56 protein-coding genes and 2 pseudogenes (2 of these 58 running past the window's edge) are annotated in these 55,173 nt (G+C 72.5%); 34 read left to right on the forward strand and 24 right to left on the reverse strand.

The features are described 5' to 3' along the window. The 5 genes from fabG to ACFXAZ_RS09575 form a co-directional block, all read left to right on the forward strand. On the forward strand, positions 1-349 hold the 3' end of the coding sequence (gene fabG / locus ACFXAZ_RS09555; RefSeq protein WP_384587059.1) for a 3-oxoacyl-ACP reductase FabG. It extends 413 nt beyond the left edge of the window; the window shows 349 of its 762 coding nt (coding positions 414-762); its start codon lies off the left edge, out of view; it ends in the stop codon at positions 347-349. A gap of 105 nt (positions 350-454) precedes the next feature. Further along, positions 455-1,252, forward strand: a complete 798-nt coding sequence (locus ACFXAZ_RS09560; protein WP_384587061.1) for an SDR family oxidoreductase — start codon at positions 455-457, stop codon at positions 1,250-1,252. Positions 1,253-1,483: 231 nt separating this feature from the next. After that, entirely contained in the window at positions 1,484-3,064 is a 1,581-nt protein-coding gene (locus ACFXAZ_RS09565) for an ABC transporter substrate-binding protein (protein WP_384587063.1), read from the forward strand. A gap of 164 nt (positions 3,065-3,228) precedes the next feature. Continuing rightward, positions 3,229-3,912: a uracil-DNA glycosylase gene (gene ung / locus ACFXAZ_RS09570; RefSeq protein ID WP_384587065.1), complete on the forward strand. Its 684-nt coding sequence runs from the start codon at positions 3,229-3,231 to the stop codon at positions 3,910-3,912. 111 nt (positions 3,913-4,023) lie between these two features. Beyond that, the gene (locus ACFXAZ_RS09575; protein WP_384587067.1) at positions 4,024-4,515 is read left to right on the forward strand and encodes a hypothetical protein; all 492 of its coding nucleotides are present in this window, start codon (positions 4,024-4,026) and stop codon (positions 4,513-4,515) included. A gap of 192 nt (positions 4,516-4,707) precedes the next feature. Here ACFXAZ_RS09575 and ACFXAZ_RS09580 read toward each other — a convergent pair whose 3' ends face one another. From ACFXAZ_RS09580 to ACFXAZ_RS09590, 3 genes are all read right to left on the reverse strand, one after another. After that, the gene (locus tag ACFXAZ_RS09580) at positions 4,708-5,196 is read right to left on the reverse strand and encodes a hypothetical protein (protein WP_384587069.1); all 489 of its coding nucleotides are present in this window, start codon (positions 5,194-5,196) and stop codon (positions 4,708-4,710) included. A gap of 358 nt (positions 5,197-5,554) precedes the next feature. Beyond that, positions 5,555-6,067 carry a DinB family protein gene (locus ACFXAZ_RS09585; RefSeq protein WP_384587071.1) on the reverse strand — a complete coding sequence of 171 codons (513 nt, stop codon included), beginning with the start codon at positions 6,065-6,067 and terminating at the stop codon, positions 5,555-5,557. Between the two features lie 78 nt (positions 6,068-6,145). Continuing rightward, positions 6,146-6,796 carry a TetR/AcrR family transcriptional regulator gene (locus ACFXAZ_RS09590; protein ID WP_384587073.1) on the reverse strand — a complete coding sequence of 217 codons (651 nt, stop codon included), beginning with the start codon at positions 6,794-6,796 and terminating at the stop codon, positions 6,146-6,148. A 130-nt stretch (positions 6,797-6,926) separates the two neighbouring features. On the opposite strand from ACFXAZ_RS09590, the gene ACFXAZ_RS09595 reads away from it, so the two are divergent. Next, the gene (locus ACFXAZ_RS09595; RefSeq protein ID WP_384587075.1) at positions 6,927-8,159 is read left to right on the forward strand and encodes an FAD-dependent monooxygenase; all 1,233 of its coding nucleotides are present in this window, start codon (positions 6,927-6,929) and stop codon (positions 8,157-8,159) included. Positions 8,160-8,274: 115 nt separating this feature from the next. Next, complete coding sequence (locus tag ACFXAZ_RS09600) at positions 8,275-9,186, forward strand: Gfo/Idh/MocA family protein (RefSeq protein WP_384587206.1); 912 nt, start codon at positions 8,275-8,277, stop codon at positions 9,184-9,186. Here the strand turns inward: ACFXAZ_RS09600 and lnt are convergent. Further along, a complete protein-coding gene (gene lnt, locus ACFXAZ_RS09605) occupies positions 9,104-10,873 on the reverse strand; it encodes an apolipoprotein N-acyltransferase (protein WP_384587077.1) in 1,770 nt (589 codons plus the stop codon). The two genes, ACFXAZ_RS09600 and lnt, sit on opposite strands and share 83 nt — an antisense overlap. 81 nt (positions 10,874-10,954) lie before the next feature. Beyond that, complete coding sequence (locus ACFXAZ_RS09610) at positions 10,955-11,413, reverse strand: nuclear transport factor 2 family protein (protein WP_384587079.1); 459 nt, start codon at positions 11,411-11,413, stop codon at positions 10,955-10,957. 111 nt (positions 11,414-11,524) lie between these two features. On the opposite strand from ACFXAZ_RS09610, the gene ACFXAZ_RS09615 reads away from it, so the two are divergent. After that, positions 11,525-12,211 (forward strand): DUF4291 domain-containing protein, encoded by a 687-nt coding sequence (locus ACFXAZ_RS09615; RefSeq protein WP_384587081.1) that lies wholly within the window; start codon positions 11,525-11,527, stop codon positions 12,209-12,211. Positions 12,212-12,379: 168 nt separating this feature from the next. Beyond that, entirely contained in the window at positions 12,380-13,120 is a 741-nt protein-coding gene (locus tag ACFXAZ_RS09620) for an SDR family NAD(P)-dependent oxidoreductase (protein ID WP_384587083.1), read from the forward strand. 39 nt (positions 13,121-13,159) lie between these two features. Here the strand turns inward: ACFXAZ_RS09620 and ACFXAZ_RS09625 are convergent, their stop codons facing one another. Then, entirely contained in the window at positions 13,160-13,732 is a 573-nt protein-coding gene (locus ACFXAZ_RS09625; RefSeq protein WP_384587085.1) for a chloramphenicol phosphotransferase CPT family protein, read from the reverse strand. A 55-nt stretch (positions 13,733-13,787) separates the two neighbouring features. Further along, positions 13,788-13,967, reverse strand: a complete 180-nt coding sequence (locus ACFXAZ_RS09630) for a hypothetical protein (RefSeq protein WP_384587087.1) — start codon at positions 13,965-13,967, stop codon at positions 13,788-13,790. 289 nt (positions 13,968-14,256) lie between these two features. On the opposite strand from ACFXAZ_RS09630, the gene ACFXAZ_RS09635 reads away from it, so the two are divergent. Continuing rightward, complete coding sequence (locus ACFXAZ_RS09635; protein WP_384587208.1) at positions 14,257-14,787, forward strand: hypothetical protein; 531 nt, start codon at positions 14,257-14,259, stop codon at positions 14,785-14,787. A gap of 64 nt (positions 14,788-14,851) precedes the next feature. On the opposite strand, the pseudogene ACFXAZ_RS09640 reads toward ACFXAZ_RS09635, so the two are convergent. Further along, positions 14,852-14,926, reverse strand: a pseudogene (locus ACFXAZ_RS09640) (UDP pyrophosphate phosphatase); the annotation flags it as partial. Positions 14,927-15,336: 410 nt separating this feature from the next. Between ACFXAZ_RS09640 and ACFXAZ_RS09645 the strand changes: the two are divergent. Next, the gene (locus tag ACFXAZ_RS09645; RefSeq protein WP_384587089.1) at positions 15,337-16,269 is read left to right on the forward strand and encodes an N-acetylmuramoyl-L-alanine amidase; all 933 of its coding nucleotides are present in this window, start codon (positions 15,337-15,339) and stop codon (positions 16,267-16,269) included. Positions 16,270-16,624: 355 nt separating this feature from the next. On the opposite strand, the gene ACFXAZ_RS09650 is transcribed toward ACFXAZ_RS09645, so the two are convergent. Then, positions 16,625-17,500, reverse strand: a complete 876-nt coding sequence (locus ACFXAZ_RS09650) for an undecaprenyl-diphosphate phosphatase (RefSeq protein WP_384587091.1) — start codon at positions 17,498-17,500, stop codon at positions 16,625-16,627. Positions 17,501-17,696: 196 nt separating this feature from the next. Next, on the reverse strand, positions 17,697-18,167 hold the full coding sequence (locus ACFXAZ_RS09655) for a winged helix-turn-helix transcriptional regulator (protein WP_384587093.1): 471 nt from the start codon (positions 18,165-18,167) through the stop codon (positions 17,697-17,699). Between the two features lie 153 nt (positions 18,168-18,320). Between ACFXAZ_RS09655 and ACFXAZ_RS09660 the strand changes: the two genes are divergently transcribed. After that, the gene (locus ACFXAZ_RS09660; RefSeq protein WP_384587095.1) at positions 18,321-19,490 is read left to right on the forward strand and encodes a thiolase family protein; all 1,170 of its coding nucleotides are present in this window, start codon (positions 18,321-18,323) and stop codon (positions 19,488-19,490) included. An 11-nt stretch (positions 19,491-19,501) separates the two neighbouring features. Here the strand turns inward: ACFXAZ_RS09660 and ACFXAZ_RS09665 are convergent, their stop codons facing one another. Then, entirely contained in the window at positions 19,502-20,347 is an 846-nt protein-coding gene (locus ACFXAZ_RS09665) for a TVP38/TMEM64 family protein (protein WP_384587097.1), read from the reverse strand. Between the two features lie 49 nt (positions 20,348-20,396). Between ACFXAZ_RS09665 and ACFXAZ_RS09670 the strand changes: the two genes are divergently transcribed. The 3 genes from ACFXAZ_RS09670 to ACFXAZ_RS09680 all read left to right on the forward strand — a co-directional run bounded on the left by ACFXAZ_RS09670 (position 20,397) and on the right by ACFXAZ_RS09680 (position 23,683). Next, positions 20,397-21,131, forward strand: coding sequence for a DNA alkylation repair protein (locus ACFXAZ_RS09670; protein ID WP_384587099.1), 735 nt, complete (start codon positions 20,397-20,399; stop codon positions 21,129-21,131). 330 nt (positions 21,132-21,461) lie between these two features. Beyond that, positions 21,462-22,631 carry an elongation factor Tu gene (tuf, locus tag ACFXAZ_RS09675; protein WP_384587101.1) on the forward strand — a complete coding sequence of 390 codons (1,170 nt, stop codon included), beginning with the start codon at positions 21,462-21,464 and terminating at the stop codon, positions 22,629-22,631. Positions 22,632-22,837: 206 nt separating this feature from the next. After that, positions 22,838-23,683, forward strand: a complete 846-nt coding sequence (locus ACFXAZ_RS09680) for a spermidine synthase (protein WP_384587103.1) — start codon at positions 22,838-22,840, stop codon at positions 23,681-23,683. Here ACFXAZ_RS09680 and ACFXAZ_RS09685 read toward each other — a convergent pair. Beyond that, positions 23,645-25,099 (reverse strand): MFS transporter, encoded by a 1,455-nt coding sequence (locus ACFXAZ_RS09685; RefSeq protein ID WP_384587105.1) that lies wholly within the window; start codon positions 25,097-25,099, stop codon positions 23,645-23,647. The genes ACFXAZ_RS09680 and ACFXAZ_RS09685 overlap by 39 nt on opposite strands. Before the next feature lie 102 nt (positions 25,100-25,201). Then, positions 25,202-26,257: a hypothetical protein gene (locus ACFXAZ_RS09690; protein WP_384587107.1), complete on the reverse strand. Its 1,056-nt coding sequence runs from the start codon at positions 26,255-26,257 to the stop codon at positions 25,202-25,204. A gap of 135 nt (positions 26,258-26,392) precedes the next feature. On the opposite strand from ACFXAZ_RS09690, the gene ACFXAZ_RS09695 reads away from it, so the two are divergent. Beyond that, complete coding sequence (locus tag ACFXAZ_RS09695; RefSeq protein ID WP_384587210.1) at positions 26,393-26,830, forward strand: DUF4442 domain-containing protein; 438 nt, start codon at positions 26,393-26,395, stop codon at positions 26,828-26,830. Positions 26,831-27,101: 271 nt separating this feature from the next. Beyond that, complete coding sequence (locus ACFXAZ_RS09700) at positions 27,102-29,762, forward strand: beta-glucosidase (protein ID WP_384587109.1); 2,661 nt, start codon at positions 27,102-27,104, stop codon at positions 29,760-29,762. Between the two features lie 11 nt (positions 29,763-29,773). Here the strand turns inward: ACFXAZ_RS09700 and ACFXAZ_RS09705 are convergent, their stop codons facing one another. Further along, positions 29,774-30,304, reverse strand: coding sequence for a gamma carbonic anhydrase family protein (locus tag ACFXAZ_RS09705; RefSeq protein WP_384587111.1), 531 nt, complete (start codon positions 30,302-30,304; stop codon positions 29,774-29,776). 210 nt (positions 30,305-30,514) lie between these two features. On the opposite strand from ACFXAZ_RS09705, the gene ACFXAZ_RS09710 reads away from it, so the two are divergent. The 3 genes from ACFXAZ_RS09710 (at position 30,515) to ACFXAZ_RS09720 (ending at position 32,592) form a co-directional block, all read left to right on the forward strand. Continuing rightward, positions 30,515-31,252: an acyltransferase gene (locus ACFXAZ_RS09710; RefSeq protein ID WP_384587113.1), complete on the forward strand. Its 738-nt coding sequence runs from the start codon at positions 30,515-30,517 to the stop codon at positions 31,250-31,252. Positions 31,253-31,412: 160 nt separating this feature from the next. Then, complete coding sequence (locus tag ACFXAZ_RS09715) at positions 31,413-31,985, forward strand: helix-turn-helix domain-containing protein (protein WP_384587115.1); 573 nt, start codon at positions 31,413-31,415, stop codon at positions 31,983-31,985. Between the two features lie 46 nt (positions 31,986-32,031). Next, positions 32,032-32,592, forward strand: a complete 561-nt coding sequence (locus ACFXAZ_RS09720) for a YbaK/EbsC family protein (RefSeq protein ID WP_384587117.1) — start codon at positions 32,032-32,034, stop codon at positions 32,590-32,592. A gap of 202 nt (positions 32,593-32,794) precedes the next feature. On the opposite strand, the gene ACFXAZ_RS09725 is transcribed toward ACFXAZ_RS09720, so the two are convergent. Beyond that, positions 32,795-33,892, reverse strand: coding sequence for a cation diffusion facilitator family transporter (locus ACFXAZ_RS09725; RefSeq protein WP_384587119.1), 1,098 nt, complete (start codon positions 33,890-33,892; stop codon positions 32,795-32,797). Between the two features lie 68 nt (positions 33,893-33,960). Here ACFXAZ_RS09725 and ACFXAZ_RS09730 point away from each other — a divergent pair, with 68 nt between their 5' ends. Then, positions 33,961-34,320, forward strand: coding sequence for an ArsR/SmtB family transcription factor (locus tag ACFXAZ_RS09730; protein ID WP_384587121.1), 360 nt, complete (start codon positions 33,961-33,963; stop codon positions 34,318-34,320). Positions 34,321-34,370: 50 nt separating this feature from the next. Here ACFXAZ_RS09730 and ACFXAZ_RS09735 read toward each other — a convergent pair whose 3' ends face one another. After that, entirely contained in the window at positions 34,371-34,778 is a 408-nt protein-coding gene (locus ACFXAZ_RS09735; RefSeq protein WP_384587123.1) for a CoA-binding protein, read from the reverse strand. 189 nt (positions 34,779-34,967) lie between these two features. Here ACFXAZ_RS09735 and ACFXAZ_RS09740 point away from each other — a divergent pair, with 189 nt between their 5' ends. The 3 genes from ACFXAZ_RS09740 to ACFXAZ_RS09750 all read left to right on the forward strand — a co-directional run bounded on the left by ACFXAZ_RS09740 (position 34,968) and on the right by ACFXAZ_RS09750 (position 37,032). After that, positions 34,968-35,753, forward strand: coding sequence for a hypothetical protein (locus tag ACFXAZ_RS09740; RefSeq protein WP_384587125.1), 786 nt, complete (start codon positions 34,968-34,970; stop codon positions 35,751-35,753). Beyond that, entirely contained in the window at positions 35,750-36,298 is a 549-nt protein-coding gene (locus ACFXAZ_RS09745) for a SixA phosphatase family protein (RefSeq protein ID WP_384587127.1), read from the forward strand. Before ACFXAZ_RS09740 ends, ACFXAZ_RS09745 begins: the two co-directional genes overlap by 4 nt. A 107-nt stretch (positions 36,299-36,405) precedes the next feature. Next, a complete protein-coding gene (locus ACFXAZ_RS09750; protein ID WP_384587129.1) occupies positions 36,406-37,032 on the forward strand; it encodes a YigZ family protein in 627 nt (208 codons plus the stop codon). Positions 37,033-37,138: 106 nt separating this feature from the next. Here the strand turns inward: ACFXAZ_RS09750 and ACFXAZ_RS09755 are convergent, their stop codons facing one another. Further along, entirely contained in the window at positions 37,139-37,744 is a 606-nt protein-coding gene (locus ACFXAZ_RS09755) for a hypothetical protein (RefSeq protein ID WP_384587131.1), read from the reverse strand. A 281-nt stretch (positions 37,745-38,025) separates the two neighbouring features. Here ACFXAZ_RS09755 and ACFXAZ_RS09760 point away from each other — a divergent pair, with 281 nt between their 5' ends. Continuing rightward, positions 38,026-39,189 carry an exonuclease SbcCD subunit D gene (locus ACFXAZ_RS09760; RefSeq protein ID WP_384587133.1) on the forward strand — a complete coding sequence of 388 codons (1,164 nt, stop codon included), beginning with the start codon at positions 38,026-38,028 and terminating at the stop codon, positions 39,187-39,189. Further along, entirely contained in the window at positions 39,186-42,170 is a 2,985-nt protein-coding gene (locus ACFXAZ_RS09765; RefSeq protein ID WP_384587135.1) for an AAA family ATPase, read from the forward strand. Before ACFXAZ_RS09760 ends, ACFXAZ_RS09765 begins: the two co-directional genes overlap by 4 nt. Before the next feature lie 18 nt (positions 42,171-42,188). Here the strand turns inward: ACFXAZ_RS09765 and ACFXAZ_RS09770 are convergent, their stop codons facing one another. Then, positions 42,189-42,635 carry an Lrp/AsnC family transcriptional regulator gene (locus tag ACFXAZ_RS09770; protein ID WP_384587137.1) on the reverse strand — a complete coding sequence of 149 codons (447 nt, stop codon included), beginning with the start codon at positions 42,633-42,635 and terminating at the stop codon, positions 42,189-42,191. Positions 42,636-42,790: 155 nt separating this feature from the next. Between ACFXAZ_RS09770 and ACFXAZ_RS09775 the strand changes: the two genes are divergently transcribed. The 4 genes and pseudogenes from ACFXAZ_RS09775 to ACFXAZ_RS09790 all read left to right on the forward strand — a co-directional run bounded on the left by ACFXAZ_RS09775 (position 42,791) and on the right by ACFXAZ_RS09790 (position 46,135). Continuing rightward, positions 42,791-43,240, forward strand: coding sequence for a rhodanese-like domain-containing protein (locus tag ACFXAZ_RS09775; RefSeq protein ID WP_384587139.1), 450 nt, complete (start codon positions 42,791-42,793; stop codon positions 43,238-43,240). Between the two features lie 46 nt (positions 43,241-43,286). Then, positions 43,287-44,036, forward strand: a pseudogene (locus tag ACFXAZ_RS09780) (SDR family oxidoreductase); the annotation flags it as partial. Continuing rightward, positions 44,019-44,732 carry a hypothetical protein gene (locus ACFXAZ_RS09785; RefSeq protein ID WP_384587212.1) on the forward strand — a complete coding sequence of 238 codons (714 nt, stop codon included), beginning with the start codon at positions 44,019-44,021 and terminating at the stop codon, positions 44,730-44,732. The pseudogene ACFXAZ_RS09780 and the gene ACFXAZ_RS09785, both read left to right, overlap by 18 nt. 122 nt (positions 44,733-44,854) lie before the next feature. Beyond that, positions 44,855-46,135, forward strand: a complete 1,281-nt coding sequence (locus ACFXAZ_RS09790; protein WP_384587141.1) for an MFS transporter — start codon at positions 44,855-44,857, stop codon at positions 46,133-46,135. Between the two features lie 6 nt (positions 46,136-46,141). On the opposite strand, the gene ACFXAZ_RS09795 is transcribed toward ACFXAZ_RS09790, so the two are convergent. From ACFXAZ_RS09795 to ACFXAZ_RS09805, 3 genes are all read right to left on the reverse strand, one after another. Beyond that, on the reverse strand, positions 46,142-46,681 hold the full coding sequence (locus ACFXAZ_RS09795) for an AAA family ATPase (RefSeq protein WP_384587143.1): 540 nt from the start codon (positions 46,679-46,681) through the stop codon (positions 46,142-46,144). Then, positions 46,678-47,607: a GNAT family N-acetyltransferase gene (locus tag ACFXAZ_RS09800; RefSeq protein ID WP_384587145.1), complete on the reverse strand. Its 930-nt coding sequence runs from the start codon at positions 47,605-47,607 to the stop codon at positions 46,678-46,680. Before ACFXAZ_RS09800 ends, ACFXAZ_RS09795 begins: the two co-directional genes overlap by 4 nt. 96 nt (positions 47,608-47,703) lie before the next feature. Then, positions 47,704-49,263, reverse strand: a complete 1,560-nt coding sequence (locus ACFXAZ_RS09805) for an APC family permease (RefSeq protein ID WP_384587147.1) — start codon at positions 49,261-49,263, stop codon at positions 47,704-47,706. 320 nt (positions 49,264-49,583) lie between these two features. On the opposite strand from ACFXAZ_RS09805, the gene ACFXAZ_RS09810 reads away from it, so the two are divergent. The 3 genes from ACFXAZ_RS09810 (at position 49,584) to ACFXAZ_RS09820 (ending at position 52,237) form a co-directional block, all read left to right on the forward strand. After that, positions 49,584-50,216 carry a lipoprotein gene (locus tag ACFXAZ_RS09810; RefSeq protein ID WP_384587149.1) on the forward strand — a complete coding sequence of 211 codons (633 nt, stop codon included), beginning with the start codon at positions 49,584-49,586 and terminating at the stop codon, positions 50,214-50,216. A gap of 104 nt (positions 50,217-50,320) precedes the next feature. After that, the gene (locus tag ACFXAZ_RS09815; protein ID WP_384587151.1) at positions 50,321-51,619 is read left to right on the forward strand and encodes a phosphodiester glycosidase family protein; all 1,299 of its coding nucleotides are present in this window, start codon (positions 50,321-50,323) and stop codon (positions 51,617-51,619) included. 57 nt (positions 51,620-51,676) lie between these two features. After that, positions 51,677-52,237, forward strand: a complete 561-nt coding sequence (locus ACFXAZ_RS09820; protein ID WP_384587153.1) for a GNAT family N-acetyltransferase — start codon at positions 51,677-51,679, stop codon at positions 52,235-52,237. A 27-nt stretch (positions 52,238-52,264) separates the two neighbouring features. On the opposite strand, the gene ACFXAZ_RS09825 is transcribed toward ACFXAZ_RS09820, so the two are convergent. Beyond that, positions 52,265-52,903 carry a class I SAM-dependent methyltransferase gene (locus ACFXAZ_RS09825; RefSeq protein WP_384587155.1) on the reverse strand — a complete coding sequence of 213 codons (639 nt, stop codon included), beginning with the start codon at positions 52,901-52,903 and terminating at the stop codon, positions 52,265-52,267. Between the two features lie 156 nt (positions 52,904-53,059). Between ACFXAZ_RS09825 and ACFXAZ_RS09830 the strand changes: the two genes are divergently transcribed. Beyond that, complete coding sequence (locus tag ACFXAZ_RS09830) at positions 53,060-53,524, forward strand: flavodoxin family protein (protein ID WP_384587157.1); 465 nt, start codon at positions 53,060-53,062, stop codon at positions 53,522-53,524. 7 nt (positions 53,525-53,531) lie between these two features. Here the strand turns inward: ACFXAZ_RS09830 and ACFXAZ_RS09835 are convergent, their stop codons facing one another. Together ACFXAZ_RS09835 and ACFXAZ_RS09840 are read right to left on the reverse strand one after the other, a co-directional pair. Then, the gene (locus tag ACFXAZ_RS09835; RefSeq protein WP_384587159.1) at positions 53,532-54,233 is read right to left on the reverse strand and encodes a response regulator; all 702 of its coding nucleotides are present in this window, start codon (positions 54,231-54,233) and stop codon (positions 53,532-53,534) included. Beyond that, positions 54,230-55,173, reverse strand: the 3' portion of a protein-coding gene (locus ACFXAZ_RS09840; RefSeq protein ID WP_384587161.1) for an ATP-binding protein. It continues 766 nt past the right edge of the window; the window shows 944 of its 1,710 coding nt (coding positions 767-1,710); its start codon lies off the right edge, out of view; it ends in the stop codon at positions 54,230-54,232. The genes ACFXAZ_RS09835 and ACFXAZ_RS09840 overlap by 4 nt, the downstream gene beginning before the upstream one ends.

Consider the following 55,173-nt stretch of genomic DNA (forward strand, 5'->3'; position numbering starts at 1 on the left):
CAACCTCTCCTCGTCCTCCGCGCTCGGCAACCGTGGCCAGGTCAACTACTCCGCCGCCAAGGCCGGACTCCAGGGCTTCACCAAGACCCTCGCCAAGGAACTCGGCAAGTTCGGCGTCACCGCCAACGCCGTCGCCCCCGGCTTCATCGCCACCGACATGACCGCCGCGACCGCCGAACGCGTCGGCATGGGCTTCGAGGACTTCAAGACCGCCGCGGCCTCGATGATCCCGGTCCAGCGCGTGGGCGAGCCCGCCGACATCGCCAACGCCGTCGCCTTCTTCACGGGCGACGCGGCCGGTTTCGTCTCGGGCCAGGTGCTGTACGTGGCGGGCGGACCGCTCGACTAGGCGCACGGGAGCACACCGGACAGGACACCGGACAACACAGGGGACAACACAGCGGGCAGGGCAGCCGACAAGGCAGCTGCGGCGGATGTGGCGGATGTGGTGGATATGACGAACATGGCAGACGCGGCGGGCGCTACGGGCTCGGCGGAGCGCCCCCCGCTCTCCGGCAAGGTCGCCCTGGTCACGGGTGCCAGCCGCGGTATCGGGTACGGCGTCGCCGAGGCGCTGGTCGCGCGCGGTGACCGGGTCTGCATCACCGGCCGGGGCGAGGACGCCCTCCGGGAGGCGGTCGAGCGGCTCGGCGCGGACCGGGTGATCGCCGTCGCGGGCAAGGCCCACGACGAGGCCCATCAGGCGGACGCCGTGGCCCGCGCGATGGAGGTGTTCGGCCGGGTCGACTTCCTGGTCAACAACGCCGGCACCAACCCGGTCCTCGGCCCGCTCGCCGACCTGGACCTGGGCGTGGCCCGCAAGGTGTTCGAGACCAACGTCGTCTCGGCGCTCGGCTTCGCCCAGCAGACCTGGCACGCCTGGCAGAAGGACAACGGCGGCGCGATCGTCAACATCGCCTCCGTCGCGGGGCTCGCCCCCTCGCCGTTCATCGGCGCGTACGGCGTCAGCAAGGCGGCGATGCTCAATCTGACCGTGCAACTGGCCCACGAGTACGCCCCCAAGGTACGGGTCAACGCCATCGCCCCGGCCGTCGTCAAGACCAAATTCGCCCAGGCTCTCTACGAGGGCCGCGAGGCGGAGGCCGCCGCGGCCTACCCCCTCGGCCGCCTCGGCGTCCCCTCCGACATCGGCGGCGCCGCCGCGTTCCTCACCTCCGACCAGTCGGACTGGGTCACCGGGCAGACGCTGGTGGTGGACGGGGGGATTTTCCTGAATGCCGGGATGGGCTGACGGTGAGGCCGGGCGGGCGGTAGCCCCCCCAACTACCGCACCCCACTTGACGGATGGCCCGTCCATGTCGCCCCTCAGCCGCGTCTCCGGCAGCATTCAAGGGGGAATTTCGGCCATGACAACGTAATCATTCCCAGGTTGATCCATCGGGTCGTTCATCCGCGCTTCACACCGCTGTGGGCTGCGGTAGGGTCTGCCAACCCTTGGCATGGCAGATCGAGGAGCGAGCGCGTGTTCAACCGGAACCGATGCCTGCGGCCAATCGCCGCCATCGCGTCCATATCCATGGCGACCGGATGCGGACTGTTCTCCAGCGACCAATCCGGCGCCGGAGAGCCCATCGTGGTAGGGACCACCAGCGCCCCCAGCACGCTCGATCCGGCCGCCTCGTGGGACGGCTCCTGGGAGCTGTACCGGAACATCTACCAGACACTGCTCAGCTACCCCAACGGTGCGACCAGCCCGCAGCCGGACGCCGCCGAGAGCTGCGCCTTCACGGACTCCTCGAACACCGCCTACCGCTGCACCCTCCGCGACGGCCTCACCTTCTCCGACGGGCACGAGCTGGACGCGGCGGCGGTCAAGCACTCCATCGACCGGATCCTCAAGATCGATGTCCCGGGCGGTCCCGCCGGGCTCCTCGGCTCCCTGGAGCAGGTCGACACCGAGGGCGACAATCAGGTGCTGTTCCGCCTGAAGACCTCCGACGCGACCTTCCCCTTCGTGCTCGCCACCCCGGCGATGTCCATCGTCGACCCCGAGCACTACCCCGCGGACGCCCTGCGCACCGGCACCTCGGTCACCGGCTCCGGCCCGTACAGCCTGGCCTCCTACCAGGAGAACCAGCAGGCCGAACTGGTCCGCAACGACAGTTACAAGGGCTTCGCCGAGCGCAGGAACGATGCGGTCACCATCCGCTACTTCCAGGACTCCGGCGCGATGGTCCAGGCCCTCAAGGCCAAGAAGATCGACCTGACCTACCGAGGGCTGGCCGCCGACGACATCGTCGACCTCCAGACCACCGACCCCGACTCCGGGCTCCAGCTCGTCGAGGGCACCGGGACCGACATCAGCTACCTGGTGTTCAACCCCAAGGACCCGATGGCCGGCGAGCCCGCCGTCCGCAAGGCCGTCGCCCAGGTCGTCGACCGCCCGTCCATCGCGCACAACATCTACAAGGACACCGTCGAACCGCTGTACTCCATGGTCCCCAAGGGCCTGACCGGCCACACCACCGGCTTCTTCGACGACTACGGCGACCCCGACGCCGACAAGGCCCGCGAGATCCTCACCGAGGCGGGCATCACCACCCCGGTCGAGCTGACCTTCTGGTACACCACCGACCGTTACGGCTCCGAGACCGCCGTCCTCTTCAAGGAGCTGAAGCGGCAGCTGGAGGAGTCCGGCCTGTTCGAGATCACCCTCAAGAGCCGCCCCTGGAAGACCTACGTCGAGGGCTACCAGAAGGGCGAGTACCCGGTCTTCGGCCGTGGCTGGTTCCCGGACTTCCCCGACGCCGAGAACTTCATCGCCCCCTTCGTCGGCGACCAGAACGCGCTCGGCACGCCCTACCCGGCCGAGGAGATCACCGGCGTCCTGCTGCCCCGCTCCCGCCGCGAGAGCGACCGGGCCCAGGTCGTGAAGGACTTCGAGGAGGCCCAGCAGATCCTCGTGGACGATGCCCGGCTGCTGCCGCTGTGGCAGGGCAAGCAGTACATCGCCACCAGCGAGGAGATCTCCGGCGGGGAGCAGGCACTGGACCCGTCGACGATCATGATGATGTGGACGCTGTCGCGGAAGACCAGCTGGTAGCCGGTCGGGGCTGATCGGGGCCGACCTGGGCCGTCCCGGGCCGTCCCGGGCCGTCCCAGGGTCGGGCGAAGGCTGGGCCGGAAGTCGATTGTCAGTGGTCGCCTGTAGGTTCTGGGAGCAGGTTCGAAGACCTGGAAGCGACCGCACACCGTAAGGAAGTTGACGTGACCGACATCGCCATGCTGCCCGAGTCCTGGCGCGGAGTCCTGGGCGACGAGCTCCAGCAGCCCTACTTCAAGGAGCTGGCGGAGTTCGTGGAGGACGAGCGGGCGAGCGGGCCTGTCTACCCGCCCCGCGAGGAGGTCTTCGCCGCCCTCGACGCCACGCCGTACGACGAGGTGAAGGTCCTGATCCTCGGCCAGGACCCGTACCACGGCGAGGGCCAGGGCCACGGCCTGTGCTTCTCGGTGCGCCCCGGGGTGAAGATCCCGCCGTCCCTGCGCAACATCTACAAGGAGATGCACCAGGAGCTGGGCACCCCCATCCCGGACAACGGCTATCTGATGCCGTGGGCCCGTCAGGGCGTGCTGCTGCTCAACGCGGTGCTCACGGTCCGCTCCGGCGAGGCCAACTCCCACAAGGGCAAGGGCTGGGAGAAGTTCACGGACGCCGTGATCCGCGCGGTCGCCGACCGGCCCGACCCGGCCGTGTTCGTGCTGTGGGGCAACTACGCGCAGAAGAAGCTCCCGCTGATCGACGAGAGCCGGCATGTGGTCGTCAAGGGTGCCCACCCCTCCCCGCTGTCCGCGAAGAAGTTCTTCGGCTCGCGCCCGTTCACACAGATCGACGAGGCGGTCGCCGGACAGGGCCACACCCCGATCGACTGGACCGTCCCGAACCTGGCCTGAGCCCTGCGCCGGGCCGGTCCACTGCGGGCCGGTCCGGACCCGCCTCTGCGGGATCGCCCCCGGTGACGGTTAGCGTCGTCCGGGACAGTCGGCGAACGGGCGGAGGCCGTGGTGACGGAGCGACAGGAGCAGTCGGTGCCGGACGCTCTGCTGACCCGGATCGGGCAGGTCGTCATGCTGCACCACGCGGGCGACCGCGAGGAGGCCCGCGACCGCCTGCTGCGGCTGTGGGACGAGCTGGGTGAGCACGGCGACCCCTTGCACCGCTGCACACTGGCCCACTACCTGGCCGACACCCAGGACGACCCGGCGGACGAACTCGCCTGGGATCTGCGGGCGTTGGCGGCGGCCGAGGAGCTGACGGACGGCCGCCCCGCCGACCCCGGGAGCGCGGTCGCGGTACGGGCGCTGTACCCCTCGCTGCATCTGAATCTCGCCGCCGACTATCTGAGGCTCGACCGCGCCGACGCCGCCCGCACCCACGTCCGCCGCGCCCGCCGCGCTTGCGCCACCCTGGCCGACGACGGATACGGCAAGGGCGTCCGGGCGGCGATCGGCCGCCTGGAGACCCGGCTGGCCGTGGACCAAGGGGGAGGGGAGTAGGGGGAGTCCTGGTGGGGGGGCGAAGGGGAAGCCTGAAGGTGGCGGCTCCGACCGGCGGAACCGGGGGGACGGACGGCTTTGGCCCGGCATGGATCGCTGCCACGGCCCGGCATGGATCGTCGTTGCGGCCCGGCGCGGATCGAGGCTACGGCCCGGACCTGATCGTGGCTATGGCCCGGCGCTGACCGCGCCTCAACGCCCGTACGTCTGCTCGCAGATCCGCGATTCCGGGCTGTCCTCGCGCCAGCCGCCGTACTGCTTGCCGAGCGCGCAGACGTCCGTCCGGCTGCGGACGTCCTTGCCGATCGAGTCGGCGCGGGCGTGGGCGGCCCCCCGCCGGGGTGGCTGGGGTGCGGGCCGGTCCGCCCTCGGGGGCGGGTCGGAGCGCGGCGCCCGCGACTTCGGCGCCGGGGGAGTGGTGGCCGGGGGCGCCGCCGGGCGGCCCGGCGGGGTGGGCTGCGGTGCGGCGGGTTTCCGGGTCGGGCCGATCATCTCCAGCGCCTCGCGGGCCGGTGCCTGCACGACCTGTGGTCCCGAACTGCCGTCGGGCCGGGGCACCGGCGGTTGCACGGGCGTCGCCGAGGGCCCCGGCGCGGGCGGGCGCTGGACCGTCGTACAGCCGGTGAGGGCCGAGACGGCCACGGTGACCAGGAGCGTGGCGGTGGTCGTCGTTCGATGCACCCGGGCCACTCTGGTGGCTCCGCCCCGATTCCCGGCCCCGGACAGGCACAGGTTGACCCACATGGGTGATCTCCGGCCCCGACCGGCGGGTGTTCCCGCGCGTCGGCTGACGCCCCGGGGCGAGGCGAGGCGCGGTGCCTGCGGGTGCCGGTACGGCTGCCGATGCCGGGCCGGGGTCCGGGTGGCCCTGCGGAGGCGCCCCGCCCCGGCTGCGGAGATCGGTCCCGGTCGGCCCCCCGCGTGCCTGGCTCGCCCTCAGGTCTCAGCCCCGGCCGCCTCACCCTCGTACCCCGCCCTCGTACCCCGCCGCCGAGGCCGGCCCTGCCAGGTCACCGCGCCTTGGCCTCCTCCACGTCCCTCAGTCCCCCGTAACCCCATCAATGCTCTCCCGCAACAGATCCGCGTGGCCGTTGTGCCGGGCGTACTCCTCGATCATGTGTGTGTAGATCCAGCGCAGATTGAAGGGGTCGTCCGTGCTGTGGTGGTGGCCCTTGGCGAGGTCGTCGAGGGCGAAGCCGGAGGCGTGGCGGCGGGCGACGGTGATCTCGTTCTGCCAGGTGGCGTACGCGTCCTGCCAGGTGTCCGTCTCGGTGACCCGGAAGTCGCCGTCGCGGTCCTCGGCGGTGTAGTGGATCGGCGCGGCGTCCTCTCCGGCCAGGACCCTGCGGAACCAGCCGCGCTCGACGTCCGCCATGTGCCGTACCAGGCCCAGCAGGGTCAGAGCGGACGGCGCCACGGAGGCGGTCCTGAGCTGCTCGTCGGTCAGGCCCTGGCATTTCACGGCGAGGGAGGCGCGGTGGTATTCGAGCCAGCCCTCCAGCATGGTGCGTTCGTCGGCGGTCCGGGAGGGTTCACTGCGTTCGATGGTCATGGATCCATCCTGACCTGCGGGAAGGGGCATCCGCCAGGTCTCCCGGCGCCGGGCTCCGGCCGGTGCCCGCCGGGGGCGTCACTCGCCCAGCATCCCCGTCACCAACTCGCGCAGCCCCGCCCGCACCTCCGCCAGCCCCGGCACCTGCGCGCTGAACGACCCCGCGGCGCACGAGAACATCAGCCCGTCCGTCCAGGCGACCAGCGACAGCGCGTGCCGGTCGGGAGCGGTCGAGCCCATCGCCGACACCAGCTCGGCCAGCTGGGCGCGGAAGACGGCGCCGGTCGCGTCGTAGTAGGCGCGCAGCTCGGGGCGCCGGGTCGCCTCCAGGGCGAGTTCGTAGCGGGAGATCAGCAGCTCGCGATGGTCGGTGAGGGAGCGGTGGACGGCCAGGGCCAGCCCGTTCACCAGCGAGTCGGGGCCGCCGCGCGGGTCCGGCATCTCGCCGAGCGCCAGTACCTGGGTCTCCCGCTCGGCGTGCCTGCGTACCGCCAGCTCCAGCAGGGCCTGGCGGGTACGGGCCACGTTCGAGGTGGAGCCCTGCGGCAGCCCCGCGGCCTCGTCCACCGCGCGATGGGTCAGCCCGCGCATCCCGCGCTCCGCGAGCAGCGCGATGGCGGTGTCGGCGACCAGCTCGGCACGGCTGGCGACGCCGGGGGCGCCGGGCGTGCTGGACGTGCTGGGTGTGCCGGAGGTGCTGGTGGGGGCGCTGGCGGGACGTTCGGGCATGGGGGCCAATCTACCCGGCGATCTACCCCCCTCACTACGCCTGTAGTACAGTCACGACTGGAGAAGTCACTACACCCGTAGTGACTGTCGGTGTGGGTGAAGCGAGCGGGTCGGTGTCGGAGGAGGAGCCATGCGGGAGACGACGACGGCCGTGGTCATCGGCGGCGGGATCGGCGGACTGACCGCCGCCGTGGCCCTGCACCGGCGCGGCGTGCGCGTCACCGTCCTGGAGCGTGCCCCCTCGCTGGAACCGGTCGGCGCCGCGATCTCCCTCGCCCCCAACGCCCTGCGCGCCCTGGACGTCATCGGACTCGGCGACGAGATCCGCGCCCTGGCCGCCTGGCAGGGCGACGGCGGCCTGCGCACCCCCGGCGGGCGCTGGCTCGCGCGGACCGACGCCACCGCGGTGGCCGAGCGGTTCGGGGGACCGCTCGTGCTGCTGCCCCGCGCCACCCTCATCGCGGCCCTCGCCGCCCGCCTGCCCGACGGCACGATCCGCACCTGCGCCGAGGCGACCGTCACCGACCCCGGCGACCCCGGCGACCGGACCCGCCCCGCCCAGGTCCGCACCGCCGACGGCACCCTCACCGCCGACCTGGTGGTGGGCGCCGACGGCATCCACTCCGCCGTACGGCACGCCCTCTTCCCCGCCCACCCCGGAACCGTCTACTCCGGCTTCACCACCTGGCGGGTCACCATCCCGGTGCCCGGCGCGTCGTTCGCCTCGCACGAGACCTGGGGCCGGGGCCGCATCTGGGGCACCCACCCGCTCAAGGACGGCCGGGTCTACGCGTACGCCGCCGCCCTCGCCCCGGCCGGTCAGCGCGCCCCCGATGAACGCGCCGAACTGCTGCGCCGATATGGCGAATGGCACGACCCCGTCCCTGCCGTGCTGGCCGCCGCCCGGCCCGGGGACGTACTGCGCCACGACGTCCATCACCTCGCCGAGCCGCTGCCCGCCTATCACCGGGGCCGGGCCGCCCTGCTCGGCGACGCCGCGCACGCCATGCCGCCCAACCTCGGCCAGGGCGGCAACCAGGCCATCGAGGACGCGATCGTCCTCGCCCACCACCACACCGACCTCGCCGCCTACTCGGCCGCGCGGCTGCCCCGTACGACCCGGATCGCCCGCCAGGCGGTGCGCGTGGCGCGGCTCAACCTGACGGCCAACCGGGCCGCCATCGTCGTACGGAACACGGCGGTCGCGGCGCTGTCGAAGGCCGGGCCCACGCTGTTCCTGAAGGGCTTCGACGGGATCGCCGACTGGCACCCGCCGAGGGAATCGCACAGGCGGGCGGAGCCGGGCGCGGACGACACCGTATGCTCCGAGCAGACCGGGGCGGGCGAGCGCCCCGAGGACTGACGGGCGCCCCAGGGACTGATGGGGCGTCCTGAGGACTGACGTGGCGTCCAGAGGACCGAAGAAGCGTCCCAAGGACAACCAGGGCGTCCCAGGGACCGAAGAGCGGGGAGATGGCGTGAAGGTCGGCTGCATCGGACTCGGTGACATCGCGCAGAAGGCGTATCTGCCGGTGCTCGGCAGCAGGCCCGACATCGAACTGCACCTCCAGACCCGTACCCCCGCCACCCTCCACCGGGTCGCCGACGGCCTCCACCTCCCCGCCGGGCAGCGCCACACCACGCTCGACGCACTGCTCGCGCAGAACCTCGACGCGGCCTTCGTGCACGCGCCGACCGCCGTGCACCCCGAGATCGTCGCCCGGCTGCTGGAGGCTGGCGTCCCCACGTACGTCGACAAGCCGCTCGCGTACGAACTCGCCGGTTCCGAGCGGCTGGTGGCGCTCGCCGAGGAACGCGGGGTGAGCCTCGCGGTCGGCTTCAACCGGCGGTACGCCCCGGCCTACGCGCAGTGCGCCGACCATCCGCGCGAGCTGATCGTGATGCAGAAGAACCGCGTCGGGCTGCCGGAGGAACCCCGCGCGATGATCCTGGACGACTTCATCCACGTCGTGGACACCCTGCGCTTCCTGGTACCCGGCCGGGTGGACGACGTCAGCGTGCGGGCGCGGGTGGTGGACGGGCTGTTGCACCACGTGGTGCTCCAGCTCGCCGGGGACGGCTTCACCGCGCTCGGCCTGATGAACCGGCTCAGCGGCTCCACCGGGGAGATCCTGGAGGTCTCCGGGCAGGACACCAAGCGCCAGGTGCTCAACATCGCCGAGGTCATCGACCACAAGGGGCAGCCCACCGTGCGGCGGCGCGGCGACTGGGTGCCGGTGGCCCGGCAGCGCGGCATCGAACAGGCGGCCCTCACCTTCCTGGACGCCGTACGGGCCGGGAAGGTGCTCAGCGCCCGGGACGCGCTCGCCACCCACGAGCTGTGCGAGCGAGTGGTGCGCGCGGTGCAGGACGGTCCCGCCGCGGCCTGACCCTCCGCAGCCCCTCCGTCAGCCCCAGCCCGGCCAGCACCAGCAGCGCCACCCACACCGGCCAGGCGCCGTACCGCACATATGGGGTGACCCCGTCCGCCAGCGGCACCTCGTACACCCCCGTCGCGCTCGCCGCCGTGCCCAGCCGGGCGCCGACCCGCTCGCCGTCCGGGCCGTGGACCGCGGAGACGCCGGTCAGCGTGGCGTGCACCATCGGCCGCCCGGTCTCGGCGGCACGCAGTGCGGCCAGCGAGGCATGCTGCTCCGGCGCCCAGCTCCGCTGGAACGTCGATGTCGCCGACTGCGCGACCAGCACCTGGGCCCCGTCCCGCGCCAGCGACCGGCTCATGTCGGGGAACGCCGACTCGAAGCAGACCATCGGCCCGATCCGCGGCCCGCCGCCGACGTCCATCACCACCTGCCGGGTGCCCCGCTCACGATCCTCGCCCGCGGCCTCGCCGACCGAGGTCGCCCAGCCCAGCAGCGAACGCGCCGGGACATACTCACCGAACGGCACCAGCCGCATCTTGTCGTACCGGTCCCCGGTCAGCCCCTGCGGCCCCACCAGCACCGAACTCTTGTGGATACCGGCCCGGTCGAACCGCCGCGCGTCCACGTTCACCAGGATCTCCGCGCCCGTCTCCCGCGACAGCGCGGCGATCCGCGCCGCCAGATCGGGCCGCTCGTTCAGATCGAACCCGACACTGGACTCGCCCCACACGATCAGCTCCACGCCGCGCCCGGCCAGCTCACGCGTCAGCCGCTCCTCCCGCTCGAAGCGCCGGTCACCGCTGTCGGCCCCCTCCACGATCCCCGGCTGTACGACGGCCACGGCGACCCGTTCACCCACCTCGGGGCGCGGCGCCCACACCCACGCCAGGGAGGTGGCGGCGGCGGTGGCCAACAGCCCGGCGACCGCGACCAGACCGGCCACCGCGGGTGCCCGGCCGCCCGTCAGTGCCACCGGGCCAGTTGTCGCCGGCGCCTGGCTGCCGGTTGTCGCCGATTCCTGGTTTCCGGTCACCGCCATGGGACCGGTCGTCGCCGGTACTCGGCTGCCGGCTGCCGTCACCGGACCCGTCGCCGCGGGTACGTGGCCGCCGGTCACCGCGGACGCCCCGCGTGCCCGCACCACTACCACCAACGCCGCGACCGCCACATTGACCGCCACCAGCAGGAAGCTCAGCAGCCACACCCCGCCGACCGAGGCCAGCCGCAGCGCCGGAGCCACCTGCCACTGACTCGCCCCGAGCATGCCCCACGGCCCGCCCAGCGCCTGCCAGGACCGGACCAACTCCACGGCCAGCCAGCCCGATGGCAGCACCAGCAGCGCGGCGCCGACCCGCCCCGGCGAGGGCGGCCCGCCGAGGAACCGGCGCACCAGCCACCCCCAGGGCGCCCACAGGGCACCGAGCAGCGCCGCGATGACGAACGTAAAGACATGCAGATTCGGCAGCAGCCAGTGATGTACGCCCAGTACGAAGCCGAAGCCCCCGCACCAGCCGTCGTACAGCGCCCGCCGCCCGCTGACCGCCCCGCGCGCCAGCAGGACCCACGGCACCAGCGCGACCGGCGCGCACCACCACAGTGACGGCGCCGGGAACGTCACCAGCGGCAGCGCGCCCGCGCCCGCCGCGACGACCGAGCGGCGCCAGGGGGAGGTGAGCCAGTGGTCCCACGACTTCATACGACGCCTTCCCACGGATGCGTCCAGTGTGGCGGCGTCGCCGATCCGGGTACAGCGGGTGCCGACGGTGCCGGCGCAGGGTCAGGGCAGCCGCCGCCACTTCTCCCGTACGGCGACATGCCGCAGCCGCCACCCGTCGGCCGTGCGCACGAGTCCGAACGCGTACCGCCCGCCGCACACGAAGTCGGGCACGGCGGAACCGCCGTCGGCGCCCGCGGTGGCCATCGGATTGACATAGTCGGCCTGCACCCGGGCGACGTCACCGGTGTCCCGCTCCAGGACCTCGAACCGCACCCGCCGGTTGACGATCAGATGCTGCCGCGCCGGAAACCCCCGCAGACTCTCCGCGAGCCAATCGGCCACCGCGCCCGCCTCGCCCTCGATCCCGCCCGCCGAGGTGTAGTCGGCCCGCCCGTCTGCGGTGAACAGCTCTCGGTACCCCTCCCAGTCGCCGTCGTCGACCGTCACCGCGTAATCGGTGATCAGTCCGTCCACGGCCAGCCGATCCAGCACCGTCGCAAGCTCCACACGCTGCGTCACACGATCAGTGTTGAACATCAGGAGTGCACAGCCAAGGGCTGCGCAGGACATTCGCCGGACGTGTCGATATTCGGTGGCCGAAGATCGACGGTAGGCCGGAGGCTTACGGACATGAACGATCAGCCACAGACGGTCCGGATACCGACTGCCCGGATACCGACCAGCGCACCGGCCGACGACGAGCCGGTGCCCGACGAAGCGGTTCGTGCCGAGCCCCGTTTCCGGGTCCGGGCCCGGTACACCGAGTCCACGCTCACCGTGTACCAGGCGTACCACCGCAGTATCGGCGTCCCCGCCGCCCGCACCGGCCGCTTCCCGGCCCACTGGAAGCGGGACCGCATGACCTGGATCAAGCCGTCCTTCCGCTGGATGATGTACCGCTGCGGCTGGGGCACCAAGGCGGACCAGGAGACGGTCCTGGCCGTCGAGATCACCCGCGAGGGCTTCCTGTGGGCGCTGCGCCACTCCTGCCTCTCGCACTACGTCCCCGACCTGCACGGCGACCGGGCCGCCTGGAAGGAGCAGCTTCGGCGGGCGTCCACGCGGGTGCAGTGGGACCCGGAGCGCGATCTGAGATTCAGTCCGCTGCCGTACCGGTCCCTGCAACTCGGACTCGCGGGGGAGGCGGCGGGCCGGTACGCGGACGAGTGGATCGTCGGCATCGAGGACGTGACGCCGCTGGCCGCGGAGGTCCACGCGCTGGTGCGGGCCGGTGATCTCGGCCGCGCGACGGAACTGCTGCCGCCGGAGCGGCCGTATCCGCTGCCGGACGATCTACCGGCGCATGTCCGGCCGTAGGCTCGATCACGATCAGCGGGGGATCCGGAGAACGGCCGACGGGCCGGTAGGACGGCTGGCGGAATCCGGAGAACGGTCGGGGAATCCGGAGAACGGCTGGCGAGAACCGGAGAACGGCTCGGGTTCAGGAATGGTTCAGGGAGGTCAGGAATGGTCGGGGAGGCCCGGATGGTTCGGCCCGTCACCGTCGTCACCGGCGGCAGCCGGGGGATCGGCGCCGCCACCTGTCTGCGGCTCGCCGCCGACGGACATGACGTGGTGGTCGGGTACGTCCGTGACGAGCAGGCCGCGCAAGGGGTGGCCGACGGGGTACGGGCGGCCGGGCGGCGGGGTGTGACCGTACGGGTCGACACCTCGGTCGAGGGCGAGGTCGCGCGGCTGTTCGAGATCGCGGAGGCGCAGGCCGGGCCGGTCACCGGGCTGGTGAACAACGCGGCGGTGACCGGGCCGCTGGGACGTCTCGCGGACGCGGACCCGGCGGATCTGCGGCGGGTCGTGGACGTCAATCTGCTGGGCACGCTGCTGTGTTCGCGCCGCGCGGCCCAGCTGATGACCGGTCGGGGCGGCGGGGCGATCGTCAATGTGTCGTCCGCCGCCGCGACGATCGGCAGCCCCGGGGAGTATGTGCACTACGCGGCCACCAAAGCGGCCGTCGACGCGCTGACGCTGGGCCTGGCCAAGGAACTCGGGCCCGACGGGGTGCGGGTCAACGCCGTGGCGCCCGGGGTGATCGACACCGGGATGCACGCGGCGATGGGCGATCCCGGCCGGGCGGAGCGGATGGCGGCGACGACGCCGTTGCGCCGGCCCGGCGACCCCGGCGAGATCGCGGCGGCCATCGCCTGGCTGCTGTCCCCGGACGCCTCGTTCACGACCGGCGCGGTGCTGAGGGTGTCGGGGGGACGCTGAGCGGCATCCGAGGCGGAGTGCTGGGTGCCGTGTCCGGCGTCAGGCTTGGCCGCTGCTCAGCCGTTCGAACGCGGTCGGGGTGGGCCGGTGCGGCAGGAATTCCTTGATACGACGGGCGCAGGCCGCCGCATCCGTCGTACTGGTGTCGCATTCGATGTCGTAGACGCCGTGGGCGTGTACGTGGGGGAGCTGGCGGGCGGCGAGACCGGTCGGCCGGTCGCCGCGCAGGCGTTCACGGCGTTCCAGTTCCGGGAGCGGGCAGTGCACGCCGACGAGGACCACATCGCGCGGGGCGAAGAGGGCGAGGCAGTCCTCCAGCCGCCATTTCGCGCTGAGCACATGGTCCATGACCACGTGATTGCCGGCCGCGGCCATGCCCGCGACCGCGCGGTGGTAGCCACGCCAGGTGCGGTGCAGCAGCGTGTCCAACGCGTCGGGCGGCACCGGGACGGGGGAGCGCAGCGCGTGGAAGGCGTCCACGGGGAGATGGAAGTACGGCTCGTCCAGGATCCGCAGCAGCTCTGTGGCGATGGCTGATTTGCCCGAACTGGTGGTGCCGTTCAGGAAGATGATCAGGCCTTGGCGGGCCGGGGCGTCGGCGAGATGCTCCATGGCGTGGATCGTGTCATGGCAGGGCCGGTGCGGATGCCGCCGTCGATGCCGGTGATCACGCCGCTTCGACGATGTCGCCCCGCACCGCCGCCGCCCACTCGACCACCAGCAGCTCGTACTCCGCGCGCTCCTGGGTGGACAGAGAACCGCCCGCGCGCAGCCACAGCGCCCGGATCTTTTCGTTCACCTCGGCGGCGGACCGCGCGGAACCAAAGGGCACGGAATCTCGGAACATGCGGCAAGCCTAGGGGCAAGAACTGACACTGCGCTACCGGCCGGCTACGGCGATGGGCGGCAACTGGCCAGGATCGGCCCGCCGGTCCGGCCGCGCGTGCCCTGCCGACACCCGCGATGGCCAGCATGAAGATGACTACGCCGAGGGGGACGCGGGTCCGGGCGAACGGCATGAACGACATGGTGCGGGCGTGGGGGAACGTGAGTGCGAGGCTGCTTTGGGGCATCGTTGACGCCCAGTCCGGCTCAGCGATTCGAACGCCCCTACCACCGAGGGATGCCGCCAGATGATGACCCGTCCTCTCCTCCTCATCGACGTCGACGGCCCGCTCAACCCGTACGCCGCGAAGCCGTTCCGGCGGCCGGAGGGCTATCTGACCCATCGCATGCGCCCCACCGGCTGGGAGCAGTCGTGGCAGAAGCCGCTGCGGGTGTGGCTCAACCCGAGCCACGGTCCCGCCCTGCGGGCACTGCCCTTCGACCTGGTCTGGTGCACCACCTGGGCGGCGGAGGCCAACAAGTGGATAGCCCCGCAGATCGGCCTGGAGTCCCTGCCGGTCATCGAGTGGCCACAGGGCGCGGCCCGGGACCGGACGTCCGACGACCCCACGTTCTGGAAGACCCGGCACGTGGTGGCGTGGGCGCGGGGGCGGGCGTTCGCGTGGATCGACGACGACATCGATGACGTGGACCGGCGGTTCGTCGCCAACCACCACGACGCCCCGGCCCTCCTGCACCACGTGAGCCCACGACTCGGCCTGCTGAAGCCGGACTTCGAGACGCTGGCGTCGTGGGCGGCGGGGTTGTCCCCGACGGTCTGACCGGACGGTCGGGAAGCGCCATCGGCGGCCGGGCGCAGCTCGGGAGGCGCTCGGGAGCAGTGGCTCAGCCCGCCGATTCCGCCGCGTGCGGGCTCAGTGCACCTGCCAGGACCAGCACGATGATGACGATGCCGAGGGCTTCGAACCCACAGGCTGGACCTACCGGGTCGACGAAGAGTTCACCAACGCACCCGGCCGGGCGAGGAACATCAGCCTCCCGGCATCGTCAGCCTCGACGCCCCACCCGCCAGCCGCCAGATCCTCGCGGGCACCGGCAGATCGAGGGCAAGGCCGAGTCCGTCGCGGCACTCTGCGGCGGCGCCGTGCACACCCTCGACCCGACCACCGGCGTCGCGTCCCTCGGCGGCAAGACAAGAACGGCCTGACCGGCACACAGCCGGGGGGTTTCAAAGGGAGCGCCGGCGCTCCAGGGGTGGGCGAGTGGGCGGCAGGGAACGTTGTCCTAGACTCGGTCGGTTCCTGGCATTTGTGCACAGGGTCCGGATCTCCGGGCTCGTGGACGTGACGACCGTAGAGAGAAGGAAGAGCATGGCTATACCGCTCGCGTATTCGGCGTTCATCGCAGCCTTGAAGGGCGCGGGTCTGACGGTCATCGAGGAGAAGACCGACGGCAGGTCGCCCGCCCTGCACAACCGGAACAGCAAGGGCCCGTGGGGGCCGGTGCACGGGGTGATGATCCATCACACCGTGACCAAGGGCCACGACACCACCGTGTCCATCTGCCGCCAGGGCCATAGCTCCCTGCCGGGACCGCTGTGTCACGGGGTGATCTGCAAGGCCGGGCACATCCACGTGGTCGGCTACGGCCGGGCGAACCACGCGGGGCTCGGGGACGACGACGTCCTGAAGGCGGTCATCGCGGAGCAGGGTCTGCCCGCGGACAACGAGACGAACACCGACGGCAACCGGTACTTCTACGGCTTCGAGTGCGAGAACCTCGGCGACGGCAGGGACCCCTGGCCCGCCGTTCAACTCGACGCCATGGCCCGCGCGTCGGCCGCACTGTGCCGGAAGCACGACTGGGACGAGCGGTCGGTGATCGGGCACCTGGAGTGGCAGCCCGGGAAGATCGACCCGCGCGGCTTCACCATGGCGTCGATGCGCGAGCGGGTCGCCGGGCTGCTGGAGGGCAAGCCGAAGCCGCCCGCTCCGAAGCCGCGGCCGGTGCCGAAGAAGCCGGTCGTGGATCTGTCGCGGCTCGTCGCCGCTGCCAAGTCCAACCCGAAGGCCACGGGCACTCCCGTCACGTATGCCGGGGTGCGCACCGTGGAGGCCGCGCTCGTGAACGCCGGTCTGCTGGCCAAGACGTACGGCGACGGCCACTACGGCACAACGACCGTCGCCGCGTACGCCGCCTGGCAGCGCAAGCTCGGCTACTCCGGGACCGCGGCCGACGGCATACCCGGCATGACCTCCCTCAAGAAGCTCGGCGACAAGTACGGCTTCACCGTCGTCGCCTGACCCGAAAGGACCCGATCTCAGGTCCCGGCTCGGCCTGCCCGGATCCGGGACGTCACGAACCCGGCGTCGCCGGCGCGGGGCGTGCGATGTGAGGCGCGGCGGCTCGGTGGCCCCACCGCCGCGCCTTCCTCATCGTCGTCGGCCTCGGCTGGGCCGGGTACGGCGGACTCGGCATCGAACCGGCGGCCTGGCGGCAACACAGACCCGCCCCGGCTTTGCTGTGCAAAGAGCAGAGCGAAAGATCAACTGGGAGAGGGATGGGAGGTGATCATGGAAAGCATCTCCAAAGTGCCGCTGGAAACAGCTGAGAAGCAGCAATCTGCCGCTGGCCTCAACTGGCGGCCGAAGCCCTCTCTCAGCCCGCCGATTCCGCCGCGTGCGGGCTCAGTACACCTGCCATGACCAGGACGATGATGATGACGCCGAGGGCGATGCGGTACCAGACGAACGGCATGAAGGACTTGGTGCTGATGTACTTCATGAACCACGCGATGACGGCGTACCCCGTGGCGAAGGCGACGATCGTCGCGAAGATCGTCGGGCCCCAGGTCACATGCCCGCTGCTCATGGCGTCGTTGAGTTCGAACAGGCCCGAGGCCAGGACCGCCGGGATGGCGAGGAGGAAGGAGTAGCGGGCGGCGGCCTCGCGGTTGTAGCCCATGAAGAGGCCGCCGGTGATGGTCGCGCCGGAGCGGGAGACGCCGGGGATGAGGGCGCAGGCCTGGCAGAGGCCGAAGATCAGGCCGTCCTTGGCGTTGAGGTCCTGGAGGCCCTTGCGCTGCTTGGGGGCGCGGTGCCGGCCGCCCGTTTCGTCGCGGGCCGCGAGCCGGTCGGCGATGCCGATGATGATGCCGACGACGATCAGCATGGTCGCCGTGATCCGCAGATCACGGAACGGCCCCTCGATCTGGTCCTTGAGCGTCACGCCGAGCACGCCGATCGGGATCGAGCCGATGATCACCAGCCAGCCCATCTGGGCGTCGTGGTTCCGGCGCCATTCCTTGCTGTACAGCGAGCGGCACCAGGCGAGCACGATCCGCCCGATGTCCTTGCGGAAGTAGATCAGCACCGCGGCCTCCGTGCCGATCTGGGTGATCGCCGTGAAGGCGGCACCCGGGTCCTCCCAGCCGGAGAAGGCCGCGGTCAGCCGCAGATGCGCGCTGGAGGACACGGGGAGGAATTCGGTCAGCCCCTGGACGAGTCCGAGGATGAGTGATTCGAACCAAGACATGGAAGTTGGGAGTCCAAGTGCCGATCGTGAAACGGGCGACGGTCACACCGAGCACGGCCATGTGGGTGATCGGGTGTGGTGGAGGCAGCGTAGCGTCCCGTGCGCCCGCCCCCGACACAGGGGCTTCGTGGGTGGGAAGCGGGTGCGATCCGTGCGGGAGTTGGGTGTTGAGAGTCAGGGCCGGGGCCGGCGATGCCTATGCGGCGGTCGGGCCCGTCACCGTCCAGCCCGGGGACTGCGGGTGGGCCCTCAGGTCCTCGTGGCGGACCTGCTCCCCGCACGCCTGGCACACGATCCGCGGGACCAGTTCCTGGCCGCAGCTGTGCTCGATCACCATCGGGCGGTCGTCGTCCGGGCGGAGATGGCGGTCGCCCCAGGCCATCAGGGTCATCAGCACCGGTTCCAGTTCGAGCCCGGCCCGCGTCGGCCGGTACTCGAAGCGCTGCGGGCGCTCGCTGTAGACCTCCTTGGTGAGGATCCCGGCGTCCAGGAGGCGGCGCAGCCGGGTGGCGAGGATGTCGCGGGGGGCGCCGATGTTGCGCACGAGCTGGTCGAAGCGGCCGTTGCCGAGGCACACCTCCCGCAGGACGAGCAGCGAGTACTTCTCGCCGACCAGCGCCAGGGTGTCGGCGATCGAGCAGGGGCGAGCGTCTTTTCGGGCGGCCATGGGCCCAGTGTACTGAGGGTTTGATTTTCCAACCATCCGAGCTAGGGTGGGTTTGGATTTCCTACTCATTGGGGGTTGGGCTGGTCGAGGTGGCTGCCGGGTGATCGGGCCGCCCGCGCCCGTCGTGCCCCCGGCCGCCAAGGAGGCCGCTCCATGCGGGACGCAGTCGTCGTCGAAGCCGTACGCACCCCCATCGGCAAGGGCAGGCCGGGCGGCGCCCTCGCCCATGTGCACCCCGTCGAACTGCTCGCCCACACCCTGCGCACCCTCGTCGAGCGGTCCGGCGTCGACCCGGCGCTCATCGACGACGTCATCGGCGGGACCGTGGACCAGGTCGGCGAGCAGGCCATGAACACCACCCGGTACGCCGTCCTGTCGGCGGGCTTCCCCGAGACGGTCCCCGCGACCACCGTCGACCGCCAGTGCGGCTCCTCCCAGCAGGCCGTGCACTTCGCCGCCCAGGGCGTGCTGTCGGGCGCCTACGACATCGTCGTCGCCTGCGGCGTGGAGTCGATGAGCCGGGTGCCGATGTGGTCGAACGTCCCGCCCGGCGCCGACCCCTTCGGCCCCGGTGTGGCCGCCCGCTACCCCGAGGGACTGGTCCCGCAGGGCATCAGCGCCGAGCTGATCGCCGCGAAGTGGTCCCTCACCCGCGAGCGCCTGGACGCCTTCGCCTTCGCCTCGCACCACAAGGCCGCCACCGCCTGGGCCGCCGGCCGCTTCGACGCCGAGGTGACTCCGCTGGACGGTGTCACCCGCGACGAATCCGTCCGCCCCGGCACCACGCCCGAGACCCTCGCCGGGCTCCGGCCCGCCTACCACGACCCCGCCTTCGCCGCACGCTTCCCGCAGATCGAGTGGCACGTCACCGCGGGCAACGCCAGCCCCCTGAGCGACGGCGCCTCCGCCGTCCTGATCATGTCCGGCGAGACCGCCGCCCGGCTCGGCCTGCGTCCGCTCGCCCGGCTGCACAGCTTCGCCGTCACCGGCTCCGACCCGCTCCTGATGCTCACGGGCGTGATCCCGGCCACCGAGAAGGTGCTGCGCCGGGCCGGACTCGACCTCGCCGACATCGACCTGTTCGAGGTCAACGAGGCGTTCGCCAGTGTCGTACTGACCTGGCAGCAGGAGACCGGCGCCGATCTCGCCAAGGTCAATGTCAACGGCGGCGCCCTCGCCCTGGGCCACCCCCTGGGCGCCAGCGGCACCCGGCTGACCACCACGCTGGTCCACGCGATGCGCCGGCGCGGAGCGCGCTACGGCCTCCAGACCATGTGCGAGGCGGGCGGGCTGGCCAACGCGATGATCCTGGAGGCCGTCTAGAGCGAACAGCTCTAGGGAGCCTGTCTGTCGTCCGCCGCCGGGCAGACCGCCGCGCTGTCCTTCGCCGCCGGGCGGCCCCGCAGGTGGTGGCGCTTGCGCCAGGCCACCACCGCTCCGGCCAGGCCCGGTACGGCGATGCAGGCGAGGGCGATCAGGAAGGCGGGCGAGGTGGGGGTCGAGGCACGGGCCCCGGCGACCACGTACGCGGCCGTGTTCGGGATCGAGCCCAGCGCGGTCGCGAGCAGGAAGGGGAACCAGCCCACCCGGGAGACGGCGGCGCAGTAGTTCACCGCCCAGAAGGGCGTGCCCGGGAAGAGGCGTACCGCCAGCACCGAGCGGAAGCCGTGCCGGCTGAACTGACCGTCGACGGCGGTGAGCAGCCGCCCGCGCAGCAGGGGGCGCAGCGCGTCCTGCCCCAGGAACCGGCCGAGGGCGAAGGCGATCCCGGCGCCGATCACCGACCCGGCCACCGCCGTACCGATCCCGACCTGCGACCCGAACAACGCGCCCGCCGCCAGATTCAGCAGGGGGCGCGGTACGAACGCCACGGTGACGACGCCGTACGCCCCGGCGAAGACCAGCGCCGCCAGCAGACCGCCGAGCTGGGGTGGCCAGCCGTCCTGGAGCAGCCGCTGCGGCTCGAACAGCAGAACGGTCGACGCCGCCCCGGCGAGCAGCGCGACCAGCAGTGAGAACCGGGCCCACGGCGAGAGCAGCGCCCTCGTGCAGCGGGCGGTGAGTCCGGGGCGCGGGGGCACGGCACCGGCGGGGAGAGCAGCGGCGTGCGCGAGTGCGGAGGACGCGGCCTGGGGTGCGGCCGTGTCGGTGCCCCCAGAGCGGGTGGTGGCATCGAGCATTCGGCGACAGTATCCGACGGATAAGTGTGATCGCCGTATGGTTCGTCTCATGGGCGTCACAGAAAAGGAAACGGCCGGGGCGACGGCCGGGGTGCCGCACAGCGCGCTGGCCGACACCCTGCTGGCCCGGCTCACCACCGCCTACCCGGCCGCCGCCGACCCGGAACGGGCCGCGTCCATGCGCGCGTACATGAAGGACATCGCCCCCTTCCTCGGCCTGACCACCCCCGTCCGGCGGACCCTGTCCCGGACGGTCCTCGCCGGTACGCCCCGCCCCGGCGAGGCCGACTGCACGGCCGTCGCCCTGCGCTGCTGGGCACTGCCCGAGCGCGAGTACCAGTACTTCGCCGTCGACTACCTGCGCCGCCACACCGGCCGGTGCTCCTCCGCGTTCCTGCCGGTGACCCGGCGGCTCATCACCAGCGGCTCCTGGTGGGACACCGTCGATCTGCTCGCCGCGCATGTCGTGGGTGCCCTGGTGGCCGCCGATCCCGCGCTCACCGCCGACATGGACCGCTGGATCGCCGACGACGACCTCTGGGTCGCCCGCACCGCCCTGCTGCATCAGCTGCGCTACAAGGAACACACCGACGCCGACCGGCTCTTCGGCTACTGCCTGCGGCAGTCCGGGCATCCCGACTTCTTCATCCGCAAGGCCATCGGCTGGGCCCTGCGCGAGTACGCCAAGACCGACCCGGACGCCGTACGGGCCTTCCTCGCCCGGGAAAGCGGCCGGTTCGCGCCGCTGTCGGTGCGGGAGGCGCTGAAGAACGTGGGCGCGTAGGCAGGAGCAGGAGCCGCGCGGGTCCGGCGGCGCCCTGGGCCGCGAGGGCCCGTGGCGCCCAGGAGCCGTGCGGGGCCCGGGAAAATCGTTCGACGTGGCGCGGGCCGTCGGCGATGATCGGCGTCATGTTCCGGTACGCCTTCTTCCTCGCAGCATCCGCGGTCGCGGATGCCCCGAAGGCTGCCGTACCGGTCCTCCTGGCCGCAGTCGACGGCGCCCGAAGCTGACCCTCCCCGGATCGTCCGGCGGACCCCGCAGGGGGAGGGTCGGTGGGAATCCGGGGTCCCGTTGCTCCCTCATCAGGCTTCTCTCAGGCTTCGAGGAATCGTCATGTCCAAGACGGCGTACGTCCGCACCAAACCGCATCTCAACATCGGCACCATGGGCCATGTCGACCACGGCAAGACCACGCTCACCGCCGCCATCACCAAGGTGCTCGCCGAGCGCGGCTCCGGCACCTTCGTGCCCTTCGACCGCATCGACCGCGCCCCGGAGGAGGCCGCCCGCGGCATCACCATCAACATCGCGCACGTCGAGTACGAGACCGACACCCGGCACTACGCGCATGTCGACATGCCTGGTCACGCCGACTACATCAAAAATATGGTCACCGGCGCCGCCCAGCTCGACGGGGCGATCCTCGTCGTGTCCGCGCTCGACGGGATCATGCCGCAGACCGCCGAGCACGTCCTGCTCGCCCGGCAGGTCGGCGTCGACCACATCGTCGTCGCCCTGAACAAGGCCGACGCGGGCGACGAGGAACTGACCGACCTGGTCGAGCTGGAGGTCCGCGACCTGCTCACCCGCAACGGCTACCCGGGCGACGCGGTGCCCGTCGTACGGGTCTCCGGACTCAAGGCGCTGGAGGGCGACCCGCGCTGGGCGGCCTCCGTCGAGGCGCTGCTCGACGCGGTGGACACCTATGTGCCCATCCCCGAGCGGTATCTGGACGCGCCGTTCCTGCTACCCGTGGAGAACGTGCTCACCATCACCGGCCGGGGCACGGTCGTCACCGGCGCCGTCGAGCGCGGCACCATCCGGCTCGGCGACCGTATCGAGGTGCTCGGCGCCGGCGTCGAGTCCGTCGTCACCGGCCTGGAGACCTTCGGCAAGCCCATGGCGGAGGCGCAGGCCGGGGACAATGTGGCGCTGCTGCTGCGCGGGGTCGCGCGGGACGCGGTGCGGCGCGGGCATGTCGTCGCCGCGCCGGGCAGCGTGGTGCCCAGCCGGCGGTTCACCGCTCGGGTGTACGTGCTCTCGGCCCGCGAGGGCGGGCGCACGACGGCGGTCACCACCGGGTACCGGCCGCAGTTCTACATCCGCACGGCGGACGTGGTCGGGGATGTCGACCTCGGCGAGACCGCCGTCGCGGCGCCCGGCGACACGGTGACGATGACCGTGGAGCTGGGACGGGACGTACCGCTGGAGGCGGGGCTGGGCTTCGCCATCCGCGAGGGCGGGCGGACCGTGGGAGCGGGGACCGTGACCGCGCTGTTGTGAGGGCGCTTGGGGGCTGAGCGCGGCCTGGGCGCTGGGGACGGCTCCTCTCTGAGGGCGGCCGGGTTCGGCGGGCGGCTGGGTTCTCAGGGTGGCTGGGTTCTCAGGGTGGTAGGGGGTTGGGGGACTGCGGGGTGGCCGGTGGCCGGTCGCGTAGTCTCCCGCCCCGCCCGGCGTTGCCGGGATCGTGCCGGGCTCACAATGGACGGGTGGACGACGCCCTTCCCGTGGTGCGGGACACCGATCTCGGCAGTGCCCGGCTCATGCCCGACATAGACCGGCCCCGCGCCTGGCTCCTCACCGTCGACGGGGCTCCGCAGTCCTATGTCGATCTCGACGAGCCGACGTATCTGGAGTTCGAGTACGCGCGGCGGCTCGGGCATGTGCTGGATGTGCTGGACGCGCCGGGGCGGCCGTACGACGTGGTGCATCTCGGCGGGGGCGCGCTCACCCTGCCCCGCTATCTGGCGGCGACCCGGCCCGGCAGCCGCCAGCAGGTGGTGGAGGCCGACCGGGGGCTGCTGGCGATGGTGGCCGAGCATCTGCCGCTCCCCAAGGACGCCGGTATCACCCTCCACGCGGCCGACGCCCGCGCCTGGCTGGAGAACGCCCCCGGCGGATCGGCCGAGGTGCTCGTCGCCGATGTCTTCGGCGGGTCGCGGGTGCCCGCGCATCTGACGTCCGTCGAGTACGCCCGTGAGGTCGCCCGGGTGCTCACCGATCGCGGGGTCTATCTCGCCAATCTCGCGGACGTGGCGCCCTTCGCCTTTCTGCGGTCGCAACTCGCCACGTTCGGCACGCTGTTCACGGAGCTGGCGCTGATCGCCGAGCCGGGGGTGCTGCGCGGGCGGCGCTTCGGGAACGCCGTGTTCGTCGCCTCCCACCAGCCCGTCGACACGGCGGCGCTGGCCCGGCGCACGGCCGCCGACGCCTTTCCGGCCCGGGTCCAGCACGGCGACGCGGTACGGGACTTCATCGGCGCCGCGCGGCCCGTCGGGGACGCGGACGCCGTACCGTCACCCGTGCCGCCGGACGGGGCCTTCGGGGTCGGTTGAGTCCGGGGAGCCTTCGGGGGTCTCCGGTGTCATCGTGGCGGTCGCCGGTTCACTGCCGGATGGTGTCTTCGTGGCGGTCACCGGTTCGCTCCCGGAGGGTGTCTTCGCGGCAGCCACCGACTCGCTGCCGACCGGTGTCTTCGACGTGGTCACCGGCTCGCTGCGGCGGCGCAGATTCCGTACGTCCGGTACGCACAGGACCAGGGCCGTGACCATCACGACCAGGGCCGCGCTGCCCCACAGGGCCCCCGATCTGCCGAAGGCCGACTCGGCGGGGCCGGTCAGCGCGGTCGCCAGCGGCACCAGGGAGACCGAGCCGAACCAGTCGTAGGCCGCGACCCGGGAGAGCTTGTGCTCCGGGATCTCCTGGTGGAGCGCGGTCATCCACGAAACGCCGAAGATCTCCAGCGTGACGCCGGTCAGGAACATCGCCGCGCACAGCACCTCCACCGACGTCGGCACGGCGAGCGCCGCCGCGGGCAGGGCCAGCGGGAAGACGCCGAGGGTACCGGCGAGCAGCAGCCGACGGGGTTTCCAGCGGGTCATCAGCAGCGCCCCGGCGACCGTTCCCGCGCCGAAGAAGCCGAGCGCCAGACCCCAGGGACCGGCCCCGCCCAGATGGTCACGTGCGACCAGCGGGCCGTAGACCGCGTCGGCGGCGGCGATCACCCCGTTCGCGATCGAGAACTGGACGACGACGGTCCACAGCCAGGGCCGTCCGCTGAACTCCTGCCAGCCCTCGCGCAGATCGGACAGCAGCCCGCCGCCCGGCTCGCGCTTCGGGATATGGCTGACGTCCAGGAACCAGCGCAGCGCCCCGGCGAGCGCGAACGCCGCCGCGTCCGCCGCCAGTACCCAGCCCGGCCCGAGCACGGCGACCATCGCGCCGCCGAGCGCGGCCCCGCCGAGCGCCGCCCCCTGCATCGCCATCCGGAACATCGCGAACGCCCGGCTGGCGTGCTGGGCGTCCACGCTGGACAGCAGCATGCCCTCGGCCGCCGGGCTGAAGAACGCCTGGCCGGTGCCGCCGAGCGCGGACAGCAGCATCATGTGCCACAACTGGGCGTGCCCGGTGAGCACCATCAGCGCGAACAGCCCCTGCGAGACACAGTTCAGGGTGTTCGCCGTGACCATCACCCGGTGCCGCGGCAGCCGGTCCGCGAGCGCGCCGCCGACCAGCAGGAACAGCACCAGCGGCAGGGTACGCGCGGCGGCCACCAGCCCCACGTCACCACCGTCGCCGCCCGACTCCAGCACGGCGAACGCGGCGGCGATCAGCGCGCCGTTGCTGCCGAGGCTGGTGATGAACGCCGCGCCGGTGAGGAGGCTGTAGTTGCGGCCGGCCCAGGCGGGCCGGTTCGGGCGGCGGGGGAGGGCGCGGGAGAACGGCGGGTGACGGGTGGGGGGCTTCTTCACGGGCCGACTATCGCTGGCCCGGCCCTCGCTTGCCAAACCTCTTGTCGGACTGGCGGACTGTCGGACTGGCGGAGTGTCAGCGTGTCGGCCCGTGCGGGCGGGTCAGCCGCCCGTCGGTTCGCCGTGCAGCCGCACGGTCTTGAGGATCTGGAGGACGGTGTCGTCCGGGATCTCGTCCTGCACGCCCTTGGCGCCGTAGAAGTTCCAGGAGACGAAGTCGTTGCTGGAGTTCTTGAAGCCGAAGGTGAGCGCCTTGCCGTCGCTGGCGCACTTGCCCGTCTGCGGGGTGTTCGTGGAGCGCGCCCAGGCGATGGAGCCCTTGATGCCGGAGTCGGTGCTGAAGGCCTCGGCCTTCTCGGGGCTCTGCACGCTCTTGCGGTCGGGCTGGGTGTAGCCGCCGTACACCCACCAGGACACGTTGTTGATCGCGACCTCATCGGTGTTCTTCGCGCCGTCCGCGCCCTTGGTGCCGACCGCGCCGAGCGAGGTGTCCTCGGTGTTGCCGTCCTTGTTCTCGTCGCTCGTGCACCACTTGGACTTGTAGAGCGCGGTGGCGGACATGGTGATGAGCGGCTTCGGATCGTCCGAGTCCGACTCCTCGAAGCCGATGGCCAGCGTCGGCGACTGCACCTCCCAGTCCGCCGGGACGTCGAAGGCGATGCCCCACTTCGGGTTCACCACGACCTTCCAGCCGGGCACGGTCGGCTCCTCGGTCTCGTTGCCGCGCGGGTTCTCCGCGGCGCTGCTCGGGGACCCGGGCGACCCGGGTGACTCGGGTGCCTCCACGGTCGTGGACAGACTGGGCTTGGGGTCCGCGGAGTCGTTCGTGCCGTCGCCGTCGCCGTCGCCGCCCAGCACCAGATAGCCGGTGACCCCGGCCGCGATCACCACGGCCGTGGCCGCGACGATGGCGACCAGCTTGGTCCGGTTCCCGCCACCGCCGCCCGACGGCGGCTGCGGACCGCTCACCGGCGTGGGCACGGTCCACTGCGCCTGCTGCTGTGCATAGGAGGTTTGCTGATAACCAGGCTGCTGATAACCAGGCTGCTGATACGGATTCGGCTGCTGGTACCCCGGCTGCTGGTACGGGTTGTGCTGCTGCGGGTGGTTCTCCTGCGGGTTCTGCTCGCCCCCGGGCGGCTGCTGTCCTGGCCACATGTGCCGTAACCCTAGTGCGGGGCGGGACACGATGAGGTCACCGGCCTTTGTCAGGAAGGTACCGATGCCAGGAACGCGCCTGAGCGGCACCCGATCGCTACCCATGGGTAACATCAAGTCATGAGCGCAGATCAGATGTCGATCGGCGAGTTGCTCGCCGCCACCGTGCCGATGGTTCGCACCCTGAACCTGGCCTACCTGGAGACCACCCCGGAGAAGGCGGTGCTTCTCCTCCCGGACCAGGAGGAGTACCGCAATCATGTCGGCGGACCGCACGCGGGCGCGATGTTCACGCTCGGCGAGTCCGCCAGCGGCGCCCTCGTCCTGGCCGCCTTCGGCGACCAACTCGCGCGGGCCGTGCCGCTGCCCGTGCACGCGGAGATCGACTTCAGGAAGATCGCCCGAGGTCCGGTCACGGCCACCGCCACCCTCGGGCGCCCGATCGCCGAGATCGTCGCCGAGCTGGACGGGGGCGGGCGCCCGGAGTTCCCGGTCGTCGTCGCCATCCGACGCGAGGACGGTGCCGTCACGACGGAGATGACGGTGGTCTGGACGTTGCGGCCCAATAGCTGAAGATGCGGTGGGTCGGGCGGCTTTCGGGGTGGGGCACCGTGGCAGACGGCGCGGAGTGCCTCCAGGCGCGCGGATGCCGTCACCGGTGGTGTCGGGAAGGCGGCGGGGCTCGCGTGGAGCCGCAGTCCGGGCCGGGCGCGTGGACCCGGCCCCCTGTCTCCCCTCTCTTGCCCCCTTCCCTCCTTCCCTCCTTCCCCCTTCACCCCCCTCGCCCGCCGCGCCGAAGCCCTGCCTGATGGTTCGTCACGGTCCGCTGTCGCACAGTGAGATCATGACCGACACCGTTCCCCGTCGAGCCGTCCTGCGTCTGCTGGGCGGTGCCGTCGCCGTCGCCGCGGCGGCCACCAGCGGAATCGCCCCCGCCGCGCACGCGGTCGCGGCGGCCCGGACCGGTACGGCCCGGACCGGCACGGCCGGAGTCGATCACCGCCTCGGGCAACTCCTCGCCCGGCTCACCCTCGATGAGAAGCTCTCCCTGCTGCACGGGGCCATCGACCCCGCCCCGCTCGGCCAGGCGGGCTACGTCCCAGGGGTGAAACGACTCGGCATCCCCCCGCTGCGGATGGCCCACGGCCCGGCCGGGGTCCGCGTCGCCCGGCACGCCACCGCGCTGCCCGCGCCCGTGCTGCTGGCTGCCGCCTTCGACCCGGCGCTCGCTCGCCGCTACGGGCAGGTCATCGGCCGTGAGGGCCGCGCCCTCGGCCAGGACGTGCTGCTGTCGCCGATGGTCAACCTGGTCCGGACGCCGTACGGGGGCCGCAACTTCGAGACGTTCGGGGAGGATCCGCTGCTCAGCGCCGATCTCGTCGCCGCCGAGATCCAGGGCGTCCAGGACGAGGGCCTGATCACGGCCGTCAAGCATTTGGCGCTGAACAGCCAGGACAGTCAGGACAGTCAGGGCAATCGGGATGGTCGGGGCAGCCAGGGCGGCCAGGGCGGCCGGGACAGCCGGGACAACCAGGAAAAGGACCGCATGTCCATCGACGTGCGGGTCGACGAACGCACCCTGCACGAGGTCGAACTGCGCGCCTTCGAGGCCGCCGTGAGGGCCGGTACCGGCGCGGTCATGGGCGCGTACCACAAGGTCAACGGCACCTTGGCCTGCGAGAACGAGACCCTGCTCACCGGCATTCTGCGCGACCGGTGGGGCTTCGACGGCTGGGTGCTGACCGACTGGAACGCCGCTCGCAGCACCGTCGAGGCGATCACGGCGGGCCTCGACATGGAGATGCCGGACGGCAGGTACTTCGGCACGGCCCTGCGGACGGCGGTCCGCGACGGGAGCGTGCCGGAGTGGTATGTCGACAGATCGGTACGCCGGATCCTCGCCGTCATGGACCGCTTCGGCCTGCTCGACGGCAGCGCCCCACCACGCCCCGAGCGCGACCCCGAGGCGGGCGCGGCCGTCGCCCTGGAGGTCGCCAAGGCGGGCGCCACCCTGCTGCGCAACGCGCACGGCACCCTCCCGCTGGACGAGCACGCCGGAATCGCGGTGATCGGACCGTCCGCGTCCCTGCCCTTCGTCGGCGGCGGCAGCGCCCACGTCGTCCCCGACCGCGCCGACAGCCCGCTCGACACCATCACGTCCCGGTCCCGCGCGGGACACAGCACGAAGACGGACGGTACGAGGACAGGGGGTACGGGGGGTACGGGGGGTACGGAGACGGGGGGACCCGCCCCCCAAGTGACGTACGCCGTCGGCGAGGACCTCTTCGGCAGACGCATCCCCCCGGCCGCGTTCACCCCGGCCCTCGACGCCGAACACCGCAGCGTGGCCGCCGGAGAGACCTGGGCCTACGACGGCACGTTCACCCTCGACGCGTCCGACGAGTGGACGTTCGTCCTGCACTTCTCCGGCGATCCCGCCCGCCGCCCCCGGGTACGGCTCGACGGCGCGGAGCTCTTCCCGCAACTCCCGCACCACGGCGAGCACTTCATGGGCGGCCTGACCGGCACGGCCCCCGACGGACTCACCGTCCGCCGCGCCGCCCGCGAACTCGCCCCGGGCACCCACCGGCTGAGCATCACCGCCGAGGGCGGCGGCGCCGGGCTGGGCTTCCGGCTGCGCCGGATCACCGCCGGGACCCGGCGAGACGACGTGGCGGAGGCGGTACGTGTCGCGCGCGAGGCGGAACAGGTGGTGCTGTTCGCCTACGAGGACGCCACCGAGGGCCGGGACCGTACGACCCTCGCCCTGCCCGGCAATCAGGCCCGGCTCATCGAGGCGGTGACCGCCGCCAACCCGCGGACCACCGTCGTCCTCAACACCTCGTCCGCCATCGCGATGCCCTGGCTGGACCGCACCGGCGCGGTCCTCCAGATGTACTACCCCGGTCAGGAGGGTGCCGCCGCCACGGCCGCCGTGCTCTTCGGCGACTGCGACCCCGGCGGTCGGCTCACCCAGACCTTCCCGGCCGACGACGACCACCACCCGGTCGCCTCCGACGCCCACCGCCACCCGGGGCAGGTCGGCGTCCAGGAGTACTCGGAGGGCGTCCACATCGGCCACCGCTGGTACGACGCCCAGGGCGTGCGCCCGCTGTTCCCGTTCGGGCACGGGATGTCGTACACCTCCTTCTCCTACGGCGGACTCCGCGCGCGCCGCACCCGGCAGGGCGTGGCGGTCACCTTCCTCGTGCGCAACACGGGCGGCCGTACGGGGGTCGCGGTACCTCAGGTGTACCTCGGGCCCTCGCCGGACGTGCCGCTGGACCAGCCGGTGCGGGTGCTGGCCGGATACCGGCGGCTGACGCTGCGGCCGGGCGAGCGCCGGGAGGTCACCGTCGGCATCGGCGACCGCACGCTGTCGTCCTGGCATCCCGAGCACCAGGACTGGGTGCTGGGCACCGGGCGACGGACGCTGTGGGTCGGGGCGTCCTCGGGGGAGCTGGGGCTGCGGACGGCGGTGGAGGTGACCAGGTGGGAGGGGTGAGGCGCTACCCGCTACCCCTCATGCACCTCCCGGTGCGCCTTCCCCAGCTCCACGTAATGCGTGCCGTTCAGCGTCAGCCCCTGCCGCTCCTCCTCGCTCAGCTCCCGGCGGACCTTGGCCGGGACACCCGCGACCAGCGACCCCGGCGGGATCCGCATCCCCTGCGGCACCAGGGCCTGCGCGGCGACGAGCGACCCCTCGCCGACGACCGCCCCGTTGAGGACGGTCGCGCCCATGCCGATCAGACAGTCGTCCTCGACGGTCGCCCCGTGCACCACCGCGTTGTGCCCGATGGACACCCGCTCGCCTATGGTCACCGGGAACCCGGGATCGGCGTGGAGGGTGCAGTTGTCCTGCACATTGCTGTCGGCGCCCACGGAGATCCGCTCCGCGTCGCCCCGCAGCACCGCCCCGTACCAGACACTCGCCCCCGCCCGGATGGTCACGTCCCCGATCACCGTGGACGTCGGCGCCACGAAGGCCGTCGGATCGATCGCGGGTTCCTTGCCGCCCATGCCCGTGACCAGCGCCTGCCGCGTCATACCGTCTCCCCGAAGAACACCAGAACCTCCAGAACCTTCCAGAACCACCAGTGCCGCCAGAACCACCAGAGCCGCCAGAGCTGTCAGAACCACCAGAGCTGTCAGAGCCGCTGTGCGAACGTCACCGCTCGCACCGTACGTCACCCGGTAGGGCGAACATCACAGCTCATCGGCACCCAGCGCGACGCTTCCGCTGAGTAACGTGAACGCGTGCCTACGCGCAAGAACACGTTCTCGTCCTGGCGGCGCCGGATGACGCAGCGCGCGGTCCACGCGGGCTGGGCCTGGGTGCAGCGCACGGGCTCCATCACGGCCGAGCGGCCGGGCCGCTTCCTCTTCGCCGCGATGGGAACGGGTACCAGACTGGCCTTCCCGCTCGGCACGGTCTTCGGCGAGCCATGGATCCAGGTCGGCGCCCATTGCATCGTGGGCGAACAGGTCACCCTGACCGCCGGTCTGATGCCCGATCTCGACCTCGGCCCCGAACCGATCCTGCGCATCGGCGATGGCGTGGTGCTGGGCCGTGGCAGCCATGTCATCGCGGACACGACCGTCACCATCGGCAGCGACTGCTACTTCGGCCCGTACGTCTACGTCACCTCCACCAACCACTCGTACGACGATCCGCACCAGCCCATCGGCAAGCAGTGGCCCCGCATGGAACCGGTGGAGATCGGCCCCGGCTGCTGGATCGGGACCGGCGCGGTCATCCTGCCCGGCGCCCGGATCGGGCGGAACGTGGTGGTCGCCGCCGGTGCGGTGGTGCGCGGCACGGTCCCCGACCACGCGGTGGTGGCGGGCGCGCCCGCCCGGGTCGTACGCCGCTGGACCCCCGGCGAGGGCTGGCAGCCGCCGCTGCGGACCCCGGCGCCCGTGCCGATCCCGGACGGGGTGACGCCGGAGCAGTTGCTGGCCCTCGCCCGTCTGACCCAACTCGACGCCGACTGAGTCCCCACCGAGTCGCGGGCTCGCCCCCGGGCCACTGCCGTGGTCCTCGCGCAGTACAGTTCGGTGAACGACCGGGTGCATCACAGTTGTCCACGACGGTGATCCCAGACGGTGAGCCAAAACAATGATCCAAGACAATGGCCTAGATGTTGGACGGAATGTGTCGGACCTCGAACTGCTGACCCAGTCCCTGGCGCGCAATGTGAAGCACTGGCGCGCGGTGCGTGGCTTCACCCTCGATGTGCTCGCCGCCCGCTCGGGCGTCAGCCGGGGCATGCTCATCCAGATCGAGCAGGCCCGCACCAACCCCAGCCTCGGCACGGTCGTGAAGATCGGCGACGCGCTCGGCACCAGCATCACCACCCTGCTCGACTACGAACAGGGCCCCAAGGTCCGGATCGTCCCCGCCGACCAGGCCGTCCGGCTCTGGCACACCGACGCCGGCAGCTACAACCTGCTGCTCGCCGGCACCGAGGCCCCCGGCCCGCTGGAACTGTGGGAGTGGCGGCTGCTGCCCGGCGAGTCCAGCACCTCCGACCCGCACCCCACCGGCACGGCCGAACTGCTCCACGTCACCGAGGGCGAACTGACCCTCACCGTCGACGGCACGGAGTACCGGGTCCCGGCCGGAGCCAGCGCCGCCTTCGAGGCCAACGCCGCCCACACGTACAGCAACGAGGGCGACGTACCGATGCGGCTGATGATGGCCGTCTCCGTACCACCCGTGCACTGAGACCACCCCTCCCGGCGTCCCGACGGGCGTTTGTTACGGTGCCGTGATGCGCGCACCTATCGGACACTTCGACCAGGCCACCCCCGCCCCCGACTGCCTCGACGAGCTGATCGCCCCCGTCGCCGACGCCGTGCGCGGCTGGAGCGGCAGCGTCCCGGCCGACCAGATCGTCTACGTCGAGACCGACCCGCAGTGGGCCGACACCGCCGTCTTCGTGGAGCACTACGGGCGGGAACTGCTCGAACAGTCCGCGAACTGCGTGGTCGTCGCCGGGAAGCGGGGCGGCGAGACGACCCTCGCGGCCTGTGTCGTCCTCTCCACCACCCGTGTCGACGTCAACGGCGCCGTCCGCCGCCGCCTCGGCGCCCGCAAGGCGTCCTTCGCCTCGATGGACACCGCGACCGGCGAGACCGGCATGGAGTACGGCGGCATCACCCCGGTCGGCCTGCCCGCCGACTGGCCGGTGCTCGTCGACTCCGCCGTCCTCGACCTGCCGTACGTCCTCGTCGGCAGCGGACGCCGACGCGGCAAGCTCCTGGTCCCGGGCAAGGCGTTCGCCGAACTGCCGGGCGCGGTGGTGGTGGAGGGGCTGGGCGTCGCCGCCTGAGGTTCCCGGGATCGTCGGCCCTTTCCGTCTTCGCCGGCCCTTTCCGTCTCCGCCGGGCCTCCCCGTCCTCGCCGGGCCGTTGGTCTCCGTCCCGCCGGTGGTCCTACCTGGGCCGGTGGTCTCCGTCGGGCCGCTCGTCTCCGACAGGTCGGTCGGCTTTGCTGGGCCCGTTCCCTTCGTTGCCGGGCCCGTTCTTTTCTCGTCACGCCGGTTTCGGTTCCGCCGGGGTGTGGTGGGTCGGTACCGGATGCGGTTCCGCCAGGGCATGGTGGGCCAGCGCCAGATGCGGGTCCGCCTCGCCCGGCACCGGTGCCGGATCCGCGTGCACCAGCGCGGCGGTGAGCCGGGGTACCGCGTGCAGCAACGCGTGTTCGGCGTCCACGGCGATGGTGTGCGCCCGCCGTACCGTCGCCTCCCCGTCCACCACCACCGCCACCTCGGCGCGCAGCCGGTGCCCGATCCAGCGCAGCCGCAGTTCGCCCACCCCGATCACCCCGGGCACCGCCCTCAGCGCCTGCTCCGCCCGGTCCACCAACTGCGGGTCCACCGCGTCCAGCACCCGCCGGAACACCTCCCGCGCCGCGTCCCGCAGCACCAGCGCGATCGCCGCCGTGATCGCCAGCCCCACGATCGGGTCGGCCAGCTGCCACCCCAGCGCCGCCCCGCCCGCGCCCAGCAGCACGGCCAGCGACGTGAACCCGTCGGTACGGGCGTGCAGTCCGTCCGCGACCAGCGCCGCCGAGCCGATGGACCGGCCCACCCGGATCCGGTACCGGGCCACCCACTCATTGCCCGCGAACCCCACCAGGGCCGCCACCGCGACCGCCGGGACATGTGTGACGGGCCGTGGATCCAGCAGCCGCTCGACCGCCGTCCACCCGGCGAACGCCGCCGAGGCCGCGATCGTCAGCACGATCACGATCCCCGCCAGATCCTCCGCCCGCCCGTACCCATACGTGAACCGCCGGTTCGCCGCCCGGCGGCCCAGCACGAACGCGATCCCCAGCGGTACGGCGGTCAGCGCGTCCGCCGTGTTGTGCACCGTGTCGCCGAGCAGCGCGACCGACCCGGACATCACGACCACGACCGCCTGCGCCAGCGCGGTCACCCCGAGCACGGCCAGCGAGACCCACAGCGCCCGCATGCCCCGGGCGGAGGACTCCAGGGCGTGATCGAGCTTGTCGGCGGTCTCGTGGGAGTGCGGGGTGAGGAGATGGGAGAGCCGATGGCGGATCGGGCGCCGACGGTGGCTGTCTTCATGGCCGTGCGGGTGCGAGTGGCTGTGCGGGTGGTCGCTCACGGGCCTCCCCTTCCGGTGCGTGCGGGCCGGAGGTGGACGTACCCCGTCCACGGAGCCATTATGTGCGTATGAACGCACGCATGCACCTATCAGCTGCGCACGATGCGCATCCGCGCACCCCGGGCGAGGAACAGTTCGCGCTCGCGGCCGAGGTGCTGGCGCTGCTCGGCGACCGCACACGGCTCACGCTGCTGCACGCGCTGATGGGGGGAGAGGCCGACGTCACGACGCTGACGGACCTGTGCGGGGCGGCGCGGCCCGCCGTCAGCCAGCATCTGGCGCGGCTGCGGCTGGCCGGCCTGGTGACCACCCGCAAAGAGGGCCGCCGGGTGGTCTACGCATTGCCGGACGGACATCTGCGACGGCTCGTGGACGAGGCGCTGAACGTGGCGGACCACCGCTTGACGGACCGTCCGCTGCACGACTGAGCGGGACTGGAACCGGTAGCGGGCAAAGGCGGTGCGAGGGACCGGCCGGATCAGCCCAGGCGCGGTATCTCGATCGCGGGGCAACGGTCCATGATCATGTCGAGGCCCGCCGCGCGGGTGCGGTCGTAGGCGGCCTCGTCGATCACCCCGAGCTGGAACCAGACCGCCGAAGCCCCCTTGGCGACGGCCTCGTCGGCCACCGCGCCCGCGAGGTCGCTGTTGACGAAGACATCCACGACATCCACGTCGAAGGGGATGTCGGCGAGCGACGCGTAGCCCTGCTCGCCGTGGACGGTCTCCGCCTTCGGGTGGACCGGTATGACGCGCTTGCCGAACCGCTGGAGCACATCGGCGACGCCGTACGCCGCCCGTGACTGGTTCGCGGACAGACCCACCACGGCCCAGGTGTCGCCCAGTTCGGTGAGGATCTTGCGGATGGTCGCTGCGTCGCCGTACACGGCCGGCCTCCTGGTGGTCTCACGGATCTGTCCGACACCGATATCTGTGAGGAGAACGTGCGGCGGTCCCGAGAGATTCCCGTATGCCGTGTCCCTGCCTCATGTCCCGGGTGCCGTGTCCCTGGCTCATGTCCCGGGTGCCGTGTCTCCCCGCCGTTTCCGCGCCATCGTGTCCGGATCCCTCACGACATGCCTGCGTATCGCAGCTTTCGGGCCTACGCTCGGGCCGTGCTGCGCATCATCGACGCCCGTACGGGCCACCCCGCCGACGCCGCCCCGCTCCGCAGAGGGCTGACCCGCGTCGAGGTCCATGCCTTCGGCCACGACATCTCCGCCCTGCGGGTGCTGCTGGTGGCCGACGTGCTCGTCCGCGCCCTGGAGCTGGGCGGCACGCCTGTGTGGGCGCTGCTGAGCGGGGCGCCGGACCAGACGGAGCTGCGCGCGGACGCCGCCGCGCTCGGCATCCGGCCCTTCGAGGAGGGGCGGGACGTCGGACAGGCGCTCGGCGCGGCGCAGGTCATACATGTGGCGCAGCAGGCGGCGCCGTCCGGACAGGACGCCGTCCCCAAGCCCTCCGACGGCGTACTGATCGCCGTCGCACCCGTGGACCCGGCCCCCGTACCCCCGCCCGCGACGGACCCTTCCGTCCTCCGCCTCGCGCTCCTCTCCACCGAACGGAGCCTGCACGCGCGCGTGGACGCGCCCGCGCTGGACGAGGCCCACGACACGCTCACCCGGTGGCGCCGCGCGGTCGCGGGCTGGGCGCGCACCCCTTCCCGCCCGATGCCGACGGAGGTACGCGACCGGCTGCGCACCGCCTGGGAGGACGACCTCGACACCCCCGCCGTGCTCCAGGTGCTGCACTGGCTGGAGACCGCACCCGGCATCCCCGACGGCGCCCGCTTCGAGACCTGCGCCTACGCCGACCGGCTGCTCGGCCTGGAACTCGTCCGCGACCTGGGAGCGGGGGCGTGAGCGGGCGCAAGGGAGCGGGCCCGCTGCGCCGCCTGATCATCTTGCGGCACGCGAAGTCGGCCTGGCCGACGGGCGTCCCCGACCACGACCGCCCGCTGGCACCCCGGGGCCGCCGCGACGCCCCCGCCGCAGGCCGCGCCCTCGCCGAGGCCGACTGTCTGCCCGACCTCGCCCTGTGCTCCACCGCCGTCCGCGCCCGCCAGACCTGGGAACTGGCGTCCGCGCAGTGGGGCACCCCACCGCCGGTCCACCACGACCCGAGGGTGTACGCGGCCGAGGTACCGGACCTGCTGCACGTCGTACGGGAGACCCGGCCCCGGGTGGAGACCCTGCTGCTCGTCGGGCACAACCCCGGCCTGGAGGAGCTGATCCTGGACCTCGCCGGGGACGGCATGGACGACACCCTGGAGCGGGTGCGGGTGAAGTTCCCGACATCGGCGATCGCCATCCTGACCTGGTACGGCCCCACCTGGGAGGCCCTGGTGCCGGGCGCGGCGCTGCTGACGGCGGTGACGGTGCCCCGGGGCCGGAAGAAGACCCCTTGAGCGCCGCCGGGCCACTGCTGAGCGCCGCCAGACCACGGCGGGACGGCCGGCCGGGCGCCGGGAAGCCTCCCCGCGGCCCGCGCGCGGGCAGCGCATAGGCTGGCCGGATGCAGGACGAGTACCGCACAGTGGCCCGCGCGGGAGTGCACGAGACCGAGGTCAACCGCTCCCGCTTCCTGTGCACGCTCGCCCCGGCGGGCACCGAGCGGGAGGCGCAGGACGTCATCGCGCGCGTGCGCAAGGAACACGCCGACGCCACTCACAACTGCTGGGCGTACGTCATCGGCGCGGACGCCGCGATCCAGAAGGCCAGCGACGACGGCGAGCCAGGAGGCACCGCCGGGGTGCCGATGCTCCAGATGCTGCTGCGCCGCGACACGCGGTACGTCGTCGCCGTGGTGACCCGCTACTACGGCGGCGTCAAACTCGGCGCGGGCGGCCTCATCCGCGCCTACGGCGGCGCGGTCGGCGAGGCCCTCGACACGCTCGGCACCCGCACCCGCCGCCGCTTCCGGCTGGCGACCCTCACCGTGGACCACCAGCGCGCGGGCAGGCTGCACAACGACCTGCTCGCGACCGGCCGCAGGGTCCGGGACGTCCGCTACGGCGAACAGGTCACGATCGAGATCGGCCTGCCGGACGCCGACGTGGCCGCCTTCCGCGCCTGGCTCGCCGACAGCACGGCCGGGTCGGCGGGATGCGAATTGGGCGGGGAGGCGTACGGGGACGCCTGACCCGGTCGCGGCTGCTGGCTGCTGCCGGGAGTTCGGCCTCGGACACGCGACTGGGTCGGGGGCCATGTCCGAGCGGGCCGCCCCCCTCACGCTTCAGCTGTCCGTGTCAGAGGTAGGGGTGCCAGCCGCCCAGGCGGGCCAGCAGGGTGCGTGCCGCGCGTTCGTTCAGTCCGAGGGCGGACGCGGCCTGCTCGTCGGTGGCGTCCGCGCGGGCGTCGTGCGCCGCTCGGTACCCGACGTCCATGGCGACGATCTCCAGCCGGCGTACCGCGCGGACGGCCGCCAGCGGGGAGGACTTCCCCAGCTTCTCGATCTCCTCGCGCAGTTGCTCCAGCAGCGTGGTGACCGATTCCGGTACGGGGAGGGCGGATTCCGCCACCTGCACGGTGTGCGCGTCCCAGTCCCGCGTGCACTGGTCGGCGGTCCCCGAGGCGGCGTCCTCCAGGTCCCGGTCGCCGATCTCGTCCCAGTCCAGCGGGTACGCGCTGCCGGTCCAGCCACAGGAGCACACCGCTCGTACGGCGGTTGCCCGTGGCGCGCGGAGGGTGCCGTCGTAGATGCTCCACTCCGAGACGGACTGCCCTTCCGAGCCCGACCCTATGTCGAAGTAGACGGGGGACGGGACGGTGCCGTCGGCCAGCAGCACACCGACCGCGCCCTCGTGCGAACTGCCGAACTCGTCCGTTGTCCAGGTCTCCCGCCGGTCCCTCATGGCGGCCCTCCCTCGCCCGCTGCCGCCCCCGGACGGGGCCGCTGGTCACGACGATCCCGCACTGCGGACGTGCCGCACTGCCGAATCCCCAAAGAGTCACCCACTCACGTCCACCCACAGCACCCGATGTCACACCCCGGTGGCAGAATGACACCTGTGGTGAGCCAGGTGCTCGCAGGTGCCGGCGTGACCGGTGCCGAGGGCGAGGACCGTACCGGTTCGGTGCCGAGGTCGAGGGCGAAGTGAAGCAGGGGGAGCGCGTTGCTGGTCGGAGCGGTGTCTTGAGGATTCTGCACACGTCCGACTGGCACTTGGGGCGGCCCTTCCACCGGGTGAACATGCTCGGTGCCCAGGCCGAGTTCATCGGGCATCTCGTGGCGACCGTGCGGGAGCGCGCGGTGGACGCGGTGGTCGTGTCCGGTGATGTGTACGACCGCGCGGTGCCCCCGCTGGCGGCGGTCGAACTGTTCGACGACGCGCTGCACCGGCTCGCCGACCTCGGGGTGCCGACGGTGATGATCTCCGGGAACCATGACTCGGCCCGCCGCCTCGGGGTGGGGGCGCGGCTGATCGGGCGGGCCGGGGTCCATCTGCGGACGGATCCCGCCGGCTGCGGGACGCCCGTGGTGCTGCGGGACGCGTGGGGAGAGGTCGCCTTCTATGGGCTGCCGTATCTCGAACCCGCCCTGGTGAGGGACGAGTTCGCGGTGGAGAAGGCGGGGCACGAGACGGTGCTCGCCGCCGCCATGGAGCGGGTCCGCGCCGATCTCGCCGCGCGGGCCGACGGCACCCGGTCGGTGGTCCTCGCGCACGCGTTCGTCACCGGCGGCCAGGCCAGCGACAGCGAGCGGGACATCACCGTCGGCGGGGTCGCGGCCGTTCCCGCCGGGGTGTTCGACGGCGTGGACTATGTGGCGCTGGGACATCTGCACGGCAGCCAGACCCTCACCGGGCGGGTGCGTTACTCCGGGTCCCCGCTCGCGTACTCCTTCTCCGAGGCCGCCCATCGCAAGAGCATGTGGCTCATCGACCTCGGCGCCGACGGCTCGATCGGCGCCGAGCGGGTCGACTGCCCGGTCCCGCGCCCGCTCGCCCGGCTGCGCGGCACCCTGGCGGACCTGCTCGCCGACCCCGCGCTCGACCGGCACACGGACTCCTGGATCGAGGCCACGCTCACCGACCCGGTCCGCCCCGCCGACCCCATGGCACAGCTCACCGAGCGCTTCCCCCACACCATCGCCCTGGTGTTCGACCCGGACCGCCCGCCCGAGGACCCCGACGTGTCCTACGCCCGCCGCCTCGCGGGCCGCAGCGACCAGGAGATCGCGGAGGACTTCGTCGCCCATGTGCGCGGCTCCGGACCCGATGCCCGGGAACAGGCCGTGCTGCGCGACGCCTTCGACACGGTCCGCGCCGACCGGACCGTCCGGGAGGTGGCCCCATGAGGCTGCACCGACTCGACCTCACCGCCTTCGGCCCGTTCGGCGCCACCCAGAGCGTCGACTTCGACGACCTGTCGGCGGCCGGACTGTTCCTGCTGCACGGCCCGACCGGCGCCGGAAAGACCTCTGTCCTGGACGCCGTCTGCTACGCCCTGTACGGGTCCGTCCCCGGCGCCCGCCACAGCAGCCAGGGCCTGACGCTGCGCAGCGACCACGCCGCGCCCGGCACCCGCACCTCCGTCACCCTCGAACTGACCGTCGCCGGACGCCGGTTGGAGATCACCCGCCAGCCGCCCTGGGCGCGCCCCAAGAAGCGCGGCGCGGGCACCACCCTCGACAAGGCCCAGACCTGGCTGCGCGAGCACCACGCCGGCGCCTGGAAGCCCCTCGGCCGCTCCCACCAGGAGATCGGCGAGGAGATCACCCAGCTGCTCGGCATGAGCCGGGAGCAGTTCTGCCAGGTCGTGCTGTTGCCGCAGGGCGACTTCGCGCGGTTCCTGCGCGCCGACGCCGAGGCACGCGCCAAGCTTCTCGGGCGCCTCTTCGACACCCACCGCTTCGGCGAGGTCGAAAAACGCCTCGCCGACCGGCGCCGGACCACCGAGACCCAGGTGCGCGACGGCGACACGGCCCTCCTCGCCGACGCCCACCGCATGCAGCAGGCCGCCGGGGACGCCATGGAGCTGCCCGAGCTGGCACCCGGCGAACCAGGTCTCGCCGACGCCGTCCTCGAAGCCGCCGCCGTCGCCCGCGGCACCGCCCGCGAACAGCTCGCCGTCGCCCGCGCGGGGCTGCTCGCGGCCGAGTCCGCCCAGGTGGCCGCCGACCGCGCCCTGGACGACGTACGCGAAGCGGCCCGGCTCCAGCGGCGGTTCGCCGAAGCGCAGGAGCGGGCGAGGGCGATGCAGGAGCGGGCCGGGGACCACCGGGACGCGCAGACGCGCATGGAGCGGGCCCGCAAGGCCGAGAAGGTCGCGCCCGCCCTGGAGCTGAGGGACGACGCCGAGGCCCTGCACCACCGCGCGGCGGCAGCCGAGACCCGCGCGCGGCAGCCGCTCCCCGACACCTTCGGCGGCGCGGGCCCCACCGGGCTCGCCACCGCCGCCCGCCGCGCCACCGAGGAACTGGGCGGCCTGGAAGCCGCCCGCCGCGCGGAGCTCCGCCTGACCGCGCTGGCCGCCGAACGGGACGGCCTGGACCGCCAGGAACGCGCCGACGACGACATCCTCGCGGAGAGCGGGACCTGGCTCGCGGGCTGGGACGCCCTGCGGAGCGGGCTCCAGTCGCGGATCGACACCGCGCAGGACGCCGCCACCCGGGCCGAACAGCTCGGCGCCCAGCGCGACCCCGCCCGGCGGCGGCTCACCGCGGCCCGGCAGCGCGACCAACTCGCCCACGACACCGAGGACGCCCAGCACCGGGCCCTCGCCTCCGCCGAGCGCGCGGTCGCCGCTCGCGGCCACTGGCTCGACCTCAAGGAACAGCGGCTGAACGGCATCGCCGCCGAACTCGCCGCCCACCTCCAGGGCGGCGAACCCTGCGCGGTCTGCGGCGCCACCACCCACCCCGCACCCGCCCGCAAGGTCGCCGGACACGTCGACCGCGACACCGAGGAACGCGCGCTGGCGGCCCACCAGCGCGCGGAGGAGACGCGCGCCGACGACGAACGGCGCCTGGGCGTCGTACGGGAAGCGCTCGCCGCCGCCAGCGCGGAGGCCGGGGACACGCCGACCGACCGGCTCGCCGCCGAGACCGAGGAACTGGAACGGCTCTTCACGCAGGCCCGGCGCGAGGCGTCCGACCTGCACGCCGCGCAGGAGGAACTGCGGCACGCCGAACAGGAGTACGAGCGACGTACCGAGGACCGGCAGCGCGCCGAGGTGAGCACCGCGTCCCGCACGGCCCGCCGCGACGCCCTGGAGCGTGAACGGCAGACGCTGGAGAGCGAGGTGGCACAGGCGCGCGGGACGTCGGGGAGCGTCACCGCGCGGGCCGCTCAACTGGAACGGCAGGCCGCCCTGCTCACCGAGGCCGCCGATGCCGCCCGGGACGCCGAGGACACCGCCCGCCGCCTCAAGGAGGTCGACGCGCGGCTGGCCGACGCCGCCTTCCGCGCCGGTTTCGACACCCCGCAGGCCGCGGCGGGCGCCCTCCTCGACGACACCGCCCACCGCGAACTGCAACACCGGCTCGACGCCTGGCAGTCGGAGGAGGCCGCCGTCCGCGCGGTGCTCGCCGAACCCGACACCGTGGCCGCCGCGCAGCGACCACCGGCCGACCTCACCGCCGCCGAACAGGCCGCCACCGACGCCGCCCGCCGCGCGCGCGAGGCAGCCTCCACCCGCGACGCCGCCACCCGGCGCTGCACCGAGCTGGACGCGCTCTCCACGCGCGCGGCCGACGGCGTACGACGACTCGCCCCGCTGCGCGAGGAGTACGACCGGGTGGCCCGCATGGCCGCCCTCACCGCGGGCACGGCCGCCGACAACGAACGCCGGATGCGCCTGGAGTCGTACGTCCTCGCCGCCCGCCTCGAACAGGTCGCCGCCGCCGCGACCGTCCGGCTGCGCCGGATGTCCTCCGGGCGCTACACCCTGGTCCACTCCGACGACCGCACCGGGCGCGGACGCAGCGGACTCGGCCTGCATGTCGTGGACGCCTGGACCGGCCGCGAGCGGGACACGGCCACCCTGTCCGGCGGCGAGACCTTCTTCGCCTCCCTCGCGCTCGCCCTCGGCCTCGCCGACGTCGTCACCGACGAGACCGGCGGCGTCCGGCTCGACACCCTCTTCATCGACGAGGGCTTCGGCAGCCTCGACGACCAGACGCTGGACGAGGTGCTGGACGTCCTGGACTCCCTGCGCGAACGGGACCGCAGCGTCGGCATCGTCAGCCATGTCGCCGATCTGCGGCGGCGGATCCACGCGCAACTGGAGGTGGTGAAGGGGAGATCGGGGTCGGTGCTGCGGCAACGCGCGCACTGACCCGGTGAGGTACTCGGCTCACTGACCCACGGGGCGGCGCGGCAGCGGCGACGAGTACACGACGCTCGTCGTCACCGACCCCAGCGCGCCGATCCGGCCCGACACCTCCTCCAGATGCCGCATCGAACGGGCGGCGACCTTGATGACGAAACAGTCGTCGCCCGTGACGTGATGCGCCTCCAGGATCTCCGGCGTCGCGGCCACCAGATCGTGGAACGGCTTGTAGTTGCCGTGCGGATACCGGAGCCGGACGAACGCCAGGATCGACAGCCCCAGCCGCTCGGGGTCCACGACCGCCGCGTATCCCTGGATCACCCCCGCCTCCTCCAGCCGCCGCACCCGCTCGGTCACCGCGCTCGGCGACATCGACACGGCCCGCGCCAGCTCGGCGAAGCTGGCCCGCCCGTCGCGCTGGAGGACATCGAGAATGCGCCAGTCGGTGGCGTCCGGGGAAAACGTGGTCATGGGGGAGGGATAGCAGGGGAATCGGCGGCGGAGCAAGGAGAGTGCCGGGGATCTCACCTTCAGGTGGCGGTCGGACGGCCGTAGATTTCGGGACGCATCCATCGGACGGACGTCCCGTCGCCCATGCACCTGACCCGGAAGGCCCGCGCACTCCTATGCCCCACGCCCCCACCCCCGCCCAGGCCGCCGCCCACTTCCGGGCGAGCCTCGCCTTTCACACCGACGTCTCCGATGTCGCCGCCGCGCTGGCCGCCGACGGGGGCCCCGGCTTCGTCCTGCTCGACTCCCGCTCCACCCCGGCATGGGACCAGGGCCATGTGCCCGGCGCCCTGCATCTGCCCACCGCGCTGATCCCCGAGCGGGCCGCGCGGCTGCTCGACCCGTCCGTGCCGGTGGTGACGTACTGCTGGGGCCCCGGCTGCAACGGGGCCACCCGCGCCGCCCTCGCCCTCGCCGAACTCGGCTACCGGGTCAAGGAGATGCTGGGCGGGTTCGAGTACTGGGTCCGGGAGGGGTTCGCGTACGAGACCGCCGAGGGGGAGAGGGACCGGCGGGAGACGGCGGATCCGCTGACGGCGCCGGTCGCGGGGGCGTGCGGCTGCTGAGAAAACCAGGTGCGGCGAACGGCCCCCCTCCCCATCATGGTCGTCCATGCCCAGGTTTCCCCACCCCACCCCCGAGTCCCTCCGCCGTGATCCCCTGCCCCTGCGCGGCCGAACCGCCCTAGTGACCGGTGCCAGCCGACGCGGTGGCATCGGGCACGCGGTGGCCCGGCGGCTGGCGGCGTACGGCGCGAGCGTGTACCTGCATCACCACGTGCCGCACGACGCCGAACTGCCCTGGGGCGCCGACCGTCCCGCCGACGTCGTGGCCTCCGTGCGCGAGGCGCTCGGCGACCCGGCGGCGACGGTCGTGGACGGCCCCGCCGATCTGTCCGACCCGACGGCGCCCGCGGCCCTGATCGCCACCGCCGCCGGGGCGCTGGGCGGGCGGCTGGACATCCTGGTCGCCAACCACGCCCGCAGTGGCCGGGACGGCACGCTGGACGAGATCGACGCGGCGATGCTCGACGCGCACTGGGCCGTCGACACCCGTTCGGTGCTGCTGCTGGCGCAGGCGTTCGCGCGGCAGCCGGAGCCGCCGCGCGGGGGCCGGGTGATGATGATGACGTCCGGGCAGGACATCGCGGGCGGCATGCCCGGTGAACTCGCCTACGCACTCCAGAAGGGCGCCCTCGCCTCGGTCACCCGGTCCCTGTCCACGACGCTCGCCGAGCGCGGGATCACTGTGAACACGGTCAACCCGGGTCCCGTCGACACCGACTACCTGACCGGCGAGGACTACGACGCCGTCGCCGCCCGCTTCCCGGCCGGCCGCTGGGGGATGCCGGACGACCCGGCCCCGCCGCGCCCGGGGGGGGGGCCCCCCGACGAGGACACCTCCGAGACGCCGGACGTCCTGGAGTACATGGTCATGATGGTCGGCGTGGTGTACGCGATCGTGCTCGGCCTCGCCATCGCGGGCGTATGGGAGGCACGCGGCGCGGCCGAGGACACCGTACGGCGTGAGGCGCAGGCGCTCTACGAGATCGATCAGCGGCTGGACGTCTATCCGGCCGAGTTCCGCAGCCAGGTGCGCGAGCGGATCGACGCCTACGCCCGGCACGCCGTCACCGCCGAGTGGGCCGCCATGGAGCGCGACGAGGAACCGGGCCCCACCGGCGCCGAACTCCTCAGCCGCATCCGGGCCGACCTCGCCCACCGCACGCCCGCCGACGAACTCCAGGCACAGGCCTACCAGCCCCTGCTGGACGAGGTGGCCGCCGCCGACGTGGCCCGGCACGAACGGCTGGACAGCGCCGGGACCACCCTGCCCGGCGTGGTGTGGTTCGGGCTGGTGGCCGGGGGAGCGGTCACCCTCGGGCTGCTCTTCACCCTCCAGATCAGACGCTCCACACGGGAGCTGATCCTCGCCAGCGCCTTCAGCGCGCTCGTCGTCTTCCTGCTCTTCCTGGTGTGGAGCTTCGACGCCCCCTTCGGCCACACCGGCACGGACTCCGCACAGCCCCTGCGGGAACTTCTCACCACGCCGTTCTGATCCGGCATCCTCCCCCCGCTGGGCTCGGCTCACAACGCGCGGTTGTGGGCCGGGCCCAGCCGTTGTTTGTGCGAGGGCGGGCGGCTCGTTTGGATGGCGTGCCGGAGCAGCGGTGAACGGACATGCCGGGATCGCGAAGCGGCGGACAGAGGCGGGGCGGATACGTGGGCGGGGGATCACGGCGGTCACTGGGGCCGGCGTTCGGGCGGCTGTGGGCGGCGTACGCCGTCAGCGCCTTCGGTACGCGGCTGGCCTTCGACGCGTTTCCGATGATCGCGATCCTGGTCCTGCACGCCGGGCCGTCCCAGGTCGCGGCGCTCGCGGCGACGGGCGCGGCGGTCGGGGCGGTGCTCGCGGTGCCGCTCGGGCCCTGGGTGGAGTTCCGGCCCAAGCGGCCGGTGATGATCGGCATGGATGTGGCGCGGGCCGCGGCCCTGCTGACCGTACCGGCGGCCTTCGCGCTCGGGCTGCTGACCTTCGCACAACTGCTGGTGGTGTCGGTGGTGGTCGCCGCGGCCGACATCGCCTTCGCCGCGGCGGCCGGCGCCTGCCTCAAAGCCCTGGTCGCGCCCGAGGACCTGCTGACCGCCAACGGGCGGTTCGAGTCCACCGCCTGGACGGCCACCATGATCGGGCCGCCGCTGGGCGGGGCCGCGATCGGGCTGCTCGGGCCGATGTCGACCGTCGCCGCCGACGCGGCGAGCTATCTGCTGTCCGCGCTGGGCATCCGCGCGATCCCCGGCGCGGAACCCGCGCCCGCCGCCACCCGGACCGGCGGGCCGCGCCCCGCCGAACTGCTCGACGGCTGGCGCCATCTCCTCGCCCACCCCGTGCTGCGCCCGCTGCTGCTGAACTCCGTCGTCGTGAATGGCCTGATCATGGCGGGCACGCCGCTGCTCGCCGTCCTGATGCTCGGCCCGCTCGGATTCGCCCCCTGGGCCTACGCCCTGGCCTTCGCCGCGCCCTGTCTGGGCGGTCTGCTGGGCTCCCGCCTGTCCCGGCCGCTGGTGGAGCGCCACGGGCGGCACCGGGTGCTGCTGACCGCCGGGACCCTGCGCGCCTGCTGGCCGCTCGGTCTTGCCTTCGTCGGGCCCGGCACCGCGGGACTGCTGCTCGTCATGGCCGTCGAACTCGCCCTGATCACCTGCATGGGCGTCTTCACCCCCGTCCTCGCCACCCGCCGCCTGGAGCTGACGCCGCCCGACAAGGTCGCCCGTACGCTGTCCGCCTGGTCGGTCACCTCCAAGGCGGGCATCGCCGCCACCACCGCGCTCTGGGGCCTGCTGGCCGCCCTCGTCGGCATCCGCGCCGCCCTCGCCCTGGCCGGACTGCTGCTCCTGCTGACCCCGCTGCTGCTGCCCCGGCAGGACCGGGAGCCGGCCGCCGCCGCCCGCCCCGCCTGACCCCCGTCACTCGCCGCGGTACGCCTCCGCCAGGCCCGATGCCCGCAGCACCAGCTCGACCGTCTCCGGCAGCGAACTGCTCGCCGGTACGACCGTCTCCACCCCGCCCGGCAGCAGATCGGCCGGGCGGTACCACTCCCGCAGCTGCCCGGCGTCCACGACATCGGCGATCGGCTTGGTGGCGTGCCGGGCGAGGGTCTCCTCGAAGGGCACGTCGAGATAGAGCCAGTGGCTGCGGTCGCGGTGGTCGGCCAGCAGCCGGGCCAGCATGTCGCCGTAGTGCGCGACGGAGAGGATGCCTTCGAGCACCGTGTGGAAGCCGTGCGCCAGGGCGTGGCGCACGGTCAGCTCGATCAGGCCGATGTTCGCGCCGCCGGGGATGTCCCGCTCGCGCAGCACCTCGCGGCGCAGCACGTCCTGCCCGACCAGCGCGATGCCCCGCCCGTAGCGCTCCCGCAACCCCGCGGCGACGGAACTCTTCCCGGACGCGCTGTTGCCGCGCAGCACCACCAGCCGGGCGGGCCCTTCCAGGGTCGGCCCGGTCATCGCAGGACGGTCTCCCAGGTGTCGACCGCGTAGTGCAGCGACATTCCGTTACGGCCGTACAGCTCGGGTGCCCCGGTGTCGTTGGCGGTGTCGACGCCCAGGCCGATCCGGTCCCGGCCGAGGGCGGCGAGGGTGCCGAAGGCGTGGTGCAGCAGGAAGCCGCCCAGGCCGCTCCCGCGCGCCTCGCGGACCACCCCGATGCCGCTGATCCAGCCCATGGTCGTCAGGTTGTTGCGGGTCAGCAGGAATCCGGCGTCCCCGATGCCGTCGACCGTCAGGATCCAGACCAGGGACCAGTCCAGCCGCTCCGCGTCCAGGTCGGCCAGCCACTGCTCGTACGTCCGTGGCTGGAAGTCGAAGTGGTCGGCGAACGTGCGCTGGTCCAGCGCATGCGCGAGCACCCGGTCCGCCTCGGTCAGACAGGGCCGCACCCGCACCCCGGCGGGCGGCTCGGGCGGCAGGTCCCGCGCCGGGTCCAGGGCGCGGGTCAGCACGTGATAGCGCCGTACGGTGCCCCAGCCCCGCTCCTTGAGCAGCGCCTGGTCGGTGGTGGGCCGCACATTGAGCTGGAGATGGACCACGGCTCGGCCGGCGCCGTTGGACCGGGCCTTCTCCAGCGCCCGGGTCTCCAGGGCGATCAGCAGCCGCTCGCCGGTCTCCTGGTGGTCGGGCAGCACATAGTGCTCCATGTCGACGCGCTCGCCGCCCGACTCGTCCCACACCAGCCCGTACGCCACCAGCCGGTCGTCCTCGAACGCCAGCCAGGAGTCATGGGCCAGGTCGGTCTCCGGATGCCGCAGATCCGCTTCGACGCTGTGCTGGTCGGTCTCCGGCCGGCCGATCTCGATCCGGTCGATCTCGTTGAGCAGGTCCGTGATGACGGGCGCGTCGGCGAACGTGGCGGGGCGAAAGGTGGCGGTCGGCATGCGATCAAGGTTGGGCGGCCGGGGCCTTCGCCGCAACGGAATTTCCGCCGCGCGCGGGGCCCGTGGTGGTCACCGTCGGCTGAGCGCTGAGCGCCCTCAGCCCTCCGCCACCAGCGCCGGGGTCGACTTCGTCAGCACCTCGCCGCGGAAGAAGGCCGGGCTCTTCCAGCGCATCACGAACATGATCACCAGCCCGAGGGCCAGCAGCCCCACCCCGATCACGAACACCGAGCCCACCCCGAACACGGCCGAGCCGCTGCCGTACGCCGGGTCCCACATGTCGGCCAGCGTCTTGCCGAAGACCGCCGCCAGCAGCAGCCCGCCGACCACCGGGAACAGCCCCTTGAAGAGCAGGTCGCGGCCGGACTTCAGCAGGTCGGCGCGGAAGTACCAGGCGCAGGCGAAGGCGGTGAGCGCGTAGTAGAAGCAGATCATCAGGCCGAGCGCGTAGATCGTGTCGACCAGGACGTGCTCGCTGACCAGTGTCATCACGGTGTAGAACACGCCGGTCGCGATCCCGGCCGTGACGGTCGCCCGGCCCGGGGTGCGGAAACGCTCGTGCACGCGCGCGTAGGACGCGGGCAGCGCCTCGTACGTCGACATGGCCAGGACCGTGCGGGCGACCGGGATGAAGGTGGTCTGGAGGCTGGCGGCGGCCGACGCGAGGACCGCGACGAACAGCAGGACGCCGAGCGCCGGTCCCATCACCGGGCCCGCGAGGGCGGCGAAGACGTTGTCGGAGGTCTCCGGGTTGGCGAGCCCGAGGCCCGTCCCGCCGGAGCCGACCGCCATCTGCGCGGCCACGCCGGTGGCGAGGTAGGAGCCGACCAGGACCACCATGGCGATGAGCGCCGCGCGGCCCGGCGTACGGTCGCTGCCGGTGGTCTCCTCGTTGGCGGTCAGACAGGCGTCCCAGCCCCAGTACATGAAGATCGACAGCGACAGGCCCGCCGTGAACGCGGCGAAGGACTGGACGGCGAACGGATTCAGCCACGACCAGGAGAAGTCCATGGAGGTCGCGAACTCCGTGCTGCCCGCTTTCGAGAACGCCATCGTCACGAAGACCGCCAGCACCACCAGCTGGAGCGCCACCAGCGTGTACTGCACGCCCTTGGTCGCGGTCATGCCCCGGTAGCTGATCACGGTGGCGATCGCGATCAGCGCGAGACAGGTCAGGATGTGGACCGCCTTGCTGTCGTCGAGCGCGGCCACCGACGCGCTGCCGCTGATCTCGCCCGCGAGCAGCCAGAAGTACGAGGTCGCCACGCCCGCCAGGTTCGACAGCACGATGATCGTGGCGATGACCAGGCCCCAGCCGCACATCCAGCCGACCTTGGGGCCGAACGCCTTGACCGTCCAGGTGAAGGAGGTGCCGCAGTCGGGCATCGCCCTGTTCAGCTCGCGGTAGGCGAAGGCGACCAGCAGCATCGGCAGGAAGCCCGCGAGGAACACGGCGGGCATCTGGAGGCCGACCTCCCCGGCGGTGGAGCCGAGGGTGGAGGTGAGGCAGTAGACGGGGGCCACGGTGGAGATGCCGATGACCGCGCTGCCCACCAGGCCGACGGAGTTCCCGCTCAGGCCCTTGGTGCGCATGCCGTCGGCGGGGGCCCCGTCGCCTGTGTCAGTGGCCTGGGGCCGTACGTCCAGCTCAGTCATGAACAGGACGTTAATTCGTGCGGTTTCCGTGGTTCCGCTTCTGTGGGGCGGGTGGGTGGGGCGTGGTGGGTCGAATAATCGGTGGTGATTGCATTGAGTGACCTTTGATTGCAAGGTCATGTGCGACAGTGGGTGTCTCTTTCTGAGAGTGTCCGATATTCGGTTATCGCAGTTCGGTCGGGATTCCGATGTCCGAAATTTTCCCGTGTGGTCCGCGCCACATTGCCGTGATCATCCCGGTCGCACGGTGCATCTCGCGCGCGGATACAGTGTCCCGCCTCAATGGATCAAGGTGGGGAGAGCGAACAGTGCGGGTACGGGTGGGGAAGAGAGCCGGGGCCGCGACAGCCGTCGCGGCCATCGTGCTGGCCGGATGCTCGGGCGGTGGGGACGGCAAAGGCGATGGGGGTGACGGGGGCGAGGCGTCGGCGAGCGCGACACCGGCCGCCGAGGTGCGCGCGGGCGGCACCGTCGGCCCGCCCGGCTCGGTCTGCGAGCTGCCGCTGACCTTCGACATCGCCGAGGAGTGGGAGCCGGACGCGGTCGATGTGGAGGGGGCGGGGGAATTCATCGAGCTGCTCCAGCGCGGCCCGGTCACCGGCGTCTGCGAGATCGACGCCAAGCCCGCCGGGAACATCGGCTTCATCCGCGTGTACACCGGCGAACCCGGCGACGACGACGCGAAGGCCGTCCTCTCCGCCTTCGTCGCCGACGAGCCCGGGGCGATCGAGGAGCGGTACACCTCCTTCACCGCCGCCGGGGTCCCGGCCGGCGAGGTCACGTACCGCATCGAAAGCGAGTTCTACGACGAGCCCAACCCTGAACAGGCGTTCGCGCTGATCACCCCGGACGGACCCGTCGTCGTCCAGGTCGGCGGCCTGGACCGGGAGGAGCACGAGGCGATGCTCCCGGCGTACGAACTCGCCAAGCGCACCGCGCGGATCACGGACTGACCACGCAACGGACTGCGCCGTACGGGTTGTTGTTCACCTCCGGGAAGGCGTGAAATCAACTGACCCTGTGGTGCCGGTCGTCTGCGGCGCTCAGGCTCACCGGCATGACTGCCTTCCGACCGCACAGACCCCAGGTGATCCGTGCCGCCGCGGCCACTGCGGCGGCACTGTCCCTGTCCCTGTTCCTCACCCCGGCCGCGCACGCCTCCGCCGCCGCGGGCCCCTCCGGTCAGGTCACGCTGCCGCTGGGCGACCCCGGCCTCGCGGAGACCCGCAGCAGCCGGACGCTCGCCCCCGGGGTGACCCTCACCTCGATCGTCCGGGGCACCGAGCCCGCGTCGCCGGACCAGATCAACACCACGACCAAGGGCCCCTGGGCGGTCAACGTCCTGACCATCGACCCGCGCAGGACGGACGGCCATCTCACCGCGACCTACGGGCCCGACCTCGCCCGGACCGAGCGCACCACCGATCTCGTACGGCAGTCCGGCGCGCTCGTGGGCGTCAACGCGTCCTTCTTCACCTTCACCGCCAGCCAGCAGTACCCCGGCGATCCGGTGGGACTCGGCCTCTACGGCGGACGGCTGCTCAGCGAGCCCACCACCGACCCCGCCGAGACCTCCTTCGTGGTCGACGCCCGCACCGACCGGGTGCTGATGGGCAAGCTCTCCTGGTCGGGCGCGGTCCGCAACAAGCAGAGCGGCGCCAGCCTGCCCCTGGAGTTCCTGAACCATCCACCGGTCGTCCCGGCCGGGTGCGCCACGCTCCCCGACCCGACGGCCTGCACCGCGCCCGGCGACGTCGTCCGGTTCACGCCGGAGTTCGCCGCCGCCACCCCGTCCGGCGCCGGCGTCGAGGTGGTGCTCGACCGGCGCGGCTGCGTCGTACGCACCGAGCGCGACCGGGGCACCGAACTGGCCGCAGGTCAGACGTCCTTGCAGGCCACCGGCCGGGAGACGGCAACCCTCCTGGAGGTCGCCGGGACCGGCTGCCTCACCGTCTCCTCGCACCTCACGGACGAGGACGGGAAGCGGGTACCGGTGAGTGAGAGCCTGTCCGGCGTCAACGGCCGCTACCGGCTCACCGAGGGCGGCGAGATCGTCGTACCGTCCGGCTCGGGCAGCTTCTTCGCCCGCAACCCGCGCACGATCGCCGGTACCACCAAGGACGGGAAGATCGTCCTGGCGACCATCGACGGCCGGCTGACCAGCAGTGTCGGTACGACGATGAACGAGACCGCCGCCGTCGCCGACGCACTGGGCCTGCGCGACGCGGTGAACCTCGACGGGGGCGGCTCCAGCACCCTGTCGGTGAAGGGGGACCTGGTGAACCGGCCCAGCGGCGGCACGGAACGGCTGGTCGGTGACGCGCTGGTCTTCTTGGAGGCGCCGTACCGGGGCTGATCCCACCACCGGAAAAACGACCGGCATTTCCGGCATGCCGGGACTAGCCTGACCCGGGTGACCGAACTCCAGGGCACCCGGGTCGTGCTGACCACGGCCGGACCCGATGACATCCCCGCCCTCGCGGCCATCCGCGCCACCGCCGAGGTCGCCGAACGCTGGCGCGGCGGCCCCGACCTCGCGGCCGACATCGCCGAGGATCTGGCGGACCCGGACACCCACTGTCTGACCATCCGCCACCGGGACCGGATCGCCGGGATGATCCAGTGGCACGAGGAGACCGAGCCCGACTACCGGCACGCGGGCATCGACATCTTCCTCGACCCCGGGGTGCACGGCGCCGGGCTGGGCACGGACGCCGTACGCACCCTGGCCCGCCACCTCGTGCGCGACCTCGGCTTCCACCGCCTCGTCATCGACCCGGCCGCCGACAACGCCCCCGCCATCCGCTGCTACGCCAAGGTCGGCTTCCGGCCGGTCGGGGTCATGCGGCAGTACGAGCGCGGCCCGGACGGCAGCTGGCACGACGGGCTGCTGATGGATCTGCTGGCGGACGAACTGACTGACGAACTGACCGACGAACTGACCGACGAACTGGCCGACGAGCAGGTCGACTAGCGGCGGCGCGGTCACGCCTCCGAGGGTTCACCCCTCCCTCCGGCAGTACAGGAACAGCTCCGGTTCCGGCCCCGCCTGTGCCAGGGCCGGGGTGAACAGGACCTCGTCCCGCTCCAGCACGGTCAGGCCCGCCCCCGTCGCCAGCGCGACGAACCGCTCCGTGGAGAAACTCGACGCGCGGACCGGCTGGCCCATGAAGACCACCTCGAAGTCCTCGGCCTCCACCGGCACCGTCGCGAGCACCAGATGCCCCGCCGGTTTCACCGCCCGCGCCATCCGCCCGATCAGCGCGGACTGCTCGTCCCGGCTCATCTGGAGCAGCGAGAAGTACGCGCAGGCCGCGTCGTATCGGGCCTCGGGGAGCGCCACCGCACGGGCGTCCGCGCACACGAACGTCGCCTTCGGCACCTGCCGGGCGGCCAGTTCCACCATCACCGGGGAGACATCGATGCCCCGGACGTCATGCCCGGCGGCGGCGAGCGTCTCGGCGGTCGGCCGTCCCGTGCCGCTGCCCACGTCCAGCACCCGGCTGCCCGGCGCCAGCCGCCCCAGCAGCCACTCCAGTGAGCGGCGGTGCGGCTCCGACGCGGCGAAGGCGTCCTGGTACGCGGCGCCGATCGCGTCGAACGTCACGGCGGCGGGCGGTCTGGGCGATGCGTCGGTCACGGTGGGGTTCCCTTCGTCCGGTGCGCGCTGTCGATGTGCGCGCCGCCGATGTGCGACGCCGCCGACGTGCGCGCCGCACCTAGCGTTCCAACGCGGGCGGGGGCGCGAAACGGGTTCCGGTTGCGCGCCGTCGCCCCGGCGGGGCAGGGTGCCTGCGTGGCCACCCTGCTGATCGTGCATCACACGCCCTCACCGAACTGCCAGGCCCTCTTCGAGGCCGTCGTCTCCGGCGCGACCGACCCCGACATCGACAACGTACGGGTGGTACGGCGGGCCGCGCTCGCCGCGACCGCGTCGGACGTGCTGGCGGCGGACGGATACCTGCTCGGCACCCCGGCGAACCTCGGCTATATGAGCGGGGCCCTCAAGCATTTCCTCGACCAGGTCTACTACCCCTGCCTGGACAGCACCCGGGGCCGCCCCTTCGGCTACTGGATCCACGGCGGCAACGACGTCACCGGCGCCGCCCGCGCCCTCGACGCCATCACCACCGGCCTGGGCTGGCGGCGGGCCGCCGAACCGGTGACCGTCACCGGCGAGCCCGCCAAGTCCGACCTGGAGTCCTGCTGGGAACTGGGCGCCACCCTCGCGGCCGGCCTGATGGACCAGGACTCCGGATGACCGGGCCTCAGCCCCGCCAGCGGTAACGCCGTTCCGGCCGCCCCGCAGCCCCGTACCGCAGGGCCACCTCCACCGTGCCCGTGGTGTGGAAGTACTCCAGATAGCGGCGGGCGCTGACCCTGGACACGCCCGTCAGGGTGGCGCACTCGGTCGCCGAGAGGGTGCCGTCGGTGTCGCGCAGGGTGCGTTCGATCAGCTCGGCGGTCTCCACGCTCATCCCCTTGGGCAGCCCGCCGGGCGCCGGACCCGACCCGCCCGACAGGACCCGGTCCACATCGGCCTGACTGCGCACCACCGTGGTCAGCAGCCGCCCGCGCTGCGCCGCGTACCGCTCAAGGCGGGAGCGGAGATCCTCGAACTCGAACGGCTTGAGGAGATAGTCGACCACCCCATGACGTACGGCACCGCGCACGGTGTCCGCCTCCCGGGCCGCGCTGATCACCATCACGTCGCAGTCGTGCCCCGCCGCGCGCAGCCGGGGGATGACGTCCAGGCCGAACCCGTCCGGGAGATACAGATCGAGCAGGACCAGATCGGGGCGGTGCTCCTCGACGGCCGTCACCGCCTGCTCGCCCGTACTGGCCACCCCCACCACCCGGAAGGCCGGTACCCGCTCCACGAAGGCGCGATGGACGCGCGCCACCATGAAGTCGTCGTCCACCACCAGGACGTCCAGGGTCTGGCCCGTCGTCCCGTCGGCCCCACTCATGGTCTCGCTCCTTCCGTCACCTCGGCGCTGAGGCGACCGACCGTCATGCGCGCGGTGAACTTGGCGCCCTCCGGCGTGTTGGCCACGGCGATCTCCCCGCCGTGACGTTCGCAGACCAGCCGGGTCAGGGCCAGCCCGATGCCCCGCTCACCCTCCCGGGCGACCTTGGTGGTGAAGCCGTGCTCGAACACCTCCCGGGCCAGCTCGGGCGCCACGCCCGGCCCCGAGTCCCGTACCACGATCTCCACCCCGGAGGCGTCCTGGCGGATGCCGACCTCGACCCAGGCGTCCCGGCTGTCGGCGGCGCCGGACGGGGCGGCGGCGTCGACGGCGTTGTCGACCAGGTTGCCCACCACGGTCGCCACGTCGGCGGCGTCCTCGGGGGCCAGGCGGCCCAGCGAGGTGCCGTCGGAGATGCGCAGGCTGACCCGGCGTTCGGCGGCGAGCGACGACTTGGCCGTGAGCAGCGCGGCCACCGCCGTGTCCCGGACCCGGCGGCTGAGGGTGACGTCCAGGGACTGGCGGCGCAGGGTGAGCGCCCGGATGTAGTGCACCACCTCCTCCTGCTCGCCGATCTGGATCAGCCCGGAGATGGTGTGCAGCTGGTTGGCGAACTCGTGGGCCTGCGCCCGCAGCAGCTCCGAGGAACTGCGGAAGGATCCGATCTCCCGTTCGAGGCGGGCCAGTTCGGTGCGGTCGCGCAGGGTGGTGACCGAGCCGAGCGGACGGCCGTCCTTGGTGACCGTCATCCGGTTCATCACCAGTACCCTGCCGCCCCGGATGACGACCTCGTCCCGCCGGTCCACCGCGTCGCCCCGCCCGTCCGCCGCCCGGTCCCGGCCGCCGGTCACCGTCCCGTTCTCCCGGCCGCCGGTCAGCACATCGCGCAGCCGGCCGTCGATGCCGAGCGCGTCCAGCCCCCGCCCCTCGCAGTCCGCGG

It is taken from the genome of Streptomyces sp. NPDC059477, from assembly GCF_042749375.1.
GTDB lineage: Bacteria > Actinomycetota > Actinomycetes > Streptomycetales > Streptomycetaceae > Streptomyces.

Excerpts from the sequence above, each read along its gene's own strand:
- ACFXAZ_RS09560 (WP_384587061.1), top strand. The coding sequence starts at position 455 with ATGACGAACATGGCAGACGCGGCGGGCGCTACGGGCTCGGCGGAGCGC.
- ACFXAZ_RS09585 (WP_384587071.1), bottom strand. The coding sequence starts at position 6,067 with ATGACCATCGAACGCAGTGAACCCTCCCGGACCGCCGACGAACGCACC.
- ACFXAZ_RS09590 (WP_384587073.1), bottom strand. The coding sequence starts at position 6,796 with ATGCCCGAACGTCCCGCCAGCGCCCCCACCAGCACCTCCGGCACACCC.
- ACFXAZ_RS09595 (WP_384587075.1), top strand. The coding sequence starts at position 6,927 with ATGCGGGAGACGACGACGGCCGTGGTCATCGGCGGCGGGATCGGCGGA.
- lnt (WP_384587077.1), bottom strand. The coding sequence starts at position 10,873 with ATGAAGTCGTGGGACCACTGGCTCACCTCCCCCTGGCGCCGCTCGGTC.
- ACFXAZ_RS09615 (WP_384587081.1), top strand. The coding sequence starts at position 11,525 with ATGAACGATCAGCCACAGACGGTCCGGATACCGACTGCCCGGATACCG.
- ACFXAZ_RS09620 (WP_384587083.1), top strand. The coding sequence starts at position 12,380 with ATGGTTCGGCCCGTCACCGTCGTCACCGGCGGCAGCCGGGGGATCGGC.
- ACFXAZ_RS09625 (WP_384587085.1), bottom strand. The coding sequence starts at position 13,732 with ATGGAGCATCTCGCCGACGCCCCGGCCCGCCAAGGCCTGATCATCTTC.
- ACFXAZ_RS09630 (WP_384587087.1), bottom strand. The coding sequence starts at position 13,967 with ATGTTCCGAGATTCCGTGCCCTTTGGTTCCGCGCGGTCCGCCGCCGAG.
- ACFXAZ_RS09635 (WP_384587208.1), top strand. The coding sequence starts at position 14,257 with ATGACCCGTCCTCTCCTCCTCATCGACGTCGACGGCCCGCTCAACCCG.
- ACFXAZ_RS09645 (WP_384587089.1), top strand. The coding sequence starts at position 15,337 with ATGGCTATACCGCTCGCGTATTCGGCGTTCATCGCAGCCTTGAAGGGC.
- ACFXAZ_RS09650 (WP_384587091.1), bottom strand. The coding sequence starts at position 17,500 with ATGTCTTGGTTCGAATCACTCATCCTCGGACTCGTCCAGGGGCTGACC.
- ACFXAZ_RS09655 (WP_384587093.1), bottom strand. The coding sequence starts at position 18,167 with ATGGCCGCCCGAAAAGACGCTCGCCCCTGCTCGATCGCCGACACCCTG.
- ACFXAZ_RS09660 (WP_384587095.1), top strand. The coding sequence starts at position 18,321 with ATGCGGGACGCAGTCGTCGTCGAAGCCGTACGCACCCCCATCGGCAAG.
- ACFXAZ_RS09665 (WP_384587097.1), bottom strand. The coding sequence starts at position 20,347 with ATGCTCGATGCCACCACCCGCTCTGGGGGCACCGACACGGCCGCACCC.
- ACFXAZ_RS09670 (WP_384587099.1), top strand. The coding sequence starts at position 20,397 with ATGGGCGTCACAGAAAAGGAAACGGCCGGGGCGACGGCCGGGGTGCCG.
- tuf (WP_384587101.1), top strand. The coding sequence starts at position 21,462 with ATGTCCAAGACGGCGTACGTCCGCACCAAACCGCATCTCAACATCGGC.
- ACFXAZ_RS09690 (WP_384587107.1), bottom strand. The coding sequence starts at position 26,257 with ATGTGGCCAGGACAGCAGCCGCCCGGGGGCGAGCAGAACCCGCAGGAG.
- ACFXAZ_RS09695 (WP_384587210.1), top strand. The coding sequence starts at position 26,393 with ATGTCGATCGGCGAGTTGCTCGCCGCCACCGTGCCGATGGTTCGCACC.
- ACFXAZ_RS09700 (WP_384587109.1), top strand. The coding sequence starts at position 27,102 with ATGACCGACACCGTTCCCCGTCGAGCCGTCCTGCGTCTGCTGGGCGGT.
- ACFXAZ_RS09705 (WP_384587111.1), bottom strand. The coding sequence starts at position 30,304 with ATGACGCGGCAGGCGCTGGTCACGGGCATGGGCGGCAAGGAACCCGCG.
- ACFXAZ_RS09720 (WP_384587117.1), top strand. The coding sequence starts at position 32,032 with ATGCGCGCACCTATCGGACACTTCGACCAGGCCACCCCCGCCCCCGAC.
- ACFXAZ_RS09730 (WP_384587121.1), top strand. The coding sequence starts at position 33,961 with ATGAACGCACGCATGCACCTATCAGCTGCGCACGATGCGCATCCGCGC.
- ACFXAZ_RS09740 (WP_384587125.1), top strand. The coding sequence starts at position 34,968 with ATGCCTGCGTATCGCAGCTTTCGGGCCTACGCTCGGGCCGTGCTGCGC.
- ACFXAZ_RS09750 (WP_384587129.1), top strand. The coding sequence starts at position 36,406 with ATGCAGGACGAGTACCGCACAGTGGCCCGCGCGGGAGTGCACGAGACC.
- ACFXAZ_RS09755 (WP_384587131.1), bottom strand. The coding sequence starts at position 37,744 with ATGAGGGACCGGCGGGAGACCTGGACAACGGACGAGTTCGGCAGTTCG.
- ACFXAZ_RS09765 (WP_384587135.1), top strand. The coding sequence starts at position 39,186 with ATGAGGCTGCACCGACTCGACCTCACCGCCTTCGGCCCGTTCGGCGCC.
- ACFXAZ_RS09770 (WP_384587137.1), bottom strand. The coding sequence starts at position 42,635 with ATGACCACGTTTTCCCCGGACGCCACCGACTGGCGCATTCTCGATGTC.
- ACFXAZ_RS09775 (WP_384587139.1), top strand. The coding sequence starts at position 42,791 with ATGCCCCACGCCCCCACCCCCGCCCAGGCCGCCGCCCACTTCCGGGCG.
- ACFXAZ_RS09785 (WP_384587212.1), top strand. The coding sequence starts at position 44,019 with ATGCCGGACGACCCGGCCCCGCCGCGCCCGGGGGGGGGGCCCCCCGAC.
- ACFXAZ_RS09790 (WP_384587141.1), top strand. The coding sequence starts at position 44,855 with ATGCCGGGATCGCGAAGCGGCGGACAGAGGCGGGGCGGATACGTGGGC.
- ACFXAZ_RS09795 (WP_384587143.1), bottom strand. The coding sequence starts at position 46,681 with ATGACCGGGCCGACCCTGGAAGGGCCCGCCCGGCTGGTGGTGCTGCGC.
- ACFXAZ_RS09800 (WP_384587145.1), bottom strand. The coding sequence starts at position 47,607 with ATGCCGACCGCCACCTTTCGCCCCGCCACGTTCGCCGACGCGCCCGTC.
- ACFXAZ_RS09805 (WP_384587147.1), bottom strand. The coding sequence starts at position 49,263 with ATGACTGAGCTGGACGTACGGCCCCAGGCCACTGACACAGGCGACGGG.
- ACFXAZ_RS09815 (WP_384587151.1), top strand. The coding sequence starts at position 50,321 with ATGACTGCCTTCCGACCGCACAGACCCCAGGTGATCCGTGCCGCCGCG.
- ACFXAZ_RS09835 (WP_384587159.1), bottom strand. The coding sequence starts at position 54,233 with ATGAGTGGGGCCGACGGGACGACGGGCCAGACCCTGGACGTCCTGGTG.